This window comes from Mycobacterium sp. IDUB_19 (genome assembly GCF_055419445.1).
In genome coordinates this window covers 1-57,671 of sequence record NZ_JBVAXR010000029.1, presented here as the reverse complement: position 1 = coordinate 57,671, position 57,671 = coordinate 1, and the positions used below count along the sequence as shown (strand labels likewise).

Annotated in this window: 50 protein-coding genes and 1 riboswitch (1 of these 51 running past the window's edge); of the genes, 30 read left to right on the top strand and 20 right to left on the bottom strand. The window is 64.7% G+C overall.

The genetic code is table 11. The features are described 5' to 3' along the window. The 5 genes from ACZY0B_RS20390 to ACZY0B_RS20370 form a co-directional block, all read right to left on the bottom strand. A protein-coding gene (locus tag ACZY0B_RS20390) for a DEAD/DEAH box helicase (RefSeq protein WP_463766020.1) crosses the window boundary here: on the bottom strand, positions 1–1,147 show its 5' portion. Its footprint begins 236 nt before the window's first position; the window shows 1,147 of its 1,383 coding nt (coding positions 1–1,147); it begins with the start codon at positions 1,145–1,147; its stop codon lies beyond the left edge, outside the window. Positions 1,148–1,171: 24 nt separating this feature from the next. Continuing rightward, positions 1,172–1,393: a hypothetical protein gene (locus ACZY0B_RS20385; RefSeq protein ID WP_463766019.1), complete on the bottom strand. Its 222-nt coding sequence runs from the start codon at positions 1,391–1,393 to the stop codon at positions 1,172–1,174. A 58-nt stretch (positions 1,394–1,451) separates the two neighbouring features. Next, the gene (locus ACZY0B_RS20380) at positions 1,452–1,733 is read right to left on the bottom strand and encodes a thiocyanate hydrolase (RefSeq protein WP_463766034.1); all 282 of its coding nucleotides are present in this window, start codon (positions 1,731–1,733) and stop codon (positions 1,452–1,454) included. A gap of 105 nt (positions 1,734–1,838) precedes the next feature. Next, complete coding sequence (gene scnC / locus ACZY0B_RS20375) at positions 1,839–2,555, bottom strand: thiocyanate hydrolase subunit gamma (protein ID WP_463766018.1); 717 nt, start codon at positions 2,553–2,555, stop codon at positions 1,839–1,841. A 42-nt stretch (positions 2,556–2,597) separates the two neighbouring features. Then, positions 2,598–3,437 (bottom strand): SH3-like domain-containing protein, encoded by an 840-nt coding sequence (locus ACZY0B_RS20370; RefSeq protein ID WP_463766017.1) that lies wholly within the window; start codon positions 3,435–3,437, stop codon positions 2,598–2,600. A gap of 125 nt (positions 3,438–3,562) precedes the next feature. On the opposite strand from ACZY0B_RS20370, the gene ACZY0B_RS20365 reads away from it, so the two are divergent. Continuing rightward, positions 3,563–4,414: an enoyl-CoA hydratase-related protein gene (locus ACZY0B_RS20365; RefSeq protein WP_463766016.1), complete on the top strand. Its 852-nt coding sequence runs from the start codon at positions 3,563–3,565 to the stop codon at positions 4,412–4,414. Positions 4,415–4,472: 58 nt separating this feature from the next. On the opposite strand, the gene ACZY0B_RS20360 is transcribed toward ACZY0B_RS20365, so the two are convergent. The 8 genes from ACZY0B_RS20360 to ACZY0B_RS20325 are packed head-to-tail and all read right to left on the bottom strand — an operon-like array spanning position 4,473 to position 13,121. After that, positions 4,473–6,167: an FAD-binding protein gene (locus tag ACZY0B_RS20360; RefSeq protein WP_463766015.1), complete on the bottom strand. Its 1,695-nt coding sequence runs from the start codon at positions 6,165–6,167 to the stop codon at positions 4,473–4,475. Then, positions 6,164–7,507, bottom strand: a complete 1,344-nt coding sequence (locus ACZY0B_RS20355; protein ID WP_463766033.1) for an aromatic ring-hydroxylating oxygenase subunit alpha — start codon at positions 7,505–7,507, stop codon at positions 6,164–6,166. Before ACZY0B_RS20355 ends, ACZY0B_RS20360 begins: the two co-directional genes overlap by 4 nt. Positions 7,508–7,558: 51 nt before the next feature. After that, entirely contained in the window at positions 7,559–9,091 is a 1,533-nt protein-coding gene (locus ACZY0B_RS20350) for an acyl-CoA synthetase (protein WP_463766014.1), read from the bottom strand. Between the two features lie 8 nt (positions 9,092–9,099). Continuing rightward, entirely contained in the window at positions 9,100–9,972 is an 873-nt protein-coding gene (locus ACZY0B_RS20345) for an enoyl-CoA hydratase-related protein (RefSeq protein ID WP_463766013.1), read from the bottom strand. Positions 9,973–9,989: 17 nt separating this feature from the next. Then, positions 9,990–10,226 (bottom strand): lipoyl domain-containing protein, encoded by a 237-nt coding sequence (locus tag ACZY0B_RS20340; RefSeq protein WP_463766032.1) that lies wholly within the window; start codon positions 10,224–10,226, stop codon positions 9,990–9,992. Continuing rightward, entirely contained in the window at positions 10,219–11,217 is a 999-nt protein-coding gene (locus ACZY0B_RS20335; RefSeq protein ID WP_463766012.1) for an alpha-ketoacid dehydrogenase subunit beta, read from the bottom strand. Before ACZY0B_RS20335 ends, ACZY0B_RS20340 begins: the two co-directional genes overlap by 8 nt. A gap of 10 nt (positions 11,218–11,227) precedes the next feature. Continuing rightward, a complete protein-coding gene (locus ACZY0B_RS20330) occupies positions 11,228–12,214 on the bottom strand; it encodes a thiamine pyrophosphate-dependent dehydrogenase E1 component subunit alpha (RefSeq protein WP_463766011.1) in 987 nt (328 codons plus the stop codon). Between the two features lie 43 nt (positions 12,215–12,257). Continuing rightward, positions 12,258–13,121 carry a mycofactocin-coupled SDR family oxidoreductase gene (locus ACZY0B_RS20325; protein ID WP_463766010.1) on the bottom strand — a complete coding sequence of 288 codons (864 nt, stop codon included), beginning with the start codon at positions 13,119–13,121 and terminating at the stop codon, positions 12,258–12,260. Positions 13,122–13,364: 243 nt separating this feature from the next. Here ACZY0B_RS20325 and ACZY0B_RS20320 point away from each other — a divergent pair, with 243 nt between their 5' ends. From ACZY0B_RS20320 to ACZY0B_RS20310, 3 genes are all read left to right on the top strand, one after another. Beyond that, positions 13,365–14,585, top strand: a complete 1,221-nt coding sequence (locus tag ACZY0B_RS20320) for a CaiB/BaiF CoA transferase family protein (RefSeq protein ID WP_463766009.1) — start codon at positions 13,365–13,367, stop codon at positions 14,583–14,585. 112 nt (positions 14,586–14,697) lie between these two features. After that, entirely contained in the window at positions 14,698–16,062 is a 1,365-nt protein-coding gene (locus tag ACZY0B_RS20315; protein ID WP_463766008.1) for a wax ester/triacylglycerol synthase domain-containing protein, read from the top strand. Between the two features lie 258 nt (positions 16,063–16,320). Beyond that, complete coding sequence (locus ACZY0B_RS20310) at positions 16,321–16,608, top strand: ANTAR domain-containing protein (protein ID WP_463766007.1); 288 nt, start codon at positions 16,321–16,323, stop codon at positions 16,606–16,608. Positions 16,609–16,853: 245 nt separating this feature from the next. Here ACZY0B_RS20310 and ACZY0B_RS20305 read toward each other — a convergent pair whose 3' ends face one another. Then, complete coding sequence (locus ACZY0B_RS20305; RefSeq protein WP_463766006.1) at positions 16,854–17,600, bottom strand: IclR family transcriptional regulator; 747 nt, start codon at positions 17,598–17,600, stop codon at positions 16,854–16,856. Between the two features lie 66 nt (positions 17,601–17,666). Between ACZY0B_RS20305 and ACZY0B_RS20300 the strand changes: the two genes are divergently transcribed. Then, positions 17,667–19,007 carry an FAD-binding oxidoreductase gene (locus tag ACZY0B_RS20300; protein ID WP_463766005.1) on the top strand — a complete coding sequence of 447 codons (1,341 nt, stop codon included), beginning with the start codon at positions 17,667–17,669 and terminating at the stop codon, positions 19,005–19,007. Next, positions 19,007–19,816 (top strand): DAPG hydrolase family protein, encoded by an 810-nt coding sequence (locus tag ACZY0B_RS20295; RefSeq protein WP_463766004.1) that lies wholly within the window; start codon positions 19,007–19,009, stop codon positions 19,814–19,816. The genes ACZY0B_RS20300 and ACZY0B_RS20295 overlap by 1 nt, the downstream gene beginning before the upstream one ends. Positions 19,817–19,823: 7 nt before the next feature. Here the strand turns inward: ACZY0B_RS20295 and ACZY0B_RS20290 are convergent, their stop codons facing one another. After that, entirely contained in the window at positions 19,824–20,375 is a 552-nt protein-coding gene (locus tag ACZY0B_RS20290) for a TetR/AcrR family transcriptional regulator (RefSeq protein WP_463766003.1), read from the bottom strand. Between the two features lie 195 nt (positions 20,376–20,570). Between ACZY0B_RS20290 and ACZY0B_RS20285 the strand changes: the two genes are divergently transcribed. Further along, complete coding sequence (locus tag ACZY0B_RS20285; RefSeq protein WP_463766002.1) at positions 20,571–21,785, top strand: cytochrome P450; 1,215 nt, start codon at positions 20,571–20,573, stop codon at positions 21,783–21,785. A gap of 7 nt (positions 21,786–21,792) precedes the next feature. Here ACZY0B_RS20285 and ACZY0B_RS20280 read toward each other — a convergent pair whose 3' ends face one another. After that, positions 21,793–23,613: a DUF4407 domain-containing protein gene (locus ACZY0B_RS20280; RefSeq protein WP_463766001.1), complete on the bottom strand. Its 1,821-nt coding sequence runs from the start codon at positions 23,611–23,613 to the stop codon at positions 21,793–21,795. Between the two features lie 213 nt (positions 23,614–23,826). Between ACZY0B_RS20280 and ACZY0B_RS20275 the strand changes: the two genes are divergently transcribed. From ACZY0B_RS20275 to ACZY0B_RS20265, 3 genes are all read left to right on the top strand, one after another. Next, complete coding sequence (locus ACZY0B_RS20275; RefSeq protein ID WP_463766000.1) at positions 23,827–24,384, top strand: hypothetical protein; 558 nt, start codon at positions 23,827–23,829, stop codon at positions 24,382–24,384. Positions 24,385–24,715: 331 nt separating this feature from the next. Next, complete coding sequence (locus ACZY0B_RS20270; RefSeq protein ID WP_463765999.1) at positions 24,716–25,129, top strand: hypothetical protein; 414 nt, start codon at positions 24,716–24,718, stop codon at positions 25,127–25,129. 215 nt (positions 25,130–25,344) lie between these two features. Continuing rightward, on the top strand, positions 25,345–25,773 hold the full coding sequence (locus tag ACZY0B_RS20265) for a type II toxin-antitoxin system Rv0910 family toxin (protein WP_463765998.1): 429 nt from the start codon (positions 25,345–25,347) through the stop codon (positions 25,771–25,773). Positions 25,774–25,782: 9 nt separating this feature from the next. Here the strand turns inward: ACZY0B_RS20265 and ACZY0B_RS20260 are convergent, their stop codons facing one another. The 3 genes from ACZY0B_RS20260 to malQ all read right to left on the bottom strand — a co-directional run bounded on the left by ACZY0B_RS20260 (position 25,783) and on the right by malQ (position 28,907). After that, positions 25,783–26,073, bottom strand: coding sequence for a LapA family protein (locus tag ACZY0B_RS20260; protein ID WP_463765997.1), 291 nt, complete (start codon positions 26,071–26,073; stop codon positions 25,783–25,785). A gap of 121 nt (positions 26,074–26,194) precedes the next feature. Then, positions 26,195–26,665, bottom strand: coding sequence for a nuclear transport factor 2 family protein (locus ACZY0B_RS20255; protein ID WP_463765996.1), 471 nt, complete (start codon positions 26,663–26,665; stop codon positions 26,195–26,197). Between the two features lie 100 nt (positions 26,666–26,765). Then, on the bottom strand, positions 26,766–28,907 hold the full coding sequence (gene malQ / locus ACZY0B_RS20250; protein WP_463765995.1) for a 4-alpha-glucanotransferase: 2,142 nt from the start codon (positions 28,905–28,907) through the stop codon (positions 26,766–26,768). Between the two features lie 408 nt (positions 28,908–29,315). On the opposite strand from malQ, the gene eccB reads away from it, so the two are divergent. Together eccB and eccCa are read left to right on the top strand one after the other, a co-directional pair. After that, a complete protein-coding gene (eccB, locus tag ACZY0B_RS20245; protein ID WP_463765994.1) occupies positions 29,316–30,836 on the top strand; it encodes a type VII secretion protein EccB in 1,521 nt (506 codons plus the stop codon). Beyond that, on the top strand, positions 30,833–34,987 hold the full coding sequence (gene eccCa / locus ACZY0B_RS20240; RefSeq protein WP_463765993.1) for a type VII secretion protein EccCa: 4,155 nt from the start codon (positions 30,833–30,835) through the stop codon (positions 34,985–34,987). The genes eccB and eccCa overlap by 4 nt, the downstream gene beginning before the upstream one ends. Before the next feature lie 42 nt (positions 34,988–35,029). Here eccCa and ACZY0B_RS20235 read toward each other — a convergent pair whose 3' ends face one another. Continuing rightward, a complete protein-coding gene (locus ACZY0B_RS20235; protein ID WP_463765992.1) occupies positions 35,030–36,205 on the bottom strand; it encodes a cytochrome P450 in 1,176 nt (391 codons plus the stop codon). Between the two features lie 269 nt (positions 36,206–36,474). On the opposite strand from ACZY0B_RS20235, the gene ACZY0B_RS20230 reads away from it, so the two are divergent. From ACZY0B_RS20230 to ACZY0B_RS20145, 18 genes are all read left to right on the top strand, one after another. After that, positions 36,475–36,669 carry a ferredoxin gene (locus tag ACZY0B_RS20230; RefSeq protein WP_463765991.1) on the top strand — a complete coding sequence of 65 codons (195 nt, stop codon included), beginning with the start codon at positions 36,475–36,477 and terminating at the stop codon, positions 36,667–36,669. Positions 36,670–37,160: 491 nt separating this feature from the next. Then, positions 37,161–38,399 (top strand): PPE family protein, encoded by a 1,239-nt coding sequence (locus ACZY0B_RS20225; RefSeq protein ID WP_463765990.1) that lies wholly within the window; start codon positions 37,161–37,163, stop codon positions 38,397–38,399. A gap of 171 nt (positions 38,400–38,570) precedes the next feature. Then, a complete protein-coding gene (locus ACZY0B_RS20220) occupies positions 38,571–38,870 on the top strand; it encodes a PE family protein (RefSeq protein WP_463765989.1) in 300 nt (99 codons plus the stop codon). 10 nt (positions 38,871–38,880) lie between these two features. Further along, positions 38,881–40,095 (top strand): PPE family protein, encoded by a 1,215-nt coding sequence (locus ACZY0B_RS20215; RefSeq protein ID WP_463765988.1) that lies wholly within the window; start codon positions 38,881–38,883, stop codon positions 40,093–40,095. 483 nt (positions 40,096–40,578) lie between these two features. After that, on the top strand, positions 40,579–41,808 hold the full coding sequence (locus tag ACZY0B_RS20210) for a PPE family protein (protein WP_463765987.1): 1,230 nt from the start codon (positions 40,579–40,581) through the stop codon (positions 41,806–41,808). A gap of 243 nt (positions 41,809–42,051) precedes the next feature. Further along, positions 42,052–43,272 (top strand): PPE family protein, encoded by a 1,221-nt coding sequence (locus ACZY0B_RS20205; protein WP_463765986.1) that lies wholly within the window; start codon positions 42,052–42,054, stop codon positions 43,270–43,272. Positions 43,273–43,687: 415 nt separating this feature from the next. Next, positions 43,688–43,987: a PE family protein gene (locus ACZY0B_RS20200; RefSeq protein ID WP_085224224.1), complete on the top strand. Its 300-nt coding sequence runs from the start codon at positions 43,688–43,690 to the stop codon at positions 43,985–43,987. Between the two features lie 229 nt (positions 43,988–44,216). Then, on the top strand, positions 44,217–44,513 hold the full coding sequence (locus ACZY0B_RS20195; RefSeq protein WP_463762626.1) for a WXG100 family type VII secretion target: 297 nt from the start codon (positions 44,217–44,219) through the stop codon (positions 44,511–44,513). Positions 44,514–44,561: 48 nt separating this feature from the next. After that, a complete protein-coding gene (locus ACZY0B_RS20190) occupies positions 44,562–44,846 on the top strand; it encodes a WXG100 family type VII secretion target (RefSeq protein ID WP_463765985.1) in 285 nt (94 codons plus the stop codon). 91 nt (positions 44,847–44,937) lie between these two features. After that, positions 44,938–45,840 (top strand): ESX secretion-associated protein EspG, encoded by a 903-nt coding sequence (locus ACZY0B_RS20185; protein WP_463765984.1) that lies wholly within the window; start codon positions 44,938–44,940, stop codon positions 45,838–45,840. A 259-nt stretch (positions 45,841–46,099) separates the two neighbouring features. Beyond that, entirely contained in the window at positions 46,100–47,611 is a 1,512-nt protein-coding gene (gene eccD, locus ACZY0B_RS20180) for a type VII secretion integral membrane protein EccD (RefSeq protein ID WP_463765983.1), read from the top strand. After that, positions 47,589–49,517, top strand: coding sequence for a S8 family serine peptidase (locus tag ACZY0B_RS20175; protein WP_463766031.1), 1,929 nt, complete (start codon positions 47,589–47,591; stop codon positions 49,515–49,517). The genes eccD and ACZY0B_RS20175 overlap by 23 nt, the downstream gene beginning before the upstream one ends. Positions 49,518–49,536: 19 nt before the next feature. Continuing rightward, positions 49,537–50,733, top strand: coding sequence for a type VII secretion protein EccE (gene eccE, locus ACZY0B_RS20170; RefSeq protein WP_463765982.1), 1,197 nt, complete (start codon positions 49,537–49,539; stop codon positions 50,731–50,733). Continuing rightward, on the top strand, positions 50,730–52,562 hold the full coding sequence (gene eccA, locus ACZY0B_RS20165; RefSeq protein WP_463765981.1) for a type VII secretion AAA-ATPase EccA: 1,833 nt from the start codon (positions 50,730–50,732) through the stop codon (positions 52,560–52,562). Before eccE ends, eccA begins: the two co-directional genes overlap by 4 nt. Before the next feature lie 133 nt (positions 52,563–52,695). Then, a riboswitch (M-box (ykoK) riboswitch) is annotated at positions 52,696–52,868 on the top strand. 355 nt (positions 52,869–53,223) lie between these two features. After that, positions 53,224–54,426: a PPE family protein gene (locus tag ACZY0B_RS20160; protein WP_463765980.1), complete on the top strand. Its 1,203-nt coding sequence runs from the start codon at positions 53,224–53,226 to the stop codon at positions 54,424–54,426. A 21-nt stretch (positions 54,427–54,447) separates the two neighbouring features. Beyond that, positions 54,448–55,656: a PPE family protein gene (locus ACZY0B_RS20155; RefSeq protein WP_463765979.1), complete on the top strand. Its 1,209-nt coding sequence runs from the start codon at positions 54,448–54,450 to the stop codon at positions 55,654–55,656. A gap of 8 nt (positions 55,657–55,664) precedes the next feature. Continuing rightward, positions 55,665–56,000: a DUF732 domain-containing protein gene (locus tag ACZY0B_RS20150; protein WP_463765978.1), complete on the top strand. Its 336-nt coding sequence runs from the start codon at positions 55,665–55,667 to the stop codon at positions 55,998–56,000. Positions 56,001–57,020: 1,020 nt separating this feature from the next. Next, positions 57,021–57,671, top strand: a 651-nt coding sequence (locus ACZY0B_RS20145; protein WP_463765977.1) for a PPE family protein, incomplete at its 3' end; no start/stop codon positions are given.

The window sequence follows — 57,671 nt, the reverse complement described above, 5'->3', positions numbered from 1 at the left end:
GCGCGTGTACGGCGTCCGACGCGGCGGTCACCTGCTGCGGAGCGACCTTGATGCCGGCCTTGCGCATCAACACCTGGGTGTCTTGGCGCTGCTCGGGCAGGACGACGGTGACGACATCACCGGCGCTTCCCGCCCGCGCCGTGCGTCCGGAGCGGTGCAGATAGGACTTGTGCTCGGCGGGTGGGTCGATGTGCACGACAAGTTCTACCTCGTCGACGTGCACGCCCCGCGCGGCGATGTCCGTTGCCACCAGGACACGGGCACCGCCCGAGGCGAACATCGCCAGGTTGCGCTCGCGGGCGGGCTGAGACAGGTTGCCGTGCAAGTCAACTGACGGAACTCCCGATTCGGTGAGCTGTTTGGCGAGTTTGCGGGCTTGGTGCTTGGTGCGCATGAATAGAATCCGGCGCCCGGTGCCGGAGGCGAGCCGGTGCACAACTTCCTTTTTGGCCTCCGCGTTGGCGACGTGGAAGACGTGATGGGTCATTTCGGATACCGGCGAGTCGACCCCATCAACTGAGTGCAGCACCTCGTCCTGGAGGAACCGCGTGACCAGCTTGTCGACGCCGTTGTCCAGGGTCGCCGAAAACATCAGCCGCTGGCCGCCATTCGGCGTAGCAGCCAGGATCCGAGTGACGCCGGGCAGAAAGCCGAGATCGGCCATGTGATCGGCTTCGTCGATCACCGTGATCTCGACCGCCTCGAGGCTGATCAGCCGCTGCTTCATCAGATCCTCGAGTCGGCCCGGGCAGGCCACCACGATATCGACGCCGGATTTGAGTGCCACCACCTGACGGTGTTGTGAAACGCCGCCGAAGATCGTGGTGACGCGCAGACCGCAGGCTGCTGCCAGCGGCTCGAGCGTCGCAGTGATCTGACTGGCCAGCTCACGGGTGGGCGCGAGCACCAGACCCGACGGTCGTGACGGACGCCGGTTGCTGTCGGAGAGCCGGGTGACCAGCGGAATCGAGAAGGCCAGGGTCTTTCCACTGCCCGTTTTCCCGCGGCCGAGTACGTCGCGGCCGGCCAGCGTATCGGGCAGGGTCGCAACCTGAATCGGAAATGGATCGGTAATGCCGCGCTTCGCGAGCGCATCGACGATGGGTCTGCGCACGCCGAGGTCGGCAAAGGTTTTATCGGTAGTCACTTTTCGGTGCCTTTCAGGCATCGGTCATGCCGGACCGGCAACGTGTTTGTCGCGCGCGGTGCTCAGCACAAGTTGGCGAGATTGCCGGAGGGCAAAATCGATCGCCGCGAGACAAGCTAGTGCGGATGCACGGATCATCTGAACGTGGTGGTTGAGCCCGAATTTTCGGGGCGGCACCAGTGAGATGAAGAAGCGTTCCACGACGTGGTTGACATCAGGCTTTGAAGCCAACGTTGGTGTCAGCATAGCGCACCAGGTGCACAACGACGAGAATGCGGCCTGTGATGTCCGTCGCTGAGGTTGATCAGGATTCGAGCCTGGCCCGCACGGCTGCCATGCGCTCCTCGAGTTCCGCGTCGTCGATCACGCCACGCGCTACGAGCGAATGTGCCAGTGCGACCAGGCGGTTCTCCGGGTAAGGCAGCTCGGAATACACAGTCGCCGACAGCGCATCTTCTTCGTTGCGCCGCTCGACAAAGCGGAGTGCCTCTGGGCCACAAGCGCTTTGATCGAGGGCGTCGCACATCCCGTCCAGGCTTGTCTGCCACGGGGGCGCCGGGTTGTCGACTCCGTATTTGGCGGCCATGCGGCTCCAGACCTGGTTGCGCTCTACGATTTTCGTCAAAGGTGCAATCGAGAAGGCCTCGGCCGAGTCCAAGCTTTCGGGAGTGCTCACCTATTCGCCTCCGAATCAGTCGCCGACCGGATGGATGGCAGGTCGGGTTTCGGTGATCGCGTTCGTGGTCACACCGGCCTTGGGCAGGGCCACCCCGATCAGGCAATCGCGGGTGAGGATTTCGGCCAGCTGATCCTCCGTCCAGCCATCGGTTCCCTCGGGGCGGACGGGCATCACCATGAACCGGTGCTTCTGATTCGAGTCCTCTACCCGAATCTCGATCTCTTCGGGTAGGTACAGCCCGAACTCGGCGAGCACCTGGCGCGGCCAGCGCACGATACGGCGACGGAAGTTCGGCGTCCGGTACCACTCCGGGGAATTGCCCAGAATCGGACGTGGATAGCAGGAGCACAACGTGCACACGATGACGTGGTGCAGAGTCGGCGTGTCCACCAGGACGTGAAAGGCCGTGAAGTCACTCGGCGTGCCAAAACCCGTGGGGTGCAGCCAGTCGACTCCGACTTCCTTACTGGCGGCAAGCGGATCCGAAACGACGAGCTCCTTGAACGCGGGGTCGAGCCACGCCCGGGCCACCAGGTGGGCTGCCGGGGTCGGCCCGATTTGTTCGGCGTATTCGGTCATGCGGCGGTGTTCCTCAGCGGTGAAAATCCCCTTCTCGATGCATAACTCGCGAAGGGCAATCTCGAGCACTTCAAAGTCGGTGATCTCGTCGACCATCGGCGCGGCGGTGCGATCGTGATCGTGATCGTGATCGTGATCGTGCTCGGTCATGCTGAGATCCTTTCGCTAGGGCGCAGTGAACGAAAAGCTCGGCTAGCCGGCCGCTTGCAGCCACCGCTCCGGAATCTCGGTCTGCAGCGTGTCATTGGCGGGACCGGTGTAGCCGTGCCAGAGCTCGGACAGATTGAATCGAACGATGTAGAACCACTCGGGTTTTTGATCTGGCCCCGCCCAGGACTCGTCCTCGGCCGCGGGGCTTTCGTACGTGACGACGGCGATCTCACCTTTCGCGCCGCGCACGTATTCCTGGGTGCGGGTGTAGAGCAGGATGGGCAGCTCCTTCACCACGACCTCGTCGCCGACCCGGAACTTCGGTTCGCCGGCCTGCCCGGCAAAAATTTGCGGATCGCCCTTGCCGACGGCGTGGATGTGGTGTTCGTTGCGCTTGACCTGGGCCGGGTCCCCTTCGAACTTGGGCTTGGCTTCCAACGGCTTACCCTGCAGTCCGCCCTCATACCGGGCCTTCACCTCAACCATGCGCTCGGCCAGTTCGCTCAGTCCGATGTGGTGTTTCTCGACCAGGACTCGCACGACCGCGAGCAACCACCGCACGTAGTAGGGCAGACCCAGATAGATGGCGCGGCCCAGGTCCACGTTGCCCATCCGGCGTCGTTCCTCCGACAACCAGATTCCGCGCCACCCGAGCACCTCGCACATGGTGTAGGTGTTCTCTTCCCATATCTCGTATTGCTTGTTCTCGAATTCGAGAGGTGCGTCCGGCTCACCACCGACATCGTGCGGGGTCTTGGTGTAAGCGGTGTATCGGTCGTGATCGATGAGATCGGGTGTGGGCGCGTCCGGAAGTTCCGGGTAGGAGGACTTGAGACGGGCTACCAGGTCCAGCTGCTGTGCCCGGTCCAAAGGAGTCGCCATATGAGCTCCATTCGTCGTCGGAATCCAAGCGGTGGCACAGCCCGGTGCTCACCCAATACAGCTCACTCCTCACCTCGAGATCATGCAACCGCTGAGCGAGTTGCGGGCAGGGTAATGTCCCGAGGATGGAGCGGCGCGAGCTCGAAGCGGTCATCTATGAACGGGAACCGCCGATTGCGCGGATTATTTTGAATCGGGTCGACAAGGCCAACACCAAGGACGCCGTCCTCGTCACGGAAGTCGACAACTGCCTGCACGAGGCGGACCGCGACAGCGAAATCAAGGTCGTCATTCTCAAGGCAAACGGGAAGGGCTTCTGCGGCGGGCATGTGGCACGGTGGGGACCGGACGAAAACCCCTATCCAGACTTCGGAAATACGTTTGAGGACCTGTACAAAGGCACCGCCGACCTGTTCTTGTGGCCGACCTTGTACTTGTGGGAGTTCCCCAAGCCGACCATCTCCCAGATCCACGGCTATTGCATGGGGGGCGGGATCTATCTCGGCTTGTTGACGGACTTCTGTGTGGCGTCCGACGACGCGTATTTCCAAATGCCGCTTGCCCAAAGTCTCGGAGAACCCGGCGGGCACACCATGATTGAGCCGTGGTTGCTGATGAACTGGCACCGAACCATGGACTGGTTGTTGCTGGCGCCAACCCTGTCCGCCCAACAAGCCCTGGACTGGGGGCTGCTGAACAGGGTGGTGCCGCGCGACGACCTCGAGGACACGGTCGAGGAGATGGCGCGCAAGATCGCCCAAATCCCGTTGACCACGCTGATGGCAGTGAAGAACAACGTCAAGCGCGCCTGGGAATTGATGGGTATGCGGGTGCACCTTCAGGTCAGCCACATCCTGACCAACATGGTCGGTGCCGCATCCGATGTGCAGGCACGGCGAGCCGAACTCAAGCAGTCAGGGATGAAGCCGCGTGAATTCGTCGACCGCGACGAAAAGCCCGGCGCCGCCCCAGTGTGAAGCTGGCCGCACACTCGGCGCCGAACGTGAAGCCGGCCGCACACTCGGCGGAAATACGTCAGTGCGCGCCGGCGATCTTGCGGCCGGCGGCGTGCCGTGCGGCGACGTAACCGAAGACCATCGAGCTCGCGATGCTCGCCCCGGCGCCCGGATACGTGCGGCCCATCACCGTCGCGGTGTTGTTGCCGGTCGCGTAGAGGCCGTCGATCACCCGGTCCTGCTGGTCGAGTACTTGGGCGTACTCGTTAGTGATCACACCCCCGCATGTTCCGACATCCGCCGGGAGAACCCGAGTCGCGTAATACGGCGCGCGGTCCAGCGGGCCGATGGCCGCGTTCGGCCGATACCCCGGATCGCCGAGGCAGTCGTTGTAGGCAGACTGGCCCCGCCCGAAGTCGGGATCCAGGCCCCGAGCAGAGAAACGGTTGAACCGCTCGATGGTGCGTGACAATTCCTCGGCGGGCAGATCGATCTGGCGAGCAAGGTCCGCGATGGTGACGCCCCGCTTGACCGCACCGTTTTCGATCAGCTCGGCAGGCAGGCGCTGGTTGCGCTTCAGCGGATTGGCGCTGGTGACGTATCGACGCACGTATCCGTCGTCAAAAATCATCCAGCAGGGCACCGCCTTGTTGGCGTACATCGCCTTGCCGACTTCGACGTAGGAGTTCGACTCGTTGCAGAACCGCCGGCCGGTCGAATCCACGTAGATGGCACCGGGACGCTGGCGCCCCGAGCCCAGGGATGCGGCGACGGCACCTCCGTTGGCGATGAAAACCGAAGGCAGCCACCATGCTTCGTCGAGCAGGTCGGTCTTCGCGCCCAGTCGCATTGCCGTCTCGAGCACTTCGCCGGTGTCGCCGGCATTGGCGATCGACCACTGGCCCTCGTTTGGCTGGTCGCCGCTGTACCGGCGTCGCATCTCCTTGTTGTGACCGAAGCCGCCGGCGGCCAGCAAGACTCCCTTGCGCGCCTCGATGTTCACCGGTACGCCGTCTCGATTGACGCGCGCACCGACGACGCGGCCGTCCTCGACGATCAGATCCTCCATCGCGGCATTCGTCCACAGCGGCGGCTGATTTCCGCCGAGGTCGATCAGTGCCTTGAGCATCTGAGCGATCAGTGAGGCGCCGTTCGTGAGGATCTGGGCGCGGCGCGCTCGGGCCGCCGCGGTGCGCAGGAACACCTTTGTCGCCACCGCGAATGCGCGGGGTGCGCGGTTGAAGTACTGCACCGAACGTAGTTCGTTGGTGAGCACCACGTACCCGTAGTTCTTGGCCAGCGGCGGCTGTACCTTGTCGTGCCAGCTCCCCAGCTCGGTGGCATCGAAGGGGATTCCCTCGACGGCCCGGCCGGACTCGTTGCCGCCCTTGTGATTCGGGTAGTAGTCGCTCCAGCCTGCGCAGCGGATCAGCCGAACACCCTTGCGGATCAGGAAATTGATCATTTCGTAGCCCGCGGTGAGGAACATCTCGCGGCGCTCTGGCGAGGAAGGCGCACCGATATCGCCGACCACGTCAGCCAGATAGGCCAGGCCGTCTTCGTGCGAATCGGCGATGCCATCGGCGCGCATCAACGGATTGTTCGGCAGCCAGACGATACCGCCGGAAAGCCCCGTCGATCCGCCGACCAGGGCCTGCTTCTCGACGATCAGTGGTTCGAGCCCACTGTCCAGCGCGGCCAGCCCCGCCACCATGCCGCCACCGCCGCTGCCCGCGATGAGCAGGTCTACCGAGCGATCCCACGCAGTGGTCATCGTGCCTCCGAGCTGAATCCGAGATCCGCGATCGGCACGTCGATCGTGGTGTTGGTCTTCTGAATCGCGGGAACCAGCGCGCCGTACGGCAACCCGGCAAGGAAGCCGTCGATGACCCGTTCGAAGTTCGAGATCAGCCCCTCGATTCTGCTGGACAAGCGCATGTACTCAAAGCCCTTGGAGTGCAGCCCTTTTTGCTGCTTGGGCAGATTGGAGAAGTCCTGGGCGGGGATCGGCGGCCAGCGCGGGTCGTCGGGAGCCATGGGTTCCGGGGGTGTGGGCCGGCCCGCGGAAAGGTCGGACGGAAAACGGGTGAGTGACCAGATCTCGAACAATGTCTCCTCGGGACCGAGCGGGCGGATCCGGTATGACGACGCGCTGCTGTACTGAGGCAGCAGAAAATAATGTGGGAAAGCAAAATTGATCGCTTCGACGATGCCGCGCCGCGCCAAGTCGTTGAGGTCGGGCATGTCGCAGCCGCGGGCCCGATGCCAGTCGACCACCGCGTCGTTCAGCGTGCTGCGCCAGATCGCCATCGCCGCGGCCGGGTCGGCCGGCAGGTCCATGTTCTGCAGGCCCTCGGCGATGCGGACGTCGTTCTCATGCGTCATGCCGGCCATACCTTCACCGAGGGTGCGCATGAAATACAGGTTGGTCTGCGTCAGCCCGGGTGGCTTGTCGGTTTGGGGCATGCTCGACGGCAGCAGTTGCGGGTGGGTCTGTGGGACGTGATAGCCCTCCATGAAGGCGGCCGTCGCCAGCTTCCAATTCACCGGAAGCCGACACGATTGCCACCACTCGACGCGCATCGATTCGACTTTCCAGGCGTCGTAGATCGTCGCGAATGGCTCGAAGCAGTCCCGCAGTCCAGGGGCTTCGTCGTCGAGGTTGATCCACGCGCAGCCGCCCCAGAGTTCACATCTGACCGAGACCAAGCGGAGGTCGTCCGGGTTCAGGTTGTGCTCGTCGAATTCGTCGGCTCGCAGTACGAAGGTATTGCGTCCGTCGATGCCCCAGCACCAGCCGTGGAACGGGCACACGAAGGTACGCCGATTCCCGTTGCCTTCGACCAGCTTTACGCCGCGGTGGCGGCAGGCATTGTGGTAGGCACGCACGTTGTCGCCATCGACACGCACCACGATGATGGATTCGTCGAGGATCTCGTACTCGACGAAGTCGCCCGGCTTGGGGATCTCTTCGAGCCGGCACGCCATCTGCCAGACGCGTGGCCAGAACAGTTCCTTCTCGAGCTGGTAGAACTCCAGGTCGTAGTACCGCTGCTTGGGTATCCGGTCGGCGGTCTGGACCGCCCACGGTACCGGCAGCGGCTCCCAATTCACCGCGTCGCTAAGGCTGCTCACTCCACCATCTCCCGCCATCTCCATCCAGCGTCACACGATCCGCGATGCCCGCCCCTGCCAGTAACGCTCGCGAATGCGCCTCTTGTAGAGCTTCCCGTTCGGATCGCGAGGCAGTTCCGGGTCGAATTCGACTGTGCGCGGACACTTGTAGCCGGCCAGGTGGGCCCGGCAATATGCGATGAGCTCGGCCTCGAACTCTGGCCCGGGTGTAACACCTTCGACGGGCTGCACGACGGCCTTGACCTCTTCACCGAACTCGTCGTTGGGGACGCCGAAGACCGCGGCATCGACCAGTTGGGGATGCATGACCAAGAGGTTCTCCGCCTCCTGCGGGTAGATATTCACCCCGCCGGACACGATCATGAACGTCGACCGATCGGTCAGGTACATGTACCCGTCCCGGTCGACGTATCCCATGTCTCCCAAGGAGCGCCAACCGCGTTCGTTGTACACCGACGCGGTCTTGGCGGGATCCTTGAAGTACTCGAAATCGGGCCCACCTTCGAAGTAAAGCTCTCCGGCCTGGCCGATGGGAAGCTCTTGTCCATCATCGCCGACCACATGCACCGCGGCCATCGGTATGCCCACCGAGCCGGGATGAGCCAGCCACTCCTCGGGGCCGATCACCGTTCCCGCGAATCCTTCAGTGCCGCCATAGTATTCGTGGATGATCGGTCCGAACCACTCCATCATCGCGTGCTTGACGTCCACCGGGCAGGGGGCGGCAGCGTGGATCACGCAGCGCAGGCTGGAGACGTCGTACCGGCGCCGCACCGCCTCGGGCAGTTTCAGCATCCGGACGAACATCGTCGGGACGAACTGGGCGTGCGTCACCCGGTGGGTGTCGATCAGGCGCAGGACGGTCTCGGCGTCGAACCTGCGCATCATGATCGACGCGGCGCCGACGCGGTTGACCGCCATCGTGTAGTTCACCCCGGCCGCGTGATACAGCGGCGCGGGGGACAGGTACACACTCGACGAACTCATGCCGTAGCGATGGGTCAACGCCATCTCCAAGACCGACTGGGCCCACGAGCCGTTGCCGTCTGCCGGCAGCGGCCGGCGAACGGCCTTGGGCCGGCCCGTGGTGCCCGACGAGTACAGCATCTCCGATCCGTCCGACGCGGGCGGGGCTGCGCCCGCAGCCGCCAGCGCATTCTCGTATCCACACCATCCGGGCAACCCACGGCCGACGCTGATGTGGACGTCGACCGCCGTGTTGACATCGCGTACGCGGGCGGCGATTTCGGCCATCTCGCCGTCGACGAACACCGCCTTCGCGTCGGAGTCGCCGATGACGTAGGCCACCTCGTCGGGAGTGAAATGGGTGTTGACGGCGGTGTAGTAGAGGCCGGAAAGCTGGCAGCCCCAGGTGATTTCGAAGAACTCCGGGCGGTTCGGCAGCAGCAGGGCCACACCATCGCCTCGACGCAGCCCAGCATCGTGCAGCGCCGCGGCGACCCGTTGACTCCGCTCATACAGTTCGCCGAAGGAGATCGTGCCGGCGTCGGCAATCAGGGCCGGCGACTGTGCGGCTCCGATCGCGTGATCGGCGATGTTCACCAGCAGGCCTAAGTGGCTGCGGCGCCGTCGGTCTGGGCGGCGGCCGCGGCCTGTCGATTGGCCATCTCCTGGGGCTTGATCTTGCCCTGAAGAACCTGACCGATCAGCTGCTGCACATCTTTGCTCATCGACGCGAGCGCGACCAGATCGTTGGAGGTCTGCCAGTGCACCCGCATGCCCATCAGTTCCCAGGCCCGCTTCAGGTTGGCCTTCGTGAGCATGAGCGTCGTCAGCGGCGCCTGGGCGATGTGGCGGGCGATCGCGTCCACGCGCGCGTCCAGGTCCTCCCGCTTGACCACCTCGTTGACGAGGCCTACCTCCAGCGCCTTCTTGGCGTCGATCACCTCGGCGGTGAACAGGTAGTAGGCGGCGCGGCGCCAGTTCATGAACACCCAAGGCTCTATGGAACATTCACCGGACGGCATGCCGAACCCCTGCAGGGGCGGGTAGGAGAAGTAGGCGTCCTCGGAGGCGATGACGATGTCGGTGGTCAGGCCCATGTGCGTACCGCCGCCCACACAGTAGCCGTGGACCTGCGCGATGGTGGGCTTGGAGAACTCCCACAGATTCAGCGTCGGCTTGACGAACAGATCCGACTGCGCCTTCCACGGGTGACCCTGAACCAAGGAGTTCTCGACGAACGCGGGATAGTCGGTGGAGTTGTCTCCGATGGCATGTCCCGAGCAGAAGCCCTTGCCGTTGGCCCTGAGCACCAAAACCTTGATGTCGTAATCGCGGTCGGCATCCAGCAACGCGGCGTCGACTTCTTCGGCCAGCTTCTGGTCCTGGGCGTTGGCCTTCTCCGGCCAGTTCAGCGTGATCTTCGCGATCGGCCCGTCTTTCTGATAGATGATCCGCTCGCGAGTCTCGTTGAAATCCATCTGTTCGTGCCCTTCCTCTATGAAGTGATAACGCCGATTTCTGCGCCGATGTCGTAGGTGGTCCCGACCTGGCCCGTCCACTGCACGGTGCCGGATGCTCCCGCTTCGATTTCCTGTTCCACTTTTTCGGTGGCGATCACGTAGATCGGCGTGCCCGCCTCGACGCGCTCACCCGCGTCGACCAGCAGCCCGGTGAGTTCGGCCTCCGAGACAGCGACCGACACACGCGGAATGCGAATAATGAAGTCAGCCATGCGCATTCGTCTTCTTGAGAGTGCGCTGGGCCGCATCGACAATGCGCGCCGGCGAGGGGTACATCTGCGCCTCGAGCGCCGCGGCCGCCGGGTTGGGGACGAACCTGGCGGCGACCCGTTCGACGGGTGCGGCCAGCTCGCCGAACAATTCGTGCTGCAGGATTGCGGCGATCTCGGCGCCCGGTCCGGCGAATTGCACTGCATCGTGGACGATGACGGCCCTGCGGGTGCGCCGGACGGACTCGACGATCGTCACGACGTCCAGCGGCACCAGTGTGCGCAGGTCGACCACCTCGGCGCTCACGCCCTGCTCGGCCAGCGTGACCGCGGCGGCGAGCGCATCGTGCACGCTGCGGCCGTAACTGATCAGGCTCACATCGCTGCCCGGCCGCTTGATGTCGGCCTGGCCGAAGGGAATGGAGAATCCGGGATCGACAGGGACGGGCCCCTTCTTGCCTTGTAGCCGAATGGTTTCGATGAACAGGCAAGGGTCTTCGTCGAAGATCGCGGTTGTCAGTAGTCCTTTGCCGTCACGCGGGGTGGACGGCACGATCACCTTCATCCCGGGGATATGCATGAACCACGCTTCCAGGCTCTGCGAATGCGTGGCACCGGTGGCGAGCCCGGCATAAACCTGGGTACGAATCGTGATCGGCGCCGTTGTCCGCCCAGCGGTCATGAACCGCAGCTTGGCGGCGTTGTTGATGAGCTGGTCGGCGGCGATGCCGATGAAGTCCATGATCATGATCTCGGCCACCGGCAGCAGCCCGTCGATCGCGGCGCCGATCGCCGCACCGACGATCGCGGCTTCCGAGATCGGAGTGTCGAGGACCCTGTCGTGGCCGTACTTGGTCGACAATCCTGCTGTCGGTCCGGAGGCACCGGGGTCGGCGATATCCTCACCGAGCAAAAACACTCGGTCGTCGGCCTGCAGCGCCTGATCCAGCGCGAGGTTCAGCGCCTCGCGCATCGTCATCTCTTTCTCGTCCATCTGTCAGTCCTCAGACCGGGAATTTGATCGGAGTTGCGTACACGTCCTGGTCGAGTTCGCCCGCCGACGGCGATTCCGTGCTCATCACCGTCTGCAGTGCGGATTCCACCGTCGCCAACGCCTCGTCGTCGATGCGCGCGAGTTCGTCTTCGCCGCAGATGCCGCCGTCGCCGAGTTGCCGGCGGAAGCGCGGTACCGGGTCGGCGGCCATCGCCGCTTCGAGTTGTTCCTTGGGGATGTAGGGCATCCGGTCGCCGAAATAGTGGCCACGGAAGCGGAAGGTTACACACTCGATGAAGGTGGGGCCGGCGCCGTCGCGCGCGCGTTGCAGAGCCTGGTCTAGCGCGGCTTTCACCACCAACGGGTCGTTGCCGTCGACACGAACGCCCGGCATGCCGTATCCGGCGGCGCGGTCGGCCACGTGCTCGAGCTTCATGGTGTCGCTGGTCGGTGTCATCTCGGCGTACAAGTTGTTCTGACAGACGAACACCATCGGCAGATCCCAGAGCGCGGCCATATTGGCCGCCTCATGGAAGGAACCGGTGTTGGTGGCGCCGTCGCCGAAGCTGACCACGGTGACCCGATCGAGCTTCTTTCGCTTGGCGGCCATCGCCAGCCCAACGGCCACCGGCGGTCCGGCGCCGACGATGCCCGTTGAAAGCATCACGCCCACTTCAGGTTTGGCGATGTGCATGGTGCCACCTTTGCCGCGGCTGGCGCCGACAGTGCGCCCCATCATCTCGCCGTAGATCTCCTCGAGCGGGACGCCCTTGCCGATGAGATCGTGCAGCCCGCGGTAGGTGGTCACCAGCTGGTCATCGGGTCGCAGCGCGACACCCATCGCGGCGGCGATCGCCTCTTGGCCGCGCGACGGCCAATACACGCACATGAATTCGCCGGTGCCGATGCCCTTGGACAGCCGGTCGTCGGCCGCCTTCATCAGCACCATGAGCGCGTAGAGACGCCGCTGTGTGTCGGGGGATTCAGTGTCGGTCATCGCGTAGTTCCGTTGTGGTGCAGTCTGGTTGATGCCACTGCTGTCACGCGCCCGACCATGGCTTCACCTTGAGGAAGCCACCGCCGTCGACGCGCAATTGCTGCCCCGTGATGTAGCGGGCGGCATCGGAGGCGAGAAACAGCACCGCTTCGCTGATGTCCTCGGGCTCGACGTAGGGGATCGGCATCGCCTGGACGAACGGGAAGATCGGTTCGGCGTCCTCGCGGGTCGGCTCCTTCAGGTCGGGCCGGAACGCTCGATACATCGGCGGACTGTGCAACATGTCGGTGTTGACGTTCGTCGGGTGTACCGCGTTCATCCGGATGGAAAATTGGGCCAGCGCCCGGGCGAAGTCGTTAACATAGTGTGCTGCAGCGAGTTTGGCGAAGGCGTATCCGGCTCCGCCCGGCCCGCCGTCGATGCCGGTGGTGTTCATCGACGACATGAACGCGGCGTTGGATCCGATCACGATGATCGACGCGCCGGCTTGCAGATGCTTGAGGCTTGCATGTACAAGGTTGAGCACTCCGATCAGGTCCACGTCCACGGCGTCAGCGAACGCCTTCGGCGGCAGGCCCGCGGTGAGCGGGCAGATGCCCGCGTTGGCGACCACGATGTCGAGGTGACCGAGTTCGGCGACGCCCTGGTCGATCGCGGCGGACAGGGCCACCCGGTCGCGCACGTCGGCTATGGCGGTGAAGGCGCGTTGCCCTTCCTTCTCGACCAACCGCGCCGTCTCATCCAGATCCTCCGGCCTGGCCAGTGGGTACTCATTGGTGTCGATGTCCTCGCATAGATCCACCGCAATGATGTCGGCACCCTCCGCGGCCAGCATCCGGGCGTGCGACCGCCCCTGACCCCGCGCGGCGCCGCTGATCACGGCCACCTTGCCCGTTACCCTGCCCATCGCTCGCCCTTCGTCCCGGTACCCATCGCCGTGCCGATGACGTTCGGATGAATCGGCCGACTGCCGCAAGCCCTAGTGCGCCACACGTTTACCGCAGCGGGGATTCGGGATCTGACCAACGATCGGCTCCATCGCATCTCGTCCACGAAAACCTGCGCGTGGCTGTAGCCGGGCTATCAATATCCCCTAGGGTAACTAGAATATCTAAAATAGCAAGGACAGGCCCGACCGAGGGGATTGGCGATGTCAGGCGTGCTAAGCGGTGTGCGGATCGTCGAATTGGCGTCATGGACATACGTGCCATCGGCCGGAGCAGCCCTGGCGGACTGGGGCGCGGACGTCATCAAAGTGGAGGGTGTCGCGTTCGGTGACCCCGGGCGAGCCCTGGTCGTCGGCGGGTTCACCCGCGAAGCGGCCCGCCCGGACGCCGACTTCATCCTCGAGTTGGGCAACCGCGGCAAGCGCAGCATCGCGATCGACATCAAATCCGAAACGGGCCGCGAGTTGTTCGGCCGCCTGTTGGCGACTGCGGACGTCTTCCTGACCAACTGGCTGCCCGGCGCATTAGAGCGGGCGCGACTGACCGTCGACGACATCCGCGCGTTCAATCCCAAGATCATCATTGCGCGCGGCACCGGCCTGGGAGTCCGCGGCCCGGATCGCGATCGCGGCGGCTTCGATGCCGCCACCTACCTGGCCCGGGGCGGCGTTGCCTACACGCTCACGCCTTTCGGGACCGATACACCCGCGGTCCAGGGTCCCGGTTTCGGCGACCTGCAGGGTGGGGCCACGTTGGCCGGCGGCGTGTGTGCGGCGTTGTTCCACCGGGAACGCACCGGTGAGCCGACGATCGTCGATTCCTCGCTACTGGCGCAAGCGATGTGGTCCATCGCACCGTCGATTTCGGCCGCAGATTTCTTCGACATCGACGGCATTCCGGGCGCACCACCAGGGTTGGCCATCAATCCGCTGGTGAACCGATACAAGACCAAAGACGGCAGGTGGATTCAGCTGGTCTTCTTACAGCCCGACAAATTCTGGGTCGGTTTCTGTGAGCGGATGGGGCTTTCGGAATTGGCCACCGACGAGCGATTCGTACCCTCGAGCAACCTGATCGCGAACGCGGCCGCGGCGACCGAGATCGTGGCGAACGCGTTTGCCAGCCATGACCTCGCGCACTGGCAGAAGGTGCTCGAAAGCGAACCCGGTGTGTGGGGCGCGCTGGCAACGCCGCGCGAGACCCTCAATGATCCGCAGGTCGAACCCAACGGCTACGTGGTGACGAACATTGACGATCACGGTGAGAAATACCGAATCGTCGCTGCGCCGGTCCAGTTCAACGAAACCCCGCCGCTTCCCGCGCGCGCCCCGGAACATGGACAGCACACCGAGGAAATCTTGCTCGAACTCGGCGTTGAGTGGGATGACATCGCGAAGGCGAAGGACCTCAAAGCGGTGCTTTGACGATGGGCCACGTTGACAAACGGCCCTAATTCGAAGGACCAAAGTCATTGTGTGCCAACAATCTGATGACTTCGGCCACCGCCACCCGTAGGTTTGCGCCTGGAGCACACCAATGACTGCATTCATGCGCAACAGCGACGCCTTCACCTGGGCGATGGAAAGTGATCCACGGCTGCGATCAACCGTGGTGAGCGTCGTACTGTTGGATCGGTCCCCGGACTGGGGCGAGGTCCGGGAGCGATTCGACCTGATCAGCCGAAAAATGCCGATGTTTCGACAGCGGGTGGTGGCGTCGCCGCCGCCTGCTCCGCCCCGGTGGGAGCCTGTCCGGGACTTCGACCTCGACTACCACATCCGGCGAACTGCCGCTCCCGGGGCTGGGACACTCGATGACGTTCTCGAGATGGCCCGATTGGCCGAGATGCAGGACTTCGACCGGGCCCGCGCGCTGTGGGAGACAACGCTGATTGACGGCCTTGAGAACGGTGGCGCGGCAATGATCTGCAAGTTCCACCATGCCCTCACGGATGGAATCGGCGGCATCCAGATCGCGATGACCCTGTTCAACCTTTCGGCAGAACTATCGGAGCATGAACCCCTGCCGCCCGAGCCGAAGGTATCGAAGCCATCGCCCCTCAGCGGATACCGCGACACCTGGCGCTATGACACCGGCTTGCTCGGCGGCGTCTTGACCGGCGCGGTCAAGTGGGCGCCGCGGCTGATGTACGACGGTGTTCGGCGGCCGGTTGCGACGATCCGATCGGCAGCGGCCACCGCGGCGTCCGTCTACCGGACGGTTCGGCCGATAGCGCGGACGGGGTCTCCATTGGTAACGGACCGCGGCATGATCCGCCGTCTCGGGGTTTACGACGTTCCGATGCCGCTGCTACGGGAAGCCGCGCACCGATGCGGAGGGGCGCTGAACGACGCGTTTGTCGCCGGCGTGGCCGGTGGGTTACGTCTGTACCACGAGAAGCACGGCGTTGCGGTTGGCGACCTACACCTGACGATGCCAATCAGCCTACGAACGAAGGCCGACGGGATCGGAGGAAACCGCATCACGCTGATGCGCTTCGACGTGCCGGTGGGCGAGGCGGACCCAGCAGCACGGATCAAGGCAATACACCAGCGCACCGGGGCGGTACGTGATGAAAGATCGCTGCCCTACACGCAGGTGATTGCCGGCGCGTTGAACCTGATGCCGCGGTGGTACATCGGTTCGGTACTGCGCCACGTCGATTTCCTGGCCAGCGACGTGCCGGGTGTCCCGGTGCCGGTTTTTCTGGGCGGCGCGGCGGTACGCGCGCAATACGCGTTCGGTCCGACGATCGGCGCGTCAGTCAACGTCACACTGCTGACCTACGTCGACACCTGCGCCCTGGGCATCAACGTCGATACCGCAGCGATACCCGACTACGACGTCTTTTATGACGCCATCGTCGCCGGATTTGATGAATTACTAGTCCTAGCAGGCTAATTCGCGCTTGATTGCCGGCATCCATCGGGTCGATCGGCCGGGTTGGGCGGGTCGTGCAGTGGCAGCTAGTCGGTCGCGAAACGGTTACAGCTGCATACCGAAGTGAACCACTGTCTGGCGCAATGGCCCCGATCCACAAATCATGGCACAGTGCGCCTTTGAGAATCACGGTGGCGAGTTATCAGTTCTCGCAGGGATTCTTGTTCGCTATGTCGGGTAGCGAATTTTCGTTGGGGCGCAACAGGAGGTATGCGCAGCATGGCGAACTGGGTTCCCACACAGACTTCGTGTGGCCCGAACTCCAGCCGCATTCTGGACACCGCGCGGGGGATCATCATTGGACTTCGCCGGTGCCGTTCGGAGACGGCTTTCGACGAATTGCACAACGCGGCAGTGCGCCACCGGGTTCCGGTATTCGCGATGGCATGGGCGCTCGTGCACCTCGCAGGCGAAGGCGAGAAGACATCCAGCTTCATTGAGGCGCAGTCGGCTGCGCGCCACGAGTGGGGACAGCTGTTCACCGGAGCGGCAGCTCTGAGCTGTTGACGGGTAACCAAGAACTTGGCGCGGCCGGGGTCCCTGGGGGGTACCACGGCCGTGCCAACCATTGCCAACGGCCCGCCGATCTAAAGCCGTTGGAGCACAACATTTTTCCGCTCGAACTCCGGTGGCCGGGACGGTCGCGAGGCCTCAGGCACCGTTGGAAGAAAATCGAGCCCGCGACAATCGTGCGCCGCGGCCGGCCCTAGCGGCGGTCCGTCAGCGGATCTTCACCGCTCCTTCACTCCCTGTCAACGAGTCCACGCCGGTGAATCGGCCGCCGTGCGCAATGCTGCGATGATGCGCTGCTCCTTTTCCAGGAAGCGTTCGGTGGGCGCCGGCACGGAGATGGCAACGATGTTGTCGCCGACGGTCCGTCGCGCGATAGCGGCCGCCGAAATCCCCGGGGTGTGTTCGCCGCGGTCGAAAGCAATTCCGGTGCGCCGGATCTCGGCGGTTTCGCGGCGCAACCGCTCGGCGACGCCGGAATTGAACCGGGAGATCACCGCCTCCGCCTCGGCGTCGGCGAGAGTCGCCAGCGCCGCCTTGCCGTTGGCGGTCACCTCCAGCGGGAACCGGATACCGACGGCAGAGACCGCTCGAAGCCGGTGCGACGATTCGATCTGGTCGACAAACCACATCCGCTGTCCACGCAACACGGACAAATCGACTGTTTCACCGTCGGTTGCACCCGCAACCCGTTCGATCGTCGGCCGGAACAGCGCCGAGACATGCGCTCCGGCCGCACTGCCCAAACCCAGCAAGCGCTCACCCAGCGAGAAATGGCCTTGCGAATCAACCTTGGCCAATCCGACTTCCACCAGGCCGACCAGCAGCCGGCGCGCCGTGGATTTGGCCAGCCCAAGTCGCTCACCGAGGTCGACCAGGCGGAGCTGTCCGGGCTCGGCGGCGATCTCATCCAATGCGGCGGCGGCGCGGCGCAGCACCTGGATGCCTTCGTCGCGATTCGTTGGCGGAGTGGGTTCCGTGGGCGGCACTATTCCACTATAGTGTTCCGCATTCCGAACTACCAAGAACCGTATTCTGGATCAAAGGAGCTCATGATGAGTTCGCTACCTGCAGGGCGGCACTTTTTTCGCAGCGACGAGGGATACGAAGCCGCCCGCAGCGGAACTGTTTGGCATGCGCGAGTTCCCGAGCGTTACCCCGAGCTGATCGTTGCGGCCGTCGACGCCGACGACATCGCCGCGGGCCTGCGCTACGCCAAGGCCAACGGCCACAAGGTCAGCATCGTCTCGGGTGGACACAGCTTTGCGGCAAGCCATCTTCGCGATGGCGCGGTGCTGCTCGACGTCAGCCGCCTCAATCACGTCACGATCGACGCCGAGAAGAGCCTCGCCGTGGTCGGTCCCGGCAAGGGCGGCAGCCTGCTCATGGCCGACTTGCAAGAGCAGGGCCTGTTTTTTCCAGGCGGCCACTGCAAAGGCGTCTGTCTCGGCGGGTATCTGCTGCAGGGTGGATACGGCTGGAACAGCCGGATCTACGGTCCGGCTTGCGAGAGTGTCATCGGTGTCGACGTCGTTACCGCCGACGGCGAGCAGATCCACTGCGACGAAGACAATCATGCCGACCTGTACTGGGCCGCGCGCGGCGCCGGCCCCGGTTTTTTTGGTGTCGTGACGTCGTATCACCTCAAGCTGTACCGGCGTCCCGCAGTCTGTGGTACCAGCGCCTATCTCTATCCGTTCGAGTTGGCCGACGAGGTTTATGCGTGGGCTCGCAGCATCGGCGCCGAAGTTGACCCTCGGGTCGAGCTACAAGCCGTCGCCTCACGGGGTGAACCCACTATGGGAATAGACAGTCCCGTGATCTCTTTTGCGTCACCGGCGTTCGCCGATTCCCAGGAGGAAGCCGAAAAGGCGCTCGCCATATTCGGGACCTGCCCGGTCGCTGACAAGGCGCTCGTCAAAGTCCCTTATATGCCAACCGATTTGCCCACCTGGTATGACGTCGCGATGACCCACTACCTGTCCGACCATTACTACGCGGTGGACAACATGTGGACGTCGGCGTCGGCCGAAGACCTGCTCCCGGGCATCCGGAACATCCTCGAGACCATGCCTCCCCATCCTGCGCACTTCCTCTGGCTGAACTGGGGGCCGGTCCCACCCCGCCAGGACATGGCCTACAGCATCGAAGATGACATCTACCTGGCGCTCTACGGCTCGTGGAAGGACCCCGCCGACGAAACGAAATACGCCGGCTGGGCGCAGTCCCACATGGCCGCGATGTCGCATCTGGCCACCGGCATTCAGCTCGCCGACGAAAACCTCGGCCAGCGACCGGCACGGTTCGCCAGCGATGAGGCCATGGCCCGCCTGGATAAAATCCGAGCCGACTACGACCCGGATGGCCTGTTCAACGCCTGGATGGGGCGACTCTGATGGCCGGCGACCTCTACCTCGGCTACCGCAACGACGACGCGAACACGCCGTTCGGCAAGTTCTTCAATCCCGAAATGGCCCCGCTACCAACACATGTCGTCGAGGCGCTACAGCATGGCCCGCAAGGCGGGATGGCCTTGGTGGCGTTCGACGAGGCCGCGACCGTCGCCGACGCGGGATACCAGCAGACCGAGAACGGCTATGGAGTTCTCGACGACGGGAGCTATCACGTGTCGGTCCGCACGGACATGCCAGGCGTCACGCCGGGGATGTGGTCCTGGTGGTTCGGCTGGCATGGCAGTGACACCCGCCGCTACAAGTTGTGGCACCCGCGGGCGCATCTGTCCGCCGCGTGGAAGGACGGCGACGACGCCGGCCGCCAAGGCGCCCAGCGTTACATCGGCCGCTGGTCGTTGATCAGCGAGTACATCGGCTCGACCATCCTCAATGGCGCAATCCAATTCGTCGATCCGGCGGAGATGGGCTGTCCACCCGACGGCGCGGATGCGGTTTCGATTTGTGCGCGGCTGGGCGCCAGTGACGCCCCGGTGGACGTCGGGTGGTTCATCCACCACGTGCGGTCGACCCCGAGCGGATCCGAAATGCGGTCCCGATTTTGGATGGGCGGGCCTCATATCGCCGTGCGCAACGCTCCCGGTATAGCCTCAAAAGCACTGCGCCCCATAGCATCGCACATCCTCGGTAGCCCCGAGAACAACGCCCGCAATCTGCTTGTGCACTGTGCGCAGGAGATGAATCACCTGGCCGGCTTCCTTCCCGAGCTTTACGCCGCTTTCGGCGACGAGTAGCCGCATTTCAGCCCGAGTGGGTGAACGCGGGCGCAACAAAGCGCTGCACCAGCTCGCGTTCGGCTTTGTCATCGCCGACGGGCCAGTACATCAACGACAGCACAATGCGCACCACCCAGTGCGCGGCCTGCGAGTCACCGTCGGTGAGTCCGGTGAGCTCCGAGGCGAAGTCGGCCAATAGCGGCGATCCCGTGAGCCACCCCATGTCGTCCGCCCGGACCGGGTTGAAGACGAGCTGATACAGCGGATCGGCCCGAATCAGCTGCAGCGCCACGGTGATCGCGGTGACGACCCGCTCGGGACCGCTCATGGTCTCGACGGCGTGGCGCACCGTTTCGATGATGCGCGACGCGGCGCGGGTGATGACCGCGTCGCGGATTTGGGCCTTCCCGCCGGCGTAGCGGTAAATGGTGGCGCGCGAACAATGAACACGTTTGGCCAACGCGTCGATATCGAAGCCCTCCAACCCCCCGCGCGTGAACATCTCGGTGGCGGCCGCATAGATGCGCTCCGCGGCAGCTTCGCGTCGATCGCCGACTAACCAGTCGTCACGCGGCATCGGTCACCAACCCTTTCGGCCGAGAAGCAGAACCACATATACCTCAAGCCTGAGACAATATTAGCCTTCCATCTCACCATCGTCGCTGGTCCGGGATTCACGCTGAGACGGCCGGACCCCGTACCACCGAGTGGTCGTTTTCAACTTTCCGCACGGCTGTTGACGTGGGGATATCCGGGTTCGCACGCTGAAGTGGTGACAGCCATAGCCCACGCCGGTACGTTCTTCGGTGCCGAAGCTCTGCAAGATCCCTACCCGCTCTACGAGCGCATGCGTGCGGCCGGCCCAGTTCACCGGATCGGTGACTCCGACTTCTACGCCGTATGCGACTGGGATGCTGTCAATGACGTCATCGGGCGGCCCGAGGACTTTTCGTCGAACCTCACCGCCACGATGACCTACACCGCCGAGGGCGCCGTCAAGGCGTTCGAGATGGAGCCACTCGGCGGTTCGACCCATGTGCTGGCCACCGCCGACGACCCTGCCCATGCCGTGCACCGGAAACTGTTGGTACGCCAACTGGCGGCCAGGCGGATTCGCGTGATCGAGCAATTCGCCGCCGACACCGCGGAGCGGCTGTGGAACGAGGCGCTGCGCGATGGGCACATCGAATGGATGGATAACATGGCCAATCGCCTGCCAATGATGGTGGTGGCGGAACTGATCGGGGTGCCCGACACCGACACCGCGCAACTGATGAAATGGGGATACGCGGCAACCCAGATGGTCGAAGGACTGGTCAGCGAAGAGCAGCTCACCGCCGCGGGTATCGCGGTGATGGAACTCAGCGCCTATATCAACGAGCAATTCGATCTCGCCGCGGCCGATCCCCAGGACAATCTGCTGGGCGAGCTTGCCGTTGCCTGCGCCTCGGGCGAGGTGGACACCGTCGCCGCCCAGGTGATGATGGTGATCTTGTTCGCCGCCGGGGGAGAGTCGACGGCGTCGTTGCTGGGCAGCGCGGCTTGGATACTGGCGAACCGTCCCGACATCCAACGGCAGGTGCGGGAAAACCCTGCGCTGCTAACGGCATTCATCGAGGAGACGTTGCGCTACGAGCCACCATTCCGTGGCCATTACCGACACGTGCGAAACGACACCACCCTGGCCGGCGTCGAGCTGCCGGCCGACTCGCATCTGCTGCTGTTGTGGGGGGCGGCCAACCGCGATCCGGTCCATTTCGAGAAACCCGGCGAGTTTCTGCTTGACCGCGCTGAGGTCAAGGGGCACCTCAGTTTTGGAAAGGGTGCGCACTTCTGTGTTGGCGCGGCGCTGGCGCGCCTGGAAGCCACCGTCGTATTGCGCCTGCTGCTCGAACGGACCTCGACGATCGAGCAAGCCGACGTCGGGCGTTGGATGCCCAGCCTGCTGGTGCGCCGTCTCGAACGACTCGAGCTAGCCGTGGGATAACCCGCAGCTATTTCCCGGGTGGAAGTTGGCGCGGGCCTTCGGGGGAACGCAGCTCACGCCGCCCGTCGCGCTCCGTCAATTCGCGCGTACGGCCGCTGTCCGCCGTCCCGAGCTCCAGGCCGTCCGCATCTTTGGCGGAAAGCCGCAACGAGGAGCTCTCGCGGCGCCTGCCTAGCTGCCGGGCCGGATCAGCGTGGGTCTCGTGGTGTGCGCGCGGCGAGGGAATGCGTCCGGGGTGCGTCTCACCGGGGGTGGACGCACGCGGCGGCCGCTCGCCGGGGTCTGAGGTCTCGGAGTCCAGCGTCACCTTGCGAGTGCGCTTGAGCGAGAACGTGATCTCCTCGACTTCTTCGAACACCTGACGCGCGGTACGCAGCGGCGCGGTGGTGTTGTCGATCGCCCGCGCGACGAAGGGCGGCACCAGCGGGCGAATCCAGCGGGCCGCTGCCCGAGTTGCGTCTTCAAGCGACGGGATGAGCGGCGTGCCGCGCTCGCCCGGCGCTTCAACCTCACCGGCCGGCTCGACCTGTGCCGGCAGGTTCTCCACCTCCGGCGTCGCCTCGGCATGGGAATCCGTTGCGCCGGAGGGTAATTCGGCGATCGCCCGGCTGACCGCCTCCGCTTCGGCGGCGATCGGCAGGTAAATGTCTTCCTCCACCTGCTCGAAGGTTCGCTGAGATGATGCGGGCCGCGGCCCCTCGATGACCTCCGCGACTCGACGACGCTGCTGCTCGCGGTCGATTTCGACCTGCGCCTCGATGGCCAGACGAGCCTGGGTGAGTTGGTGCTCGGCCCATAACATTTCGGCCTCGCGACGAATTTCAGCCCGCTTGATCGCTACCGCGGTGTCCGCATCGAGCTCGGCGCGTTCACGGTCCGCGCGCGCCGTCGCGTGGCGATCGTGGGTGGTCTCGCCGCGCCACATCCGCAGGATCAGGGGCAGTAAGTAGACCAACACGAAAAATGCGATGGTCAACAGCCGCAACATCAATGCCCCGACGCCGGCGAAGGTGAGGTCGTTCATGGCCATCCAGCGCGCGCCGAGCCCGCCCGGACCCGCATCGGCGAGCAGGCGTTGCCGCGCCTCGGTGACGGCGTGCTCTTGGTGGGCAATCGTGGCGTCCAATCCGGGCGCCTGGCGGTCGCGAGCCGCCAAGGCGTTGTCGAGCTCACGCTGTGCGTCGGCGAGCTGCTCATTCGCCGTACGGGTTTCGGGCCCGGCACCGGGAATGCCGGTGATACGAGTCTGCGGGCACGCCGGGCTGGGGTGGTATTCACAGCGTGCGACGACTAAGGCGTTGTCCTGGTTGCTGCGGGCCTGTGCAACGGCGTTATCCAGCCCGCTCCGCGAATCGCGCGTCTGTTGCAGCGTCGACGAGGCCTGCACGACGGCCGGCGCCGAATCGGCGGTACGCAGCGCCTGGTCGTCGAGACGGTGATCTATCGAGTGCGAAAACACGACGAGCGCGGCGAGTTCGCCGACGACAACGCCGACTGCCGCAGCAACAATCGCGCGTCCCACGATGCCCGCCCAGCCACGGTGGGGGCCGCTCGCGATGCCGCGAGTCACCGCCCCAACCAGCAGACCGAACACGAGGGTCAGCGCGACGATCGCCAATAGCGACCAGCGTGTCGACGCGTTCACGGCCAACGAAGCCACAAGCCAGGCCAGCACAGCCCCGAGCAGCACTACCGCGCCCGCCACGGCATGGGTGGACCGCTCGTGTCGTTCACCTAGTTCGCGCCAGTGTCCGCCGCCAAGCCAGGTGAGAACCCCCTCGACCCGGGAGACGGCTGAGCGAGGCTCAATCAATTCGTGGGCGCCCATCAGACTCCAACACCTCCCGTCGTCAAGCTTCCCAGGCCAGCGGCCGACACACCGAACCGAAGCGCCGACGTGTGGTGTTGTTCACAACCCGTTCGAATGGGTATCGGGCCGTCACGGCCGCCCGGTCTGCGCAGGTGGTATCCGACGCGAAATTCCTGCGACGCGGACAGATCAGCGAAGGTTCCGGCAAGTGGCGTGAGACGGTATAAGCCTATGCAAAACCACGACTATGTCACCTACGAAGAGTTCGGACGCAGATTCTTCGAGGTCGCCGTCACCCCCGAGCGTGTCGCCGCGGCTTTCGCCGATATTGCCGGCAGCGAGTTCGCCATGGAGCCGATTGCTCAGGGACCCGGCGGGATTGCCAAGGTCAGCGCAAACGTCAAGATCCAAGAGCCCCGCGTCACACGACGTTTGGGTGACAGCATCACCTTCGTCATTCACATTCCTTTATCCATCGATCTGCTCCTGGATTTACGGCTCGACAAGCAGCGGTTTGTGGTTTCCGGAGACATTGCATTGCGCGCGACCGCACGTGCCGCCGAGCCGCTGGTGTTGATTGTCGACGTCGCGAAGCCGCGGCCCTCCGATATCACCGTCAATGTGTCATCGAAATCGTTCCGCGGCGAGATATTGCGCATTCTGGCCGGCGTCGACGGCGAGATTCGCCGATTCGTCGCCCAGTACGTCGCCGACGAGATCGATGCACCCCACTCTCAAGCGGCGCAAATCATCGATGTCGAAGAGAAGTTGAACGAGGCCTGGCCCTAACCGGTGACACGGTTTCCGAGTACCTTAGCCGATTATGCCGAGCCGGAATCCATTGAGCCACAAGGTCTTATGCCTCCACGACTCTGAACCCCGATCGACTTTTCCTCTCAGCGCAGGCCTGAAGCTCGACGCGCCGATCGGCAGGGAGCCTGCGCCGCTCCGATGTCAATAAGTCGTTTACCCGATCTGGCTACCCGCCGCTGGCTGCTCGCGTTGCGAGCAAACCAAATCCACTGCCGAAGAATTGGCACCGCTTCCGGTAGTAGTGGGTTACTCTACGGCCGTGCGATACCCGTTTCAGACTGATAGATCGACTATGTAGGAGGCTCACATGACCCATCGGTGGTTGGTCGCGGCAATGCTCGTCGCCGGATTGGCGATATCGGGCTGTTCGTCCGGTAGCAAACCGGCGAATTCGCCCGGATCTACCACAAAGAGTTCCTCTTCCGCGTCTGCCACCACGGGGTCGCCGTCGAGCGAAACCACCGAGGCGGCACCATCTACCACGCTGGATATCAGTCAATGCGTTGACGTCACCGGCGCGAACGCAGATCTGCTGACCGCGTCTGACAAAGATGCCACCCGCAAAGCCGCCGACACTCTCGAGAAGTACAACCCGCCGGCGAAGGTCAAGGAAGCGATCGAACACTTCGTCACCACGGGCGGTGCCCACTTTGATGACCCGGACTACACGAAATACAACAAACTCGTCAGCGACTGGGTGAAAGGCGTCTGCCCGACGTAACCGTCGGCACCAGTCCATCACTGGCAAATTGTGTCCGGGGCCCGTAGCGGCCCCGGACGCTTGTCAGCGGCCGCGTTGACCGAGTTCCTGGCCCAACAGCCCGAGTAAGAGCCCGGGTTTCGGGTCAGCGGCCGCGGGTACGCAACCCAGCGGCTAGGACTCAATTCACGGCGCGCAGACGCGGTCGCCGCAGGTCCCAAAAGGAGTGACAAAGGTTGGCACACGTGGATGTTTCGACGTCGTCGGACCTGGACCCGGGCGCCGCCTGGAAACTTGCTTCCGATCTGGGTCGATTCGACGAATGGATGACGATTTTCGGCGGTTGGCGCGGCGATCTGCCGTCGACGATCGAGAAGGGCACCCAAATCTCGTCGTGCATCAAGGTGAAGGGATTCCGCAACGTCGTTCACTGGACAGTGACCCGCTACGACGAACCCAAATCGATTGAGCTGCAAGGCCGCGGTCGCGGCGGAATTCGGATCACCGTGGCAATGGCAGTGACCGACACGCAGTCGGGGTCGACATTTGATCTCACCGCCAACCTCAGTGGGGGCGTACTCAGTGGGCCGGTCGGCATGGTTGTGGCCAGGGTGCTCCGGTCTGATGTGCGCAAGTCGGTGGAGAACCTCGCCGCCATGCAATAGCCGCCGGGATTACCCCGTCGGATGGCTGAGGAACCAGTCCCGCTCGGCCTGGCGGATCCGCCTGCGGTCCATGGCAAGCCAATCCAGGCCGGCACCGAGGGCCATCAATCCGATGATCGCGGCACTAATGCCCGCGCCTACCTCGCCGAGCGCGAAATTGGTGACACACACCACCAGCGCGAGCACAGCAGCCCCGACCACGATAAGTCCGGGTGTTCGCACGGCGTCCCGCGGCGGTCCATCCGCGCACCGCCGGGAGGCTCGGTCATGGTCGACTGGGTCGCGGCTGTCGTGCCTCATCAGCACCTCCATTGCGGTTCTGTCCATTCGACGGCATCGGGCTGAGCCTTCTGGGTGGCTACCCGAAACGCCGACTGGCCAAACGATTTTGACGCGGAGGCGCGATTCCAGCGGGATCGGATCAGTCCCGATCCGGTGGCAGCAACCGGCGTACCGGGCGCGTTTCGATCGCATTGACCGTCAACACTCGGCGACTGATCCGCCATCCGGCGTCCGTCGACTCGTACTCGTCGTCATAGCGCAGATGCCAAGCCACGTCGAGTACCTGCTCGGCGCCCTGGGTCCAGTGATGTGCGACGCACGCGATCCGGCCTCGCGCCGTGCCGGGCCGCGGGCCCTCGTCGTACACCTCACCGACGATCGCGTGCTCGGTACGCGCCACGGCGGCAACCGCTGCAACCGCGGTCGCGATGGCCTGCTGACCGTGATGCGAATGAATCGGCTTCAGTGTGGCCGGCGGCTCAGGGACCATCAGCTCGGCTTCCGCCGTGAAAAGCGCCGCCACAGAATCGAATTGACGGTCGTCGACTCCGGCCGCATATCGGTGGACCAGATCGCTCAACGCGGCTCGGTCGTTCGGCGATGGAGTCATGGCAGCGAAAGTCGTTGCGCGCCGGGGTCGCCGGCGACACCGTCGGCAACCGGGGCAGAAACGGAGAACTTCATGGCACCTGAAGCTAACAGGCGATCGGCTAGATAGTTGGAGGCGCGAGCGCAGTGCGGACAGCCTCCGCGAGCGCGGCGGCCCGACGATCGGTGAACACGTCTTCGAGCATCACCGGCCGGCCGTCGGGGCCGGTCAGCGGAACCCGCCAGTTCGGATATTCGTCGGTGGTGCCGGGTTGATTCTGGGTTCGCCGGTCACCGACCGCGTCGGTCAGCGCCACTCCCAACAACCTGGACGGCGTTCGGCCCAGGTAGCGGTACAGGGCGAGAACAATCTGTTCGGGGTCGGCGTCGTGTTCGCCCAGCAGCCCAACCCGGCGCAGCTCGGCCATCCAGGCCGCCAACTCGGCCCGGTCGGACTCGAGCTCTTCGGACGCGGGCCGGGTCAGCAATCCCAGGGACTCGCGCAGCCGGACGTGTTCACCGGCCAGGTAACCGGCGGTCGGCGGCAGATCGTGGGTGGTGACCGACGACAGGCAGTACTCGCGCCAGCGCTCGGCGGGCAGCGGACCGCCACTTCCGTCCCGGTCCAGTTCGAACCACAGAATCGAGGTGCCCAAAAGCCCGCGTAGTAGGAGGTAGTCGCGGACCCACGGTTCGACGGTGCCGAGGTCCTCGCCGACAACCAGCGCACCCGCGCGGTGCGCCTCCAGTGCGACGATGCCGATCATCGCTTCGTGGTCGTAGCGCACGTAGGTGCCTTCGGTGGGCGGTGCGCCCTGCGGAATCCACCACAGCCGGAACAGCCCGATGATGTGGTCGATGCGAACACCGCCGGCATGCCGCAGCACCGCCCTTATCAGCGCACGGAACGGCCGATACTCCTGCTCGTCCAGCCGGTCCGGCCGCCAGGGCGGCTGCGACCAGTCTTGGCCGAGCTGATTGAACTCGTCGGGCGGCGCGCCCGCGGTGACGCCCAGCGCCAGCACATCCTGCAGGGCCCAGGCGTCGGCCCCGTTCGGATGCACGCCGACCGCCAGGTCATGCATGATGCCCAGCGACATGCCGGCCCGCACCGCCTGTGACTGCGTCGCCGCGAGTTGCTCGTCGAGTTGCCATTGCAGCCAGCGGTGGAAATCGACCGTGTCCGCGTGCTTTTCGGCGAACCGGGCCACGCCGATAGCGGTGGGGTGCTGCAGGAAACTCGGCCAGCAATGCCAGTCGCCACCGTATTTTTCGGCCAGCGCGCACCAGATCGCGAAGTCGTCGAGTGCGCTGCCTTCACGCTCACGGAAAGCCGCATAGGCCAGCTCCCGGCCCGCCGACCGCGGCGCCCGGTAAACCAGCTTCAGGGCGTCCCGCTTGGCCGTCCACGCGCTGTCGCGGTCGATGGCGTCGACCCGACCGGCGTGCTGTTGGACGTCGTCCCGCAACCGGCGCAGCCGGCCCCGCTTGGTCAGGTCGGCGTACTCGGGGATGGATTCGACGCGAAGATAAAGCGGGTTGAAGAAGCGGCGCGACGTCGGAAGATACGGCGACGGCTCCATCGGAATCGTGGGTGTGGCCGCGTGCAGCGGGTTGACGAGCAGGTAATCAGCGCCATGCCGGGAGGCCGACCACACCGCCAGGTCGGTCAGGTCGGTGAGGTCGCCGACGCCCCACGACTGCTCGGACCGCACGCTGTACAGCTGAGCGGCCAAGCCCCACGCCCGGCGCGCGCCGAGCTGCTCCGGCAGCCCGAGCCAGTCGGGCGTCACGATGAGCGCGGCACTCGTTTCGGCGCCCCCAGAGCGCAGATGCAGACGGTGGTAGCCCAACGGCAGGTCAGCCGGCAAGACAAAGGTGGCCTCGCCGACCCAGCGCCCGTCCAGATTGAACGGGGGCGTGAAGTTGTCGACTTGTTGCACGCCACCGTGCACGGTGCCGTCTTCGAGCCGCAACAACACTTCGGCGGGATCACCGTGGGTGACGTGCACCCAGAACCGCGTCGGGGTACCGGTGCGCGCGACGATGGTGGAGGGTAATCGACGTGCCCAATACGTGCGCAATTGATGGGTCAGCGCCTCGTTCCGGTCTTGCTCGGTGTCGGCCGCGACACCGAGCGCCGCGAGCACAGCCACCAGCGTGTTCTCCGATACCCGCACCTGGCGGCGCATCCAGTCCTCGTACCACGTGGCAATGCCGAATCTGCCGGCAAGTTCGACCAACGAAGGCGCGAGCTCAGTCATGCCGCCCATCTTGCTGCCAAAAGCCGTCCGGCACGACGCGGCCGGGGATAGGACCGCCGCGGCTTTTGCTGGCGGGCGATGACGCAGCAGGTCAGCGAAGTCGCCGGGGCAGCACCGCTCGACAGGACGGGCGGGCCGTCCGTCGCTACGATCCTCTTGGAGAGATGAATTATCCGGCCGGGGGATCCAGTGGGAAACTTGGAAACTGCCAGCTCAGTGCTGCTTGCCAGCGCTGAGCCGGTCGTTGCTGTCGCTGCGCACTCGGCTGGACGGATGGACGTAACAAGGCGTGATAGTAAACGCCACATTGCGCTACGTGGCGAGGTCATTGCCGGTGGCTTACGGTTATCGATGTGATTCGCGCGCTGGACGATGTCCAGGCGTTCTAGCAGACCGGATGGTGAATTAGTGGCGGAAGAGAGTCGCGGGCAGCGCGGCTCGGGGTACGGCCTCGGGCTATCGACGCGCACGCAGGTGACGGGTTATCAATTCCTTGCTCGCCGAACCTCGATGGCGCTGACCCGCTGGCGGGTCCGCATGGAGGTCGAGCCGGGACGCCGCCAGACCTTGGCCATTGTGGCGTCCGTGTCTGCGGCCGTGGTGATCTGCCTGGGTGCGCTGCTGTACTCATTCATCAGCCCGGCCGGCCAGGTAGGGGATTCGTCGATCATCGCCGACCGCGACTCAGGCGCGTTGTACGTCCGCGTGGGCGACAAGTTGTACCCGGCGCTGAACCTGGCCTCTGCGCGGTTGATCACGGGGCGCCCGGACAACCCTCACCTGGTTCGGTCCAGCCAGATCGCCAACGTGCCGCGTGGCCCGATGGTGGGTATTCCGGGGGCGCCGTCAAACTTCGGGACGAAGACGCCATCCTCGTCGTCGTGGCTGATCTGCGACACGGTGGCCGGTTCGACCGGGGTCGGTTCACCGTCCGGCGTAACCGTCACGGTGATCGACGGCACGCCCGACCTCAGCAGCCGCCGCCGGGTACTGAACGGCTCGGACGCCGTCGTCCTGAGCTACAGCGGGGACACCTGGGTCATCCGGGAAGGGCGCCGGTCACGTATCGACGCGGCGAACCGCTCGGTGTTGTTGCCGCTCGGGCTGACGCCAGAACAGATCAGCATGGCAAAACCGATGAGCCGCGCCTTGTTTGACGCGTTGCCGGTCGGGCCCGAACTGACGGTGCCAGAGGTGCAGAATGCGGGCAGCGCCGCGACCTTCCCCGGCGCCCCCGGCCCGGTGGGGACGATCCTCGTCACCCCACAAATCAGTGGGCCACAGCAGTATTCGCTGGTGCTGGCCGACGGTGTGCAGACACTGCCGCCACTGGTCGCGCAGATCATGCAGAACGCCGGTGGTGCGAACAACAGCAAGCCGGTGACCGTCGAGCCGTCCGCGTTGGCCAAGATGCCGGTGGTCAACAAGCTGGATCTGTCGTCGTATCCCGACAACCCGTTGAACGTCATGGACCTTCGAGAGAACCCGGCGACCTGCTGGTGGTGGGAGAAGACCAGCGGCGAAAACCGGGCCCGCATTCAGGTGGTGTCCGGGCCGACCATCCCGGTCGGGCAGTCCGAGACGAAAAAGGTTGTGTCACTGGTGAAGTCGGATACGACCGGCCGCACCGCCGACCAGGTTTACTTCGGTCCTAGCTTCGCCAATTTCGTGGCCGTGACCGGCAACGATCCCGGTGCCAAGACAACCGAATCGCTATGGTGGGTGACGGATGCGGGCGCCCGATTCGGCGTGGACGACACCCGTGACGTGCGTGAGGCGTTGGGTTTGCAGACCACACCGGGCCTGGCGCCCTGGGTGGCGCTCCGACTCCTTCCGCAGGGTCCGACGCTTTCGCGGGCTGATGCGCTGGTGGAGCACGACACCCTCCCGATGGATATGTCCCCTGCAGAGTTGGTGGTACCGAAGTGAAACGTGGATTCGCCCGGCCGACAGCCGAGAAGCCGCCGGTCATCAAGCCGGAGAACATCGTCCTACCGACGCCGTTGAGCATCCCGCCACCGGAAGGCAAGCCCTGGTGGATGGTCGTGGTCGGCGTCCTGGTGGTCGGCCTGCTGATCGGTATGGTCGCCATGACCTTCGCCAGCGGCTCGCACGTCTTCGGCGGTGCCGGTTCGATTTTCCCGATCTTCATGATCGGCGGCGTCGCGATGATGATGTTCGGCGGCCGATTCGGCGGCCAGCAGCAGATGAGCCGCCCGAAGCTCGACTCGATGCGCGCCCAGTTCATGCTGATGCTGGACATGCTGCGCGAGACCGCCCACGAGTCGGCCGACAGCATGGACGCCAACTACCGGTGGTTCCACCCGGCTCCCGACACGCTGAGTGCTGCCGTGGGATCGCCCCGGATGTGGGAGCGCAAGCCCGACGGTAAAGACCTCAATTTCGGTGTCGTCCGGGTCGGTGTCGGTATGACACGTCCCGAGGTGACCTGGGGTGAGCCCCAGAACATGCCGACCGACATCGAGCTGGAGCCGGTGACCGGTAAGGCGCTTCAGGAATTCGGTCGCTATCAGAGCGTCGTCTACAACCTGCCGAAGATGGTTTCCCTGCTCGTGGAACCTTGGTATGCGCTGATCGGCGAGCGCCCGCAGGTACTGGCACTGATGCGAGCGATCGTCTGTCAGCTGGCGTTCTCCCATGGCCCCGACCACGTGCAGATGGTTGTGGTCAGTTCGGACTTGGAAGAATGGGATTGGGTCAAGTGGCTGCCGCACTTCGGTGATTCCCGGCGCCAGGACGCGGCGGGTAACGCGCGGATGGTCTATGGCTCGGTGCGTGAGTTCGCCGCGGAGCAAGCCGAATTATTCGCCGGCCGTGGGTCGTTCACGCCTCGCCACGCCAGTTCGTCTGCACAGACGCCGACGCCGCACACCGTGATCATCGCCGATGTCGTTGATCCACAATGGGAGTACGTGATCAGCTCCGAAGGTGTCGACGGTGTGACGTTCTTCGACCTGACCGGTTCTTCGATGTGGACATCGGTCCCGGAGCGGACGTTGCGGTTCGATGACAAAGGCGTGATCGAGGCACTGCCTCGTGACCGCGACACCTGGATGGTGATCGACGACAAGCCGTGGTTCTTCGCACTCACCGACCAGATCAGCGCCGCCGAGGCCGAAGAGTTCGGGCAGAAGCTGGCGCACTGGCGCCTCGCGGAGGCCTACGAGGAGATCGGCCAGCGGGTCACCCACATCGGCGCGCGAGACATCTTGGCCTACTACGGAGTTGACGATCCTGCCGAGATCGACTTCGACGCGCTGTGGGCTGCCCGCACCGACACGATGGGCCGCTCGCGGTTGCGGATACCGTTCGGCAATCGCTCCGATAACGGCGAGCTGCTGTTCTTGGACATGAAGTCGCTGGACGAAGGCGGCGACGGCCCGCACGGAGTCATGTCCGGAACAACCGGTTCCGGTAAGTCGACGTTGGTGCGCACCGTGATCGAGTCGCTGATGCTCGCCCACCCACCCGAGGAGCTGCAGTTCGTCTTGGCCGACCTCAAGGGTGGGTCAGCGGTCAAGCCCTTCAACGGGGTGCCACACGTCTCGCGGATCATCACCGACCTCGAAGAAGACCAGGCGTTGATGGAGCGCTTCCTGGACGCGCTGTGGGGCGAAATCGCCCGCCGCAAGGCGGTATGCGACAACGCTGGTGTCGACGACGCCAAGGAATACAACTCCGTGCGGCTCAGGATGCGCGCCCGCGGCCAGGACATGCCGCCGCTGCCGATGCTCGTGGTGGTCATCGACGAGTTTTACGAATGGTTCCGCATCATGCCGACCGCGGTCGACGTGCTCGACTCGATCGGGCGTCAGGGCCGCGCCTACTGGATCCACCTGATGATGGCCTCGCAAACCATCGAGAGCCGTGCCGAAAAGCTCATGGAGAACATGGGTTACCGCTTGGTGCTGAAGGCGCGTACCGCGGGGGCGGCGCAGGCCGCAGGTGTGCCCAATGCCGTGAACCTGCCCGCCCAAGCCGGTCTAGGTTATTTCCGCAGGAGCCTCGAGGACATCGTCCGGTTCCAGGCCGAGTTCCTGTGGCGCGACTACTACTCCCGCGGGATCACCATCGACGGCGAAGATGCGCCGGTGCTGGTGCACAGCATCGACTACATTCGCCCGCAGTTGTTCACGAACTCGTTCACCCCGCTCGAGGTCAGCGTTGGTGGCCCGGACATCGAGCCGCCACCCATCCTCGGCAACGGCGAGATGGCCGAGGCCGAGGAAGACGACGAAGGCATCAGGACGCCGAAAGTCGGCACCGAGATCATCAACCAGCTGCGCAAGATCGATTTCGAGCCCTACCGCTTGTGGCAGCCGCCGCTGACACAGCCCGTCGCCATCGACGAATTGGTCAACCGATTCCTCGGCCACCCGTGGAACCAGGAGTACGGCACCGCGCGGGATCTGGTGTTCCCGATCGGGATCATCGACCGGCCGTTCAAGCACGATCAGCCGCCGTGGACAGTCGACACCTCCGGGCCGGGCGCCAACGTCCTGATTCTGGGCGCCGGCGGTGCGGGCAAGACCACGGCATTGCAGACGCTGATCTGCTCGGCCGCGCTGACCCACACGCCGGAGCAGATCCAGTTCTACTGCCTGGCTTACAGCGGCACCGCGTTGACCACGATCGCGCGTCTTCCGCACGTGGGTGAGGTAGCCGGTCCGACAGATCCTTACGGCGTCCGCCGGACGGTGGCCGAATTGCTGGCGCTGGTGCGCGACCGCAAGCGCAGCTTCCTCGAATATGGAATCGCATCGATGGATGTGTTCCGGCGCCGCAAGTTCGGCGGCGAGGCGGGACCGGTGCCCAACGACGGTTTCGGCGATGTCTACCTGGTGATCGACAACTACCGGGCGCTGGCCGAGGAAAACGAGGTGCTGATCGAGCAGGTGAATCAGATCATCAACCAGGGCCCCTCGTTCGGTGTCCACGTTGTGGTCACTGCCGATCGCGAATCGGAGCTGCGGCCGCCGGTGCGGAGCGGGTTCGGGTCCCGGATCGAATTGCGCCTGGCCGCGGTGGAAGATGCCAAGCTGGTGCGGTCCCGGTTCGCCAAGGACGTCCCGGTCAAACCGGGGCGCGGCATGGTCGCCGTCAACTACGTCCGACTCGACAGCGACCCGCAGGCGGGTCTGCACACGTTGGTGGCCCGGCCGGCACTGGCCAACACTCCGGACAAGATCTTCGAGTCCGACAGTGTGGTTGCGGCCGTCAGCCGGCTCGCCAGCGGCCAGGCGCCTCCGGTCCGCCGTCTGCCGGCACGCTTCGGTGTGGAGCAGGTCCGCGAGCTGGCTGCCCGGGACCACCGCCAAGGTGTTGGCGTAGGCGGAATCGCTTGGGCCATCTCGGAATTGGACTTGGCGCCGGTCTACCTCAACTTCGCCGAGAATGCGCACTTGATGGTGACGGGCCGACGCGAATGCGGGCGTACCACGACGCTGGCCACGATCATGTCCGAAATCGGCCGGCTGTATGCGCCCGGATCTAGCACCGCACCGCCACCGCCGGCGGGGCAGCCCTCGGCGCAGGTCTGGCTGGTCGACCCGCGCCGCCAGCTGCTAACCGTCCTGGGCACCGAGTATGTGGAGAAGTTCGCCTACAACCTCGACGGCGTGCAGGCGCTGGTGGGTGAGCTGGCCGCGGTTCTGGCCACTCGCCAGCCTCCGCCCGGGCTTTCCGCCCAGGAGTTGCTGTCGCGGTCGTGGTGGAGCGGTCCGGAGATCTTCCTGATCGTCGACGACGTCCAGCAGCTGCCACCCGGCTTCGATTCGCCGCTGCACCAGATCGCCCCTTGGGTGACCCGGGCCGCGGACGTCGGCTTGCATGTCCTGGTCACCCGCACGTTCGGTGGTTGGTCGTCGGCGGGCAGCGACCCGATCCTGCGGGCACTGCACCAGGCGAACACCCCATTGCTGGTGATGGACGCCGACCCCGACGAGGGCTTCATCCGCGGCAAGATGAAGGGCGGCCCGCTGCCCCGCGGTCGAGGCCTGCTGATGGCCGAGGACACCGGTGTGTTCGTGCAGGTGGCGGCGACAGAAGTCAACAAGTAAGACAGCAGCCGCTGGGTTGGGATTTTCGCGGATCGGCCGCGGCTAATCCCAACTCAGCGGCAATGCTCTGAGTGCGAATGTCTTTGACGGAAACAGGATTTCGGGCTTGAAGTCGGGCGGCACTTCGAAGTCTGGGATCTGCTTGAGCCATTCCATGACGATCACTGTCAGCTCTATTCGCGCCAGATGAGAACCCAGGCAACGGTGCGGGCCACCACCGAATCCCCAGTGCCGGTGCACCTTGCCGTCCATCACCAATTCGTCGGTCGAGACCGAGTCGGTGCCATCGCGATTGATCGCCGCCATGCACAAACGCACCGGAGTTCCTGGAGGCAGCGTCATGCCGCCAATTTCGACGTACTCCGTGGTCACCCGGGGAGCCACCGGCGCCGACGGTTCCAGTCGGACGATCTCTTCGATGAAAACCCTGGCCTGCCTGGGGTTGTCGCGAAGTATTGCGCGTAGCTGCGGTCTACGCGCCAATTCGAAGAGGGAGAACCCGATCGCCGCAGTCACGGTGTCCAACCCGGCCAGGATTAACAGGTGGCTCATGCCCAGCAGTTCGAGATCCGTAAAGTCGCCCTCGCCGGTCATCACTTTCGACAACATGTCGGAGCCCGGGCTTTGCCGACGCTGTTGGATTGCGGCGTTGAGGTATTCGTAGAGCGCCTGCGCCTTCTCGAGGTCGGACTGGTCGAAATGGGGGCCTTCGGCGTTGAGTGCGTTCTTCCAGTCGATCAAACGGTCGCGATCCTCTAGCGGCAGACCATAAAGGTCGAGGAACACCTGAAATGGGTACAAGTTGGCGAAATCCGCTACCGCGTCGCACTGCCCGCGAGCGGCAAGCTCAGCGATCATCTCAGCGGCATGGCGTTCGAGCACCGGCCGGGACTTGCTCAGCGCGTGCGGGCTGAAGTATGGCTGCAGGATCTTGCGATAGCGGGTGTGTTCCGGCGGATCGAACGCCAGCGGTACCACGGGCAGCGGGTAGCCGGGGGGCTGAAGAGCCAGTCGCGACGAGAACACCTTGGTATTGCGCAGCGCAGCCAGCACGTCCTCGCGCCGTGTCAGGTAGTAGGCGCCGTTCATGAACACGACCGGGCCGGCGTCTCGGAGCACCTTCCATCCGACACCGCGGTCGGCGGCCATCGGCATGGTCGAATACTCCAGCCGCGGTAGGTAGAAGTCGCCTGGCTTATACTCGCCAGAGATGCTCATGCGCTCTAACTCCGCTTGTCGTCTGACATTTCGTTCCTAGTCTCCGACTCAGGCAGGCCCGCTTGGAACTGTGCCGTCACCGAATTTTTTTCGGGCACACCAATATCGCATGTGTTTCGCACACGCTCCAATCCGGCTGCCGGACCGTCGAACTGACTGACCGCGATCGTCGAACAATCTTCTAGAATTTAGCCGCCGACCGATTTACCCATCGATTGGTCACGTCCGATCCGGCGCGATTCCGCGAAGGCGCCGGGGGAGGGAACCTTGTGAGGGTTCGTCTCGAGAAGTCGAAATGCGTGGGCCACGCTCAGTGCTACGCCGTCGATCCAGAGCTGTTCCCCATCGACGAGTCGGGCTATTCGGTCCTCGAAGACCACGAAGTGCGACCCGAGGAGGCGGAGTCGACTCGCGACGGTGTGGCCTCCTGCCCGGAGATGGCGCTCATCCTCGAAGAGGACTGACGTCGCCGGCGGCGACCGAGCCGAGGCCGAAGCCGACGCCGATAAGCGAATCAGAGATGAACAACCGGGCGTCGTAAATGAACGACAGTTGGCCGGGAATGAACAATGGTTGGCCTGGTGTGAATTGTTGGCATCACCGGTCGGCGTCGCGGGTACAAGCCATTAATGTTCTCCCCGAGCGGCAGTTCAGCCCAAGTGAGCTGTCGCTCGGTTGCTGACAGCGGGGGTAATCAAGGCAGGATGGGTATGTCGTTCCTGACCAGCTATCCGGGAAACATGGTGGTAGAACACCAGATCGGGGATGGCGGACGGGCGCGTCAGGTCCTCCCGGATTGCCCACGCACTGGGTTTGCTGACCGATGGACGCTCGGCTTCCGGCAGTCAGCGGTCCGCGGGTAGGAATCGCTGCGGCTTCCACCAATAGGTTTGTAAAGGTTCTTACGCGATAGCCGAGATTGCCAGCGCATCCCGGCCAATTGAGGAGGACACGGTTGTTTGACTTCGGAGCGCTTCCGCCCGAAATCAATTCCGGTCGGCTGTATACGGGTCCGGGGTCGGGGCCGATGATGGCTGCGGCTGCGGGCTGGGATGGGTTGGCGGCGGAGTTGGGTACGGCGGCCAGTGGGTATAGCTCGGTGATTTCGGAGTTGACCAGTGCGCCCTGGATTGGGCCGGCGTCGCAGAAGATGCTTGCTGCGGTGGCGCCGTATGTGAGCTGGCTGGGGGTGATGGCAGCGCAGTCAGAGCAGACCGCCGGTCAGGCGCGGGCGGCTGCGGCTGCTTTCGAGGCGGCGTTCATGATGACGGTGCCGCCGCCGGTGATCGCGGCCAATCGGGTGTTGTTGATGAACCTGATCGCGACCAATTTTTTTGGGCAGAACACCCCGGCGATCGCGGCGACCGAGGCCCAGTACATGGAGATGTGGGCCCAGGATGCCGGTGCCATGTATGGCTATGCCGCGGCTTCGGCGGTGGCCATGGAGGTGGAGCCGTTCACCTCGCCGCCGCAAACCACGACCCCGGACGGGGTGGCCGATCAGGCCGCCGCGGTGACCCAAGCGACGTCTCAGCCGGCCACCAATTCCGCGCAGGCCGCGACATCCGGGACAACGCAGCTGGCCTCGTCCACTGTGGCGGCGCCGCAGGCGGCGCAGCAGGTTTCGACAGCGGCGGCGGCGGCCAATCCGGCTGCGGCCACCGCGACGGATCCGCCGTGGTGGGCGAGTTGGTTCACCATTCCGACCCCGACTAACCCGATGGGGCTTAGCCCCGGCTTCTACACGTTCTTCAAGAACGTCGCGGGTTTCCCCTATTTCGGGGTGGGGCAGGGCAGCTTTGGTTACTCGATCCAACAGCAGACGACGTTCGGTTTGGGTGCCACCGCCGGTGCTCAGGGTGCGTGGTATCCGACCCCGCAGTTCTCGGGCCTGGCGGCCCTGGGCGGTGGCCATCCCGGCGGCGTCGCGGCAGCCCATGTCGCCTCGTCGATCAAGGTCGGCGGATTGTCGGTGCCCTCCAGCTGGGGCGGGGCGGCACCTGCGGCGCTCGAGGAACAGGCCATTCAGGCCACGACCGTGAACTACCTCGCCGGTTCTGGCGCCGGGCCCGCCAACAACGGCATCCTGCAGGGCATGCCGATGACCGGCGCAGGACGGCGCGGCGCCGCGGGCTTCACCCACAAATACGGCTTCAAACGAAACGTCCTCGTCCGACCACCATCCGCCGGATAACGCCATATGAATTTGAATTTCGACGAATAGAAGTGTCTGCCAGATGAACAGCAGTTGTCCGGGCCTAAACAGTTTGCAGCGTGGCACGACCGGGGCCTGCGATCGAACTAACCTCATTACCAACAAAACCCGCCGGTGTACGCGCCGGACGGTTATCGAGAAGGGAATCACATGTCGTTTGTGACAACGCAGCCAGAAGCGTTGGCGGCGGCGGCGGGTACGTTGCGGACCATCGGTACGGCGCTCAGCGCCCAGAATGCTGCAGCCGCGGCACCCACTACGGGTGTGGTACCGGCCGCCGCCGACGAGGTATCGGCGCTAACGGCGGCGCAGTTCGCCGCGCATGCCCAGATGTATCAAGCGGTCAGCACTCAGGCCACCGCGATTCACGAGATGTTCGTCAACACCTTGAGCACAAGCTCGGGGTCGTACGCGCTGACAGAGGCGGCCAACGCGGCCGCGGCGGGCTAAGGGGATCACGATGGTTGATTTTGGTGCGTTGCCGCCGGATGTGAATTCGGCGCGCATGTATGCGGGTGCTGGTTCGACGTCGATGTCGACGGCGGCTTCGGCGTGGCGATCGCTTGCTGCGGAGCTGAATTCGGCCGCGCAGGGCTATGAGAGTGTGATTACGCAGTTGTCTAGCGAGGAGTGGCTGGGGCCGGCCTCGGCCGCGGCGGTCCAGGCGCTGACTCCGTATGTGACGTGGATGCAGACCACGGCCGCGCAGGCCGAGCAAGCGGCGTCACAGCTTGATGCGGCGACGGCGGCGTTTGAGTCCGCGTTTGCTTCGGTGGTGCCGCCGCCGTTGATCGCGCAGAACCGGGCGCTGTTGACCCAGGCGTTGCAAACCAATGTGCTGGGTCAAAACACGAATGTGATCGCCCAGTTGGAGGCGCAATACAGTCAGATGTGGGCGCAGGACGCGAGCACGCTGTACAACTACGCGGCCCAGTCTTCGACGGCGACCAAGGTGACGCCGTTCCAGTCGGCACCGCAGGTGTCTACTCAGGACGCTCAGGCCAAGCAGGGTGCCGCGGTTTCGTCGGCGTCGGGCACCGGGGCGGGCAACGCCGCGCAAACGACGGCGAGCGCGATCCAGCAGACGCCCAAGACGCTGGCGGCCGCGGCAACGCCGGCGGCGGCCGCAACGAGTGCCACCGATCCGTTCTCCGAGGGGTGGTTCTTGCTGACTGGGCAGACCATCTTGCCCAGTAGCTTGGCGACGTTCGTCAACGGCCTGAGCCCGTTCGCTGGTTTCGCCTATAACGTCGAGGGTCTGCCGTACTTCAGTGTTGGTATGGGTAACAGTGGTGTGCAGATCGCCAAAAGTACCGGGGCTTTGGGGGGTGCGGCCGCTAGTGCTGCTGCTGCTGCCCCGAAGGGGTTGGCCGGTTTGGGCGGAATGCTCGGTGGTGGCCACGCGGCGCCGGCGGTGGCGGCCGGTCTGGGTAATGCGGCCTCGGTCGGCCGGCTGTCGGTGCCGGCCGTTTGGTCGGGGGCGGCCCCGGCGCTCAGCCATGCGGCGGCGGTGCCGGTCAGCGCCATCAGCGCGGCCCCCGAAGCCGCCGGTTCGGGCAACCTGCTCGGCGGTATGCCACTGGCCGGCATGGGTGGCTCCCAAGGCTTCGGCGCCTCGGGACCCCGCTACGGCTTCAAACCCACCGTCATGGCCCGCCCACCCTTCGCCGGGTAGGCACTCGATTCACTGCGAATGCGCGCATGACGGCCGCGCGGTCGTCATGCGTGCATTTCGTTTGTCCTGATCCGGTGGCATCGGCCGGGTCTGGTTGAGCTCGTTTCGCGGCCGGGTGACACCCCGCCGGAGAGCGGAGCGACGCGGGTGTTATCCGCGAGCGGATTTTTATCCGGCCCTGGGGTTTTCACCGCCGCCGAGTCACCCGGAACACTCGCGATCGGCAACCGTCGACGGCCGGTGCCGTCAGGCATTCCCGCAGGTGATCATCCGGATTCGCGGCGGCATGGCCCGCTGATGACTTCTTGTACTCCCGTCGGATAACCACTCGCGTGGTGGCGCTGTCGTGCGCTCGGTCGAATCGCGTGGCGGCAGTGGGGGACCGCGACGCCTTAACGTCACAACCGAGCAATTTCGGTCAGGGTCATCGACTAATTCCACCGCGAGGAACACATGCCGTTCGAGCCGGGCGCTTCGTAGACCATGGACTACGGTGCCGTACCGCCAGAGATCACCTCGGCCCTTATCTATACGGGTCCGGGGTCGGGGCCGATGATGGCTGCGGCTACGGGCTGGGATGGGTTGGCGGCGGAATTGGGTACGGCGGCTAGTGGCTATGGTTCGGTGATTTCGGAGTTGACCGGTGCGCCGTGGATTGGGCCGGCGTCGCAGAAGATGCTTGCTGCGGTCGTGCCGTATGTGAGTTGGTTGGGTGTGGTTGCCGCGCAGGCCGAGCAGACGGCCGGTCAGGCGCGGGCGGCGGCGGCTGCTTTTGAGGCGGCGTTCATGATGACGGTGCCGCCGCCGGTGATTGCGGCCAATCGGGTGTTGTTGGCGAATCTGATCGCGACCAATTTTTTCGGGCAGAACACCCCGGCGATCGCGGTGACCGAGGCGCAGTACATGGAGATGTGGGCCCAGGATGCCGGTGCCATGTATGGCTACGCGGCGTCCTCGGCGGCTGCCTCTGCCGTGGAACCGTTCGAGTCGGCGCCTCAAACCACCACCCCGGACGGAGTGGCCGACCAAGCCGCCGCGGTGACCCAAGCGACCTCCCAGACGGCGGGCCAATCCGGCCAGACGGCAGCGTCCGCCACCACGCAGGCGGCTTCCAGCACGACCGTTCCTCAAGCGCTGCAGCAACTTTCGACATCGGCCGCGGCGGCCGATCCGTCGGCCACCGCGACGGATCCGCCGTGGTGGGCGGGGTGGTTCACCATTCCTACCCCGACCAACCCGATGGGGCTCAGCACCAACTTTTACCCGTTCTTCAAGAACCTCGCCGGCTTCCCCTACTTCGGGGTGGGGCAGGGCAGCTTTGGTTACTCGATCCAGCAGCAGACGACGTTCGGTTTGGGTGCCACCGCCGGTGCCCAGGGTGCGTGGTACCCGACCCCACAGTTCACCGGCCTGGCTGCGTTGGGCGGCGGCCACCCCGGCGGGGTCGCGGCAGCCCATGTGGCCTCGTCGATCAAGGTTGGTGGGTTGTCGGTGCCCTCGACCTGGGGCGGCGCGGCACCGGCGGCGCTCGAGGAACAGGCCATCCAGGCCACCACCGTCAACTACCTCGCCGGGTCCGGCGCCGGACCCGCCAACAACGGCGTCCTGCAGGGCATGCCGATGACCGGCGCAGGACGGCGCGGCGCGGCGGGCTTCACCCACAAATACGGCTTCAAACGAAACGTACTTGTCCGACCACCATCCGCCGGATGACAGCGCCGAACGCCCGGTCCGCCGATTTCGCGGCGCAGGGGCCCACTGACACTTATCCGGCCACACTTGGCCGTAGTCGCCGACGGGACCGCGCCGCCGTGACCTCGAGGATCACGTCGACCGTGGGTGTCCTTGCAATTCAAGTAGCGTCTCTCGGTAGCCAAAGCTCGTCTTCGGGATGCCGGCCAACCGCGATCTCATTCCAGAATTATTCAGTTCTTCCAGCGTTAAGGAGGCCATGGCATGTCGTTGGTTGATTTTGGTGCGTTGCCGCCGGATGTGAATTCGGCGCGCATGTATGCGGGTGCTGGTTCGACGTCGATGTCGACGGCGGCTTCGGCGTGGCGATCGCTTGCTGCGGAGCTGAATTCGGCCGCGCAGGGCTATGAGAGTGTGATTACGCAGTTGTCTAGCGAGGAGTGGCTGGGGCCGGCCTCGGCCGCGGCGGTCCAGGCGCTGACTCCGTATGTGACGTGGATGCAGACCACGGCCGCGCAGGCCGAGCAAGCGGCGTCACAGCTTGATGCGGCGACGGCGGCGTTTGAGTCCGCGTTTGCTTCGGTGGTGCCGCCGCCGTTGATCGCGCAGAACCGGGCGCTGTTGACCCAGGCGTTGCAAACCAATGTGCTGGGTCAAAACACGAATGTGATCGCCCAGTTGGAGGCGCAATACAGTCAGATGTGGGCGCAGGACGCGAGCACGCTGTACAACTACGCGGCCCAGTCTTCGACGGCGACCAAGGTGACGCCGTTCCAGTCGGCACCGCAGGTGTCTACTCAGGACGCTCAGGCCAAGCAGGGTGCCGCGGTTTCGTCGGCGTCGGGCACCGGGGCGGGCAACGCCGCGCAAACGACGGCGAGCGCGATCCAGCAGACGCCCAAGACGCTGGCGGCCGCGGCAACGCCGGCGGCGGCCGCAACGAGTGCCACCGATCCGTTCTCCGAGGGGTGGTTCTTGCTGACTGGGCAGACCATCTTGCCCAGTAGCTTGGCGACGTTCGTCAACGGCCTGAGCCCGTTCGCTGGTTTCGCCTATAACGTCGAGGGTCTGCCGTACTTCAGTGTTGGTATGGGTAACAGTGGTGTGCAGATCGCCAAAAGTACCGGGGCTTTGGGGGGTGCGGCCGCTAGTGCTGCTGCTGCTGCCCCGAAGGGGTTGGCCGGTTTGGGCGGAATGCTCGGTGGTGGCCACGCGGCGCCGGCGGTGGCGGCCGGTCTGGGTAATGCGGCCTCGGTCGGCCGGCTGTCGGTGCCGGCCGTTTGGTCGGGGGCGGCCCCGGCGCTCAGCCATGCGGCGGCGGTGCCGGTCAGCGCCATCAGCGCGGCCCCCGAAGCCGCCGGTTCGGGCAACCTGCTCGGCGGTATGCCACTGGCCGGCATGGGTGGCTCCCAAGGCTTCGGCGCCTCGGGCCCCCGCTACGGCTTCAAACCCACCGTCATGGCCCGCCCACCCTTCGCCGGCTAACGACCCACCAGGTCACCCGGACGGCACGCGAGCTACGGCACAGTGTTCTCCCTGACGCTCAACCGAGTTGCCAGTAAGCGCTGGCCAGCAGGCCTGGGGGCATCGGCGACGTTGCTGAGATCCGGGCAAGTTCGCCGCTACGAGATTTTTACCGCGCCAGCTATCGCCCTAACCCCGGCAACGCGCCTGCCAGCAGGCTCTCGACAACCACGGAGGTCGGACTGTGTCAGTACTGTGATCTCGCTGCTCAGAGCCCCCAAAAGGGCCAAAACGCTGTTACTGTGTCGTTACTAAAAGTGAATTCGCCGTACCGTTCCGTGAACAATTGCGAACGGGCGGTCTTCGGACCAGGCTTTACGGAACACGGTCATCTACTCTCATGCAGAGAGTTTGGGGATTATGGAGGAGGAACAATATGTCGTTCGTGACGACACAGCCGGAGGCTTTGGCCGCGGCAGCCGGAACCCTGCAGGGTATCGGGTCTGCTCTTAGCGCCCAAAACGCGGCTGCGGCGGCCCCGACGACCGGGGTGGTGCCAGCCGCTGCCGACGAGGTGTCAGCGCTCACCGCAGCTCAGTTCGCTGCGCACGCGCAGATGTACCAGGCGGTCAGCGCGCAGGCGACAGCGATTCACGAGCAGTTCGTGAACACGTTGTCGACCAGTTCTGGCTCGTATGCCGCGACCGAGGCCGCCAACGCCGCCGCCGCCGGCTGACCGGTTCGGTCATTGGAGGCTAAGGACGTCCACACCGAAGTGGGCGCAAGGCCAGCCGCCCAGCGATTGGGTAGCCGTTTCACTGAGCAGACGGTCCCGAGGGGGCTGGCTACGGGGGAATCATCCTTAGGTAACCGGTCCGGCAGTCGCGTCAACACTCGCAACTGACTGACCGATCACTGTCCATCAGAACAGAATCTCGAGTAGCAAGTAGAAGGAGAAAGGCAACATGGCAACACGTTTTATGACTGATCCGCACGCGATGCGTGCGATGGCGGGCCGTTTTGAGATGCACGCGCAGACGGTGTCGGATGAGGCTCGCAAGATGTGGTCGTCGTCGATGAACATCGCCGGCGCTGGCTGGAGTGGTCAGGCTCAGGCCACGTCGTACGACACCATGGGTCAGATGAACCAGGCGTTCAACAACATTGTCAACATGCTCCACGGCGTGCGTGACGGCTTGATCCGTGACGCCAACAACTACGAGACGCAAGAGCAGGCCTCGCAGCAGACCCTCAGCCACTAGCCGTAATAGCTACGGCTGCGGAAACTTCAGACTTTAGGAGACAACGCTATGAGCATCAATTACCAGTTCGGAGATGTGGACGCGCACGGTGCGCTGATCCGCGCGCAGGCGGCTTCGCTGGAGGCCGAGCACCAGGCCATCGTTCGCGATGTGCTTGCCGCCGGAGACTTTTGGGGCGGCGCCGGTTCGGTGTCTTGCCAGGAGTTCATCACCCAGTTGGGTCGTAACTTCCAGGTGATCTACGAGCAGGCCAACTCCCACGGGCAGAAGGTGCAAAGTGCGGGCAACAACATGGCCAGCACCGACAGCGCCGTCGGGTCCAGCTGGGCCTGACGCCTAAGACTTCAGGCGCGGCGGCACACCGACTGCTCGGTGTGCTGCCGCGTCCTGCGGTTACCGTGCACTACGACCTTCTGAGGTACTGATGGACCAACAGAGCACTCGCACCGACATCACCGTGAACGTCGACGGCTTCTGGATGCTCCAGGCGCTCCTGGACATTCGACACGTCGCTCCGGAGCTGCGGTGCCGGCCCTACGTATCTACCGACAGCAGTGACTGGCTGAACGACCACCCCGGCATGGCGGTCATGCGTGAGCAGGGCATTGTCGTCGGCGACGAGGTCAATGAAGAAGTGGCGGCGCGGATGCGGGTGCTCTCCGCGCCAGACCTGGAAGTCATCGCGCTGCTGTCGCGGGGCAAGCTGCTCTACGGCATCGTCGATGACGAAAGCCAGCCCCCGGGTTCGCGCGATATCCCCGACAACGAGTTCCGGGTGGTGCTGGCCCGACGCGGCCAGCACTGGGTATCGGCGGTTCGGGTCGGCGCCGACATCACCGTCGACGACGTCGCCGTCGCGGACAGCGCGTCGATCGCGGCGCTCGTGCTCGACGGCCTGGAATCGATCCACCACGCGGAGCCCGCGGCCATCAACGCGGTCAACGTGCCGCTCGACGACATGCTGGAAGCCACCAAGTCCTGGCAGGAGTCCGGCTTCAACGTGTTCTCCGGCGGAGACCTGCGGCGGATGGGCATCAGCGCCGCCACGGTCGCCGCGCTGGGGCAGGCACTTTCGGACCCGGCCGCAGAGGTTGCTGTGTATGCGCGCCAGTACCGGGACGACGCGAAGGGCCCCAGCGCCTCGGTGCTTTCGCTGAAGGATGGCTCGGGCGGCCGGATTGCGCTTTATCAACAGGCGCGGACCGCGGGTTCGGGGGAGGCCTGGTTGGCGATCTGTCCGGCGACCCCGCAGTTGGTGCAAGTCGGCGTCAAGACCGTGCTGGACACACTGCCTTATGGCGAGTGGAAGACCCACAGCAGGGTGTGACGAGACTTTCAAATGTTAAGGCTTGTAACGGTTTTGAACTCGGCGTGCGACCAAGCCGCGAAGGCGTCATACTTCTCTAATAATCAGTAGCAAATATGAAAGTAAGTGTCACCGGAATCACCAACCGCGAGGCAGGGCAAATGGAATTGAAAAAGGTCGGACTGCTACTTACCGGCACCTCGGTGAGTAGATCAACAGAGCCCTCCGCGCGACTGGTAACCCGGGGTCACACGTTCACCACGACAGGGGGTGCAGCCCGATGACTGCGGTAGCTGACGCGCCACAGGCTGATATTGAGGGAATCTCACAGCCGCGGGCAGTCGTAGTTGGCATCATGGCCGGTGAGGGTGTCCAGATCGGCGTTCTGTTGGACGCCAACGCCCCGGTGTCGGTGATGACCGACCCGCTGCTGAAGGTGATCAACAGCCGGCTGCGCGAGCTCGGCGAGACTCCGCTGGAGGCGACGGGTCGCGGCAAGTGGGCGTTGTGCCTGGTCGACGGCTCGCCGTTGCGGGCCACCCAATCGCTGACCGAGCAGGAAGTCCTCGACGGCGACCGCTTGTGGATCCGGTTCGTCGCCGACACCGAAAAGCGCTCGCAGGTCATCGAGCACATTTCCACCGCGGTATCGCAGAACCTCAGCAAGCGCTTCGCCGCGATCGACCCGGTCGTCGCGGTGCAGGTCGGCGCCTCGATGGTGGCTGCCGGTGTGGTTGTCGCATCGTTGTTGCTGGGCTGGTGGCGCTGGCACCACAACTCGTGGCTGACAACGATCTACGCCGCGGTCATCGCCGCGATTGTGCTGGGCATTTCGACGATGCTGCTGATGCGCGCTCAAACGCAGGCCGATCGGCGCGTCGCCGACCTCATGCTGGTGAGCAGCCTTGCGCCGTTGGCGATCGGCGCGGCCGCGGCGCCACCCGGAGGTGTCGGGTCGCCACATGCGGTATTGGGCTTCGGTGTCCTCACCATTTCCTCGATAATTGCCCTCCGGTTCACCGGACGCCGGCTAGGCCTGTACACCGCGCTCATCACCGTCGGTGCGGTGGCCACGATTGCGTCCCTCGCGCGGATGGTCGCCTTGACCAGCGCGGTGACGATGCTGACGACCGTCGTACTGGTCTGCGTGATCGGTTACCAGTGCGCACCGGCGCTGTCCCGCCGGCTGTCCGGCATCCGGTTGCCGGTCTTCCCGTCGGCCACCAGCCGCTGGGTCTTTGAGGCCCGGCCCGACCTGCCCACCACCGTGGTGCGCGGTGCCGCCGGCCCGCCGGTGCTCGAAGGCCCCGCTTCGGTGCGCGACGTGCTGTTGCAAGCCGAACGTGCCCGGTCGTTCCTGTCGGGCCTGCTGATCGGTTTCGGCGTGTTGATGGTGGTCTCGTTGGCGGGGCTGTCGGATCCGCACACCGGGCAACGCTGGCTGCCGCTCCTGCTGGCCGGCTTCAGCGCCGGGTTCCTGATGCTGCGCGGCCGCTCGTATGTGGATCGCTTGCAGGCGATCACACTGGCCGGGACGTCCGTGTTGATCATCGGGACGGTCGTGGTGCGGTACGCGCTGGAGTTGCAGTCGCCGCTGTCGGTGTCGGTCTGCGCGGGGATCCTGGTGCTGCTGCCTGCGGCGGGCCTGGTGTCCGCGGCGGTCGTGCCGAACAGCATCTACAGCCCGCTGTTCCGCAAGTTTGTGGAATGGATTGAGTACGTCTGCCTGATGCCGATCTTCCCGCTGGCGTTGTGGTTGATGAATGTCTATGCAGCGATCCGGTACCGGTAACGGCAAGGTGTGGCGTAATCGCGCATCCCGTGCGGCTATCGCCGCGCTCTTGCTCACGTCGGGTTCACTAGCCGGCTTGCCGCCCGCCTACGCCATATCGCCGCCGACGATCGATCCGGCGGCGGTGCCGCCGGACGGTCCGCCGGGGCCACCGGCGCCGATGAAGCAGAACTCCTACTGCACCGAGGTCGGGGTGCTGCCCGGGACCGATTTCAAGCTGCAGCCGAAGTACATGGACATGCTGAATCTGCAGGAGGCATGGCAGTTCGGCCGCGGCGCCGGGATCAAGGTTGCCGTCATCGACACCGGTGTGAGTCCGCACCCCAGGTTTCCGCATCTGATTCCCGGCGGGGACTACATCATGGGTGGTGACGGGCTGTCGGATTGCGATGCCCACGGCACCATCGTGGCGTCGATGATCGGCGCGGCGCCGGCAAACGGCGCGCCACCGCCGCCGGCGGGACCGCGCAAGCCGGTGACGATTCCCACCACGGAGGCACCGCCGAAAGCGCCGCCGCCGCAGACCGTGACGCTGTCGCCGTTGCCGCAGACGGTGACAATGGTGCCGGCACCGCCGCCTCAAGAGAATGCGCCTCCGTGGATGCCGCAGGCCCCTGCGTCACAGTCGCAGCAGGCCCCGGCCGGCCCCGAGGCTCCCGCCCCGCCTGGCGCTCCCGCGGCTCCTGGTGCCCCGGCGGTTCCTGCCGCTCCAGCTGCGCCTGCCGCTCCAGCTGCTCCGGGGGCGCCCGGCCCGGGTAACTCGGGAGCCGCTAATTACGGCGGAGGGACGGTGACGATCCCCAGCTACGCCGGTGGCGGGCAGATGGTTCATGTCGGTAATCCGCGCCCGCTGGCGCCGACACCGACGCCCGCACCACCACCACCTCCGCCGCCACCGCCGCCACCGCCCGGGCACGCGGGGCCCGACGCTTACAGCGGCATTGCTCCCGATGTCGACATCATCTCGATCCGGCAGTCCAGCCAGGCCTTCGGCCTCAAGGACGCCTATACCGGCGATGAGGACCCGCAGACCTCGGCAAAGATCTCCGGCGTCGACACGATGGCTCGCGCAATCGTGCACGCCGCCAACATGGGCGCCTCGGTGATCAACATCTCCGACGTGACCTGCATGAGTGCGCGCAACATCATCGACCAGCGCGCACTGGGAGCGGCAGTCCGGTATGCGGCGGTCGACAAGAACGTCGTGATCGTGGCCGCCGCCGGCGACACCAGCAAGAAGGACTGCAAGCAGAATCCGATCTTCGATCCGCTGAAGCCCAAAGACCCGCGCGACTGGAACGCCGTCACCACCGTGGTGACACCCTCCTGGTTCAGCGATTACGTCTTGACGGTCGGCGCGGTGGATTCGGAAGGTCACGCGCAGACCCAGGGCAGTCAGGGGCAGGGCCCGTCGAGCGTCGCCGGTCCCTGGGTCGGGATCGCCGCACCCGGAAGCGACGTCATCGGGCTCTCGCCCCGGGACGACGGCCTGATCAACGCGATTGACGGGCCGGACAATTCGCTGCTGGTCCCCAGCGGCACCAGCTTCTCGGCCGCGATCGTGTCCGGGGTGGCGGCGCTGGTCCGCGCCAAGTACCCCCAGCTGTCCGCATATCAAGTGATCAACCGGCTGGAGCGCTCCGCCAGGGCACCTGCCCGCGGAGTCGATAACCAGCTCGGTTACGGCGTCGTCGACCCGGTCGCCGCACTGACCTGGGACATCCCCGACGGGCCGCTGAAGCCGCCACAGCAGTTGTCGATACCGTTGAACGTGCCCAAACCGCCCCCACACCGCGACATGCTGCCGGTGTGGGTGGCAGCCGGGGGATTGACCGGGGCACTCTTGATAGGCGGCGCAGTATTTGGTATCGCGACGTTGATGAAGCGCCGCAGGCAGCAACAATAAGGGCGGAGCAGCAAAAGCAATGAAGGCTCAGCGCAGGTTCGGGTTGTCTTTGTCGTGGGCGCGAGTCACGGTGGTGTTCTTGGTCGTCGTCGCGATCCTCTTGATCGCCAGTCACTGCCCCGACTCGTGGCAGGGCACCCACCACATCGCGTGGTGGGTAGGGGTCGGCATCTCGGCGATCATCACGCTGCTGTCGCTGGTCACCCATCATGGCCTCACCGTGACGTCCGGCTTGGCCGGATGGCTCTGGGACTGGTCCGCCGACCCGGGCACCACGCTGGCTGCGGGGTGCACACCCGCGATTGACTACCAGCGCCGATTCGGACGCGACAAGGTCGGGGTGCGCGAGTACGACGGTCGCCTGGTCACCGTGATCGCGCTGGACGGCGAGGACGAGGCGGGGTTGCGGCACCGTCATCGGAGTGCGTCGCCGGCCAGCGTCGTGGTGCGCTCGGTCGCCGCTGGACTTCGCCAGTTCGACGTGCATCTCGACGGCATCGACATCGTTTCGGTGCAGATGCGCCGCGGGGGCAATGCCGCCGAGTTGTCCAAGCTCGACAAGCTGGGTCCCGAAGAGTGGGGGCTGGTGAGCGAGCAGCCCGCCTCTTACGTGCGCCGCACCTGGCTGGTGCTGCGGATGAACCCGCAGTCCAACGTCGCCGCCGTTGCGGCCCGCGATTCGTTGGCTTCCACGCTTGTCGCGGCCACCGAGCGGCTGGTCCAGGATCTCGACGCACCCGGGTGTACACCCCGGCCGTTGACCGCCGAGGAGATCGCCGAGGTCGACAGCGCGGTGCTGGCCGACCTGGAGCCGACCTGGAGCCGGCCCGGCTGGCGCTACCTCAAGCACTTCAACGGGTTCGCGACCAGCTTCTGGTTGACGCCGTCGGACATCACCACCGAGACGCTGGAGGAGCTGTGGCTGCCCGATGCCGAGGCGACGGTGGTGACCGTCCAGCTCACGGCTGACGACGGCCGCCCCGAGGTGTCGGGCTGGGTTCGCTATCACAGCGATAGCAGGTTGCCCAGGGGAGTTTCGTCGGGACTCAACCGGCTGACCGGCCGCCAGCTGGCCGCGGTGCGCGCCAGCCTGCCCGCTCCGACGACGCGCCCGTTGCTGGTCGTACCCACCCGGGGGCTGCTCGAGGACGACGATTTAGTGCTTCAGGTGGGCCAGGTGCGGGAGGGCGCTGAGCGCTTGCTCGCGGAGCAATGAGCCGCCCGCAATCAGTGGCGGAGGACGCCCGCAACGCAATGATCGCCGGTCTGCTGGCGTCGGGAATCTCCGTCAACGGACTGCAGCCCAGCCATAACTTGCAGGTGGCGCTGCGGATGTTCACCACGGCCAGCTCGATTGACCCGGCGATGTGCGACGCATGGCTCGCGCGACTGCTGGCGGGTGACCAGAGCATCGAGGTGCTTTCCGGAGCCTGGGCGGCGGTCAGCACATTCGGATGGGAAACCCGTCGGCTCGGCGTCACGGAATTGCAGTTTCATCCCGACGTCTCCGACGGGTTGTTTCTGAAGCTGGCGGTCATCAGCGTCGAGTCGCTCGCCTGTGCCTACGCCGCGGTGCTCGCCGAGGCGAAGCGCTACGAGGAAGCCGAGAAGCTGCTCGATGGAGTCGAGCCCCGCCAACCGATCGATCAAGAGCTCATCGACTACGTGCGAGGCATTCTGTACTTCCGCACCGGACGATGGCCGGACGTGCTCAGCCGATTCCCCGAGGGGAAGACCTGGCGTAACCCCGAACTGAAGGCCGCCGGCGCGGCGATGGCGACCACGGCTTTGGCGTCGCTCGGGGTCTTCGAAGAGGCGGTACGGCGCAGCCAGGACGCGATCGAGGCAGATCGGGTGCCGGGCGCGGCCAACGTCGCCCTGTACACCCAAGGCATGTGCCTGCGGCACCTCGGTCGCGAGGAAGAAGCCGTCGAGGTTCTGCGCCGGGTCTATTCGCGCGATCCCAAGTTCACCCCGGCTCGCGAAGCCCTGGACAACCCCAACTACCAGCTGGTGCTGACCGACCCCGAAACCATCGAGGCTCGAACGGACCCGTGGGACCCGGACAGCGCGCCGACCCGGGAGGAGACGGAGGCCGCTCGCCACGCCGAGGAGGCCGCGAAATACCTGGCCGAAGGCGACGCGGAGCTCAACGCGATGTTGGGCATGGAAAAAGCCAAACGGGAAATCAAACTCATCAAGTCCACGACCAAGGTGAATCTGGCCCGCGCCAAGATGGGGCTCCCGGTGCCGGTGACGTCACGCCACACCTTGTTGCTCGGTCCCCCCGGGACCGGTAAGACGTCGGTGGCGCGAGCTTTCAGCAAGCAGCTGTGCGGATTGACGGTGCTGCGCAAGCCGCTCGTGGTGGAAACCAGCCGCACCAAGCTGCTGGGCCGGTTCATGGCCGACGCGGAGAAGAACACCGAGGAGATGCTCGAGGACGCGCTGGGTGGGGCGGTGTTCTTCGACGAGATGCACACGTTGCACGAAAAGGGCTATCAAACCGGCGACCCTTACGGCAACGCGATCATCAATACCTTGCTGCTGTACATGGAGAATCATCGCGACGACCTGGTGGTCTTCGGCGCCGGCTACGCCAAGGCGATGGACAAGATGCTCGAGGTGAATCAGGGTCTGCGACGACGGTTTTCGACCGTGATCGAGTTCTTCAGTTACACGCCGGACGAGTTGGTCGCACTGACCCGTTTGATGGGCCAAGAGAACGACGACGTCATCACCGAGGAATCCGCCCAGGACCTGTTGCCGTCGTACACCAGGTTCTACCTCGACGAGAGCTACTCCGAAGAGGGGGATCTGATTCGCGGTATCGATACGCTCGGCAATGCCGGCTTCGTGCGAAATGTGGTGGAGAAGGCCCGCGACCACCGGAGTTTCCGTCTCGACGACGACGACCTCGACGCGGTACTGGCCAGCGACACCACCGAATTCAGCGAGCTGCAAATGCTCCGATTCAGGGAGCTGAGCGGCGAAGATCTCCTCGCGGGTCTCAGCGCCGCAGTCGCCGAGAAGAAGTCGGACTAGCGAACTCCCGCTCAGCGGTAGTAGCACTGCCGCAGGAATCCTTAATGGCATCGGCATGGCGACCGAGTGAATTGTTGCAAACCGCTCGCAGCTAACTTGACTCGTCCTGTATTGAGTGCCACGATGGCGGGTGCAAGCACCTCGTTAGGTGAGGCTTCCATTACGGATATAGGCCACTGACCTCAAACGTCGAAAGACGCCCAGGGTCAGGACAGCTCTTCCCGGCTTAAGGGTTGAGCCCAAGTGGCTTCTGGCTCAAGTCAGATACGCAGTGTGGTGCCGAAGCTCTTATGAGAGGGGTGCCGGATCCGGCGAATCAGCCGGATGCGCCTCACCCCTTCGTGCAGAATGAAGGCATCTCGGTGTGCCCAGACCTTGAGGAGGTGAGAGCGAAATTAGTCCCGGTGATAGTCCCTATTCTCGATCGATGATGTTTCGTTCGAGCCGACTCTGGCGTTGCTTTTGCCTAGCGGCCGCACCGAGCCAACTGCCCACGTTGCGGAATCGGTGTATGTCCTAGCTGAGGTCGCGCCCCCCCGGCTCACCCTTATCTACAAGGAGAACTCCGATGACCTCTGTCAACGTGGTGACCAACGCCGGATCGCATGCGGCCACCGAGGCAGCCAACGCAGCCGCTACCTGTTAGCGCCTAGGGGGAACCATGCTGGATTTTGCGGCGTTACCGCCGGAAGTCAACTCGGCCAGAATGTATTCTGGCCCCGGATCTGGGCCATTGCTGGCAGCTGCTACCGCATGGACCACGCTGGCCGCCGAAATGCGTTCGGCGGCAACCGCTTACGATTCGGTGATCAGGGAGCTGATCAGCGCGGGCTGGTACGGCCCGTCGTCGGCGTCGATGCTGGCCGCGGCTTCACCGTATCTGGCCTGGCTGAACACCACTGCCGCTCAGGCTGAGCAGACCGGCATGCAAGCCAACGCGGCCGCGTCGGCGTTTGAGGCCGCTTATGCCATGACGGTGCCGCCGCCGGTCGTCGCGGCTAACCGCACGTTGCTGGCAAACCTGGTGGCCACCAACATTTTTGGGCAGAACACTCCGGCGATCGCGGCCACCGACGCCGAATACGCGGAGATGTGGGCTCAGGATGCCGGAGCGATGAGCGGCTATGCCACCGCGTCGAACTCCGCGGCGCAGATCACGCCGTTCACCTCGCCGCAGACGAACACCACCCCCGACGCGGTGGCCGGGCAAAATGAGGCCGTCAACCAGGCGGCGAGCACGGCCGCCGGAAATACTCAGTCGTTGTTGTCGAGTAGCAACGTCTCGGCGAATAACGCGAATCTTGCTGCCGCGCCCCAAGCATCGCTCTACGACTATCTAACGCAATTCTTCGGCAACACCAACAACACGGCCGCGGGCCAATTCTTGAGCAGTAACTTCTTCAGCAACAATATCGTCAACGGCTCGATTGCCGGCGGCCCGTTCAACCCGCAGTCCATTATTCAATCGGTAAACGGCGTCATGGGCGCACAGCACGCCACCACACTGGGGGGTCTAGGGGACTTCGCCGCCGATGCGGACGGCCTGATGACTGCCGACCTAGCTTCTAGCACGGTTGGGTCAACCGGCCTCGGCGGCACGACTGCCGGGGTAGGCCAGGCGCATCTGGTGGGGTCGATGTCGGTTCCGCAGAGCTGGACCAACGCCGCCACGATCAACCCGGCGCAATCGGCGGTGCAGGCCACTGGCGTCACTGGTCTCACCGACACGGGGGCAGCCCCGGCCGCGGGCGGGCCGGGGGGCGTTGCGGGGCCGCTGGGCGGCACGGGCAGGCGGCTACGCCGCGCAATTCCCAAGTACGGGTTCCGGCCCGTCGTCATGCCACGTCCACCGGCCGCCGGTTAAGAGAGTTCAGGAGAAGATGTCATGCTGAACTTTGGGGCATTACCGCCAGAAGTCAACTCCGCCAAAATGTATGCCGGCGCCGGATCGGGATCATTGCTTGCCGCCGCGGCCGCATGGAACACAATGGCTGCTGAACTACGTTCCGCGGCAATAAATTACGACGCGGTGATCACCTCGCTGGTCAGCGAGGGCTGGCTGGGTCCGTCATCGGCGAAGATGGCCGCAGCGATCACACCGTATCTGGATTGGCTGGAGACCACGGCCACCCAGGCCGAGCAGGCCGGCGCTCAAGCCAACGCGGCCGCGGCCGCGTACGAGGCCGCGTTTGCCGCCACAGTGCCCCCGCCGGTGGTCGCGGCCAACCGCACTCTGCAGGCAAACCTGGTGGCCAGCAACATCTTCGGCCAGAACACGGGGGCGATTGCGGCCACCGAGGCCCAATACGGCGAGATGTGGGCTCAAGACGCCTCCGCGATGACGAGTTACACCACCGCCTCGCGCGCCGCGACCCAAATGACGCTGTTTACTCAACCGCAGTCCGACACCAGCACAGACGGAACGGGGCAGCAAGCCAACGCAGTTTCCCAAGCGTTGAACGCCGCACCGCTCGCCGCACCGGCCGCCGGTTCGGGGTACGACATATTTGCGCCGGGCTCGGGTTCTGAGACCACCGGACTTGCCGGGTTGCTGAACACTTTCAGCAATTCAAACCCGAACCTGCTTGGGGCCTTCCTCAACAACAACAGTGTCTCCGGCTTATTCAACGGGTTCACCACCAACGGAATTATGAACCCGACGACATTCGTCGATGGGCAGGTGGCGTCCAACTCCATAGGCGCCTTCAACGCAGTCGACTCAAGCACGTCGGGACTGGGAGTTCTGGGCGCCGGGCTCGGGGGTGCCGCGTCGCTGGCATCGGTGACTGCGCCCGGCGCGGCAGCGGCGGCGGGGGTGGGACAGGCGAGCCTGGTGGGGGCCTTGTCGGTCCCACCGTCTTGGGGGGCCACCGGAGCAACGGTCAGCACAGTGGCGGCAACGACTCAGGTTGGCGCGGGTGCATATCACAGCTTCGGCGCCGCCACCCCAATGGTGATGGAAGAGGCGGGAGGCGCCGGCATGCCCGGGATGCCCATGGCCGGGATTCCTGCTGGTGGGCATCAGGACGAGTTCGCTGACCCGATATACGGCTTCCGCCCGCGTGTCATCGGGCGACCGCCCGCCGCCGGGTAGTCACCGCCATGAAAGTCCTCCCGCTTCTGGCAAGCGTCGTCGCCTCAGTCGGCCTGGCCATACCAGCACATGCCGACTCGGATGACGATGCCTTCCTCGCGGCGCTCACCAAAGCGGGTATCAGCTATCAGAACCCGGACCGCGCGATTAAGGCGGGCCAAAAGGTGTGCGACTTGGCCAACTCGGGGATCGCACAGCTCGACATCATCAGGGACGTCCACGAGCTCAACCCGGCGTTCACCACGGCGGCCGCTGCGAAGTTCGTCCAGGCGGCCGCCAGCGTTTACTGCCCCGAACGGCTGTCTGTCGACAGTGGCGGCACAAACCCCGCGAGGGGTAGTTAACAACGAGCGCAAGCTCATGGTTGTGTGAGCCCGCCACGGCACTTACTTGGGCCCTCACGCTCACAGCAAACCCTCAGAAGCCAATAAGTCGAGTTGCAGCTGCGCTGCTTACGCTTGGTGAAGTTTAGGGGAGCAAAGTATGACGATTAGCTTGCCACTTGGCGACCTGCACGCACGTTGCACGCGGGCCCGCGCCCACACCGTCTCGCTCGAGGCTGAGCACGGTCCGGTGTTGGCGATTTGCTTGCCGCAGCGGACTTCTGGGGCGCTGCCGGGACGAAGGCGCACCAAGCGGTCATTGACTTCTCGGGTCGCAATTTTCGGAGACATACGGGCGCGCAAATGCCGGCAAGCAAAGGTGCAAAACGGCCGACAGCAAAACAGTAAATACCGCTAGCATCGCTGGTGCTTGCTTGACGTAAAACAAAGACCACGCGATATCGGCGCAAGGCTTTATGCGTTGCTGCGCTGATTCGGCATTTCTGCATTTCTGCGACTACATTCTTTGGCGCTATCCAGAAGGAAGGCCATAGACCTTGTGAGGCACCCAGTAAACAATAGTTTTGAATAGCGGTTAGCACGATGGCAGATTGCGCAGATCTGTCATCATGTTAACCGGATTTTAGATACCACGGGCCGTCGGTGACCCGTCGCTGGATGCTGGATAAATGGCTATCACACAGGTAGTTTACTATTCCATGCGTTAGCTACGTCACAGCCGAGTTCTCACACGAGCATCCGGCGCAGTGACATTTATTTTTTACATTGCGATTACCCATCAGGAACGCGTCGCGAATAAGTTCTGCTCATAATGATCGCTATATTGGGGCCGCAAGTTCGGTCGGGATCGCAGGGGATCCTGAGAAATTCTTGGCCAGGGAGTATAAGGCTGTTGGTTGTCGCTAAACACGTGTATTACACGGTGGATTCAATGTGTTTCATTAGAGCTCGGTGCGTTTGCGGCGACGGTCACGAATCCGCGCCTACCATGGCGGCCAAATGAGGGAGCGGAGGTAAGAAGTGTTGGACTTCGGGGCGTTACCACCGGAGATCAACTCCGGTCGGATGTATGTCGGTGCGGGAGCCGGACCGATGCTGGCCGCCGCCGCAGCCTGGGATGAGTTAGCTGCGGAGCTGCACTCGACGGCGGTGTCGTACGGCTCGACGATCGAAAGCCTGACCGTTGGACCGTGGAGCGGTCCGTCCTCGATCGCGATGGCCGCCGCGGCCGCGCCGTATGTGCAATGGATGAGCGCGACTGGCGCTCAGGCCGAGCTGGCGGCCACCCAGGCCAAGCTCGCCGCGGGCGCCTACGAGGCGGCCTTCGGGGCCACGGTGCCGCCGCCCATCATTGCGGCCAACCGCTCTCTGCTCGCGACATTGATCGCCACCAACCTCTTGGGTCAAAACACCCCCGCGATCGCGGCCACCGAAGCCCACTACATGCAGATGTGGGCGCAGGATGCCGCCGCCATGTACGCCTATGCCGGCTCGTCGGCGACCGCGTCACAGCTGTCGCCGTTCGCGGAGCCACCGCAGACCACCAACGACTCCGGCTCCCAGACACAAGCGGCCGCGGTCGCTCAGTCGAGCACCACGTCGGGGACCAACACCGCGACCCACCTATCGCAACTGGCGACCACGACGGCGCCGGCTGCGCAGACCCTGTCG

Bases quoted from the DNA above. Each gene is read 5' to 3' on its own strand.
- ACZY0B_RS20270 (WP_463765999.1), top strand. From the start codon at position 24,716: ATGACCCATCGGTGGTTGGTCGCGGCAATGCTCGTCGCCGGATTGGCG.
- ACZY0B_RS20190 (WP_463765985.1), top strand. From the start codon at position 44,562: ATGAGCATCAATTACCAGTTCGGAGATGTGGACGCGCACGGTGCGCTG.
- ACZY0B_RS20315 (WP_463766008.1), top strand. From the start codon at position 14,698: ATGACTGCATTCATGCGCAACAGCGACGCCTTCACCTGGGCGATGGAA.
- ACZY0B_RS20160 (WP_463765980.1), top strand. From the start codon at position 53,224: ATGCTGGATTTTGCGGCGTTACCGCCGGAAGTCAACTCGGCCAGAATG.
- ACZY0B_RS20380 (WP_463766034.1), bottom strand. From the start codon at position 1,733: ATGGCCGCCAAATACGGAGTCGACAACCCGGCGCCCCCGTGGCAGACA.
- ACZY0B_RS20310 (WP_463766007.1), top strand. From the start codon at position 16,321: ATGGCGAACTGGGTTCCCACACAGACTTCGTGTGGCCCGAACTCCAGC.
- ACZY0B_RS20385 (WP_463766019.1), bottom strand. From the start codon at position 1,393: ATGCTGACACCAACGTTGGCTTCAAAGCCTGATGTCAACCACGTCGTG.
- ACZY0B_RS20325 (WP_463766010.1), bottom strand. From the start codon at position 13,121: ATGGGCAGGGTAACGGGCAAGGTGGCCGTGATCAGCGGCGCCGCGCGG.
- ACZY0B_RS20185 (WP_463765984.1), top strand. From the start codon at position 44,938: ATGGACCAACAGAGCACTCGCACCGACATCACCGTGAACGTCGACGGC.
- ACZY0B_RS20370 (WP_463766017.1), bottom strand. From the start codon at position 3,437: ATGGCGACTCCTTTGGACCGGGCACAGCAGCTGGACCTGGTAGCCCGT.
- ACZY0B_RS20155 (WP_463765979.1), top strand. From the start codon at position 54,448: ATGCTGAACTTTGGGGCATTACCGCCAGAAGTCAACTCCGCCAAAATG.
- ACZY0B_RS20260 (WP_463765997.1), bottom strand. From the start codon at position 26,073: ATGAGGCACGACAGCCGCGACCCAGTCGACCATGACCGAGCCTCCCGG.
- ACZY0B_RS20200 (WP_085224224.1), top strand. From the start codon at position 43,688: ATGTCGTTCGTGACGACACAGCCGGAGGCTTTGGCCGCGGCAGCCGGA.
- ACZY0B_RS20335 (WP_463766012.1), bottom strand. From the start codon at position 11,217: ATGGACGAGAAAGAGATGACGATGCGCGAGGCGCTGAACCTCGCGCTG.
- ACZY0B_RS20295 (WP_463766004.1), top strand. From the start codon at position 19,007: ATGGCCGGCGACCTCTACCTCGGCTACCGCAACGACGACGCGAACACG.
- ACZY0B_RS20320 (WP_463766009.1), top strand. From the start codon at position 13,365: ATGTCAGGCGTGCTAAGCGGTGTGCGGATCGTCGAATTGGCGTCATGG.
- ACZY0B_RS20345 (WP_463766013.1), bottom strand. From the start codon at position 9,972: ATGGATTTCAACGAGACTCGCGAGCGGATCATCTATCAGAAAGACGGG.
- ACZY0B_RS20280 (WP_463766001.1), bottom strand. From the start codon at position 23,613: ATGGGCGCCCACGAATTGATTGAGCCTCGCTCAGCCGTCTCCCGGGTC.
- ACZY0B_RS20210 (WP_463765987.1), top strand. From the start codon at position 40,579: ATGGACTACGGTGCCGTACCGCCAGAGATCACCTCGGCCCTTATCTAT.
- ACZY0B_RS20175 (WP_463766031.1), top strand. From the start codon at position 47,589: ATGCAGCGATCCGGTACCGGTAACGGCAAGGTGTGGCGTAATCGCGCA.
- ACZY0B_RS20215 (WP_463765988.1), top strand. From the start codon at position 38,881: ATGGTTGATTTTGGTGCGTTGCCGCCGGATGTGAATTCGGCGCGCATG.
- ACZY0B_RS20330 (WP_463766011.1), bottom strand. From the start codon at position 12,214: ATGACCGACACTGAATCCCCCGACACACAGCGGCGTCTCTACGCGCTC.
- ACZY0B_RS20275 (WP_463766000.1), top strand. From the start codon at position 23,827: ATGCAAAACCACGACTATGTCACCTACGAAGAGTTCGGACGCAGATTC.
- ACZY0B_RS20235 (WP_463765992.1), bottom strand. From the start codon at position 36,205: ATGAGCATCTCTGGCGAGTATAAGCCAGGCGACTTCTACCTACCGCGG.
- scnC (WP_463766018.1), bottom strand. From the start codon at position 2,555: ATGACCGAGCACGATCACGATCACGATCACGATCACGATCGCACCGCC.
- eccE (WP_463765982.1), top strand. From the start codon at position 49,537: ATGAAGGCTCAGCGCAGGTTCGGGTTGTCTTTGTCGTGGGCGCGAGTC.
- ACZY0B_RS20205 (WP_463765986.1), top strand. From the start codon at position 42,052: ATGTCGTTGGTTGATTTTGGTGCGTTGCCGCCGGATGTGAATTCGGCG.
- ACZY0B_RS20150 (WP_463765978.1), top strand. From the start codon at position 55,665: ATGAAAGTCCTCCCGCTTCTGGCAAGCGTCGTCGCCTCAGTCGGCCTG.
- ACZY0B_RS20220 (WP_463765989.1), top strand. From the start codon at position 38,571: ATGTCGTTTGTGACAACGCAGCCAGAAGCGTTGGCGGCGGCGGCGGGT.
- ACZY0B_RS20290 (WP_463766003.1), bottom strand. From the start codon at position 20,375: ATGCCGCGTGACGACTGGTTAGTCGGCGATCGACGCGAAGCTGCCGCG.
- eccA (WP_463765981.1), top strand. From the start codon at position 50,730: ATGAGCCGCCCGCAATCAGTGGCGGAGGACGCCCGCAACGCAATGATC.
- ACZY0B_RS20360 (WP_463766015.1), bottom strand. From the start codon at position 6,167: ATGACCACTGCGTGGGATCGCTCGGTAGACCTGCTCATCGCGGGCAGC.
- ACZY0B_RS20195 (WP_463762626.1), top strand. From the start codon at position 44,217: ATGGCAACACGTTTTATGACTGATCCGCACGCGATGCGTGCGATGGCG.
- malQ (WP_463765995.1), bottom strand. From the start codon at position 28,907: ATGACTGAGCTCGCGCCTTCGTTGGTCGAACTTGCCGGCAGATTCGGC.
- ACZY0B_RS20255 (WP_463765996.1), bottom strand. From the start codon at position 26,665: ATGACTCCATCGCCGAACGACCGAGCCGCGTTGAGCGATCTGGTCCAC.
- eccD (WP_463765983.1), top strand. From the start codon at position 46,100: ATGACTGCGGTAGCTGACGCGCCACAGGCTGATATTGAGGGAATCTCA.
- ACZY0B_RS20300 (WP_463766005.1), top strand. From the start codon at position 17,667: ATGAGTTCGCTACCTGCAGGGCGGCACTTTTTTCGCAGCGACGAGGGA.
- ACZY0B_RS20365 (WP_463766016.1), top strand. From the start codon at position 3,563: ATGGAGCGGCGCGAGCTCGAAGCGGTCATCTATGAACGGGAACCGCCG.
- ACZY0B_RS20340 (WP_463766032.1), bottom strand. From the start codon at position 10,226: ATGGCTGACTTCATTATTCGCATTCCGCGTGTGTCGGTCGCTGTCTCG.